Genomic DNA, 56,107 nt, shown 5'->3' with positions numbered 1-56,107 from the left:
TTCGCGCCGTTCCCGGATTTCACGTTCGCGCAAGGGCGTTTTGTCAATGGACCGCCCAATCTCGCGCACGCTCCAAGGAGAGGGCTTGCGCAGCTTGACCACGCCGTCCTTGTCCACGAACACCATCTGGAAACCACGCGGGCGCAGCTGTGACCGGATCGGCGAACGCGCGGACGGATCGGTATCCGTCAGGACTATGACGTCCCGGTCGCGCATCGCGTCTTCCCCTTCAAGCAACATATCGATCTGTTGCTGGAACCTTGGGTCGGCCGGGGTGTCTGCAAAGACCACAATAGGGCGTTTGACCCAAAGAAATTCGCTAAGATCACTGTCGCCGGTGGGCCGAACAAATTCGTCATCCGCAGGTGCAGAGCCGTCGGCAGCCAGCGCGGCCAACGGGAATAGTGCCGAGAAAACAAGGGCAAGCGTTCGTGTCATAAGGCCTCCTGTTCCATCGAATATAACCCGTGTTCGGGGGAATGCGACCGTTGGAATGCAGGATGTCTTCAAAAAGTCGTACATCGCGTGCGCTTTGGTGGGTTAGGCGGATGGAAATCACATTGCATTTCGGTGCACATCGCTGCGCGACCACCAGTTTTCAGGAATACGTCCGGCGCAATGCAGCCGAGTTGAAACAACAGGGTGTAGCTTTCTGGGGCCCTGAAACCACGCGTGAAACCGATTTGATCGCGTTGAAAACCATGACGGACGCATCGCGGGCCGAGTTGCAACACGAACTGGACCTTTGCCAGTCACGGGGCGTTACGCATCTGTTGGTCAGCGAAGAGAACTTTCTGGGCATGATGCAGCAGAATTTTCACAAAGGAGAGCTCTATCCCGAAGCGCGCTTGCGTGCGCAATTGGTATCTGGCGCTTTTGGCGCGCGCGTGACGGCGATTGCTTTGAATATTCGGGCCTTGAACACCTATTGGGCGTCTCTTGCGGGTTACGCCGCGCGCAACGGCAAACATTTCGGGCCGCATATGCGCTGGCAGAAGATTGCGAAACATGACCGCAGTTGGCGAGCTGTGGTCACTGACCTTGCCGATGTGTTCCACGGTATTCCCCTTTATGTGCTGCCTTTCGAGGAGTTTGCGGGGCATCCGGATGCGCAGTTGGCGCAGCTTTTGCGTTCAAACACCCCCGAGCGGTCATCGGATCTGTGGCTTAGCAAGGATGAAGACGCGAGGCCTCAGGGCCTGAACAGCGCACAGGAAATGAATCTTATGGCGACGTTCGCTGACGATCTAACCTGGCTGGCCGATGGGGCCGATGGGTTGGCCCAACTGTGTTTGATGTCTGAAACAGCACGCGGTGCAGCAACGCCTGCCTATGACCGAATAGACGAGAGGAATGCGACATGACCGAAACGAAGGACTGGAAAGCGCTGGCCGAGAAAGAGCTGCGCGGTCGTCCCTTGGAGGATCTGACGAAAAAGACGCTGGAAGGCATCGACGTCAAACCGCTCTATACTCAGGAAGATACGGCTGAATTGCCACATATGGGTTCGCTGCCTGGCTTTGGCCCGTTCACGCGCGGCGTCAAGGCGACGATGTACGCAGGTCGCCCATGGACGATCCGGCAATATGCGGGGTTTTCAACGGCCGAGGAATCCAACGCCTTTTACCGCCGCAATCTGGCAGCGGGGCAGCAGGGGGTTTCCGTTGCCTTCGATCTGGCCACCCATCGGGGCTATGACAGCGATCACCCACGTGTGGTGGGCGACGTGGGCAAGGCCGGGGTCGCCATCGACTCGGTCGAGGATATGAAAATCCTGTTCGACGGCATTCCGCTGGATCAGGTTTCGGTCTCGATGACGATGAACGGCGCGGTGATCCCAATTTTGGCCAGTTTCATCGTTGCAGGTGAAGAGCAAGGCCACGACAAATCGGTTCTGTCCGGCACCATCCAGAATGACATTTTGAAAGAGTTTATGGTGCGCAACACCTATATCTATCCGCCGGAACCTTCGATGCGGATCATCTCGGACATTATCGAATACACGTCGAACGAGATGCCGAAATTCAACTCTATCTCGATCTCGGGCTACCACATGCAAGAGGCAGGCGCGAACCTGGTGCAAGAGCTGGCCTATACGCTGGCCGACGGGCGCGAATATGTCCGTGCAGCGACCCAAGCCGGGATGGACGTCGATAAATTCGCGGGCCGTTTGTCGTTCTTTTTTGCCATCGGCATGAATTTCTTCATGGAGATTGCCAAGCTGCGTGCGGCGCGGACCTTATGGCATCGGGTGATGACCGAGTTTGGTGCAAAGTCCGAGCGGTCGAAAATGCTGCGCACCCATTGCCAGACCTCGGGCGTGTCGTTGCAGGAACAAGATCCCTATAACAACGTGATCCGTACCGCCTATGAGGCGATGAGCGCTGTTCTGGGCGGTACACAGTCGCTGCACACCAATGCTCTGGACGAGGCGATTGCCCTGCCGACTGATTTTTCGGCGCGCATTGCGCGAAACACCCAGCTTGTGCTGCAGGAAGAGACGGGTGTGACCGATGTGGTCGATCCGTTGGCCGGATCCTATTACGTGGAAAGCCTGACCAATGAGTTGGTCGAAAAAGCCTGGGCCCTGATGCAAGAGGTCGAAGAGATGGGCGGTATGACCAAGGCGGTGGCTTCGGGCATGCCCAAGCTGCGGATCGAGGAAAGTGCCGCGCGCCGTCAAGCCATGATCGACCGGGGCGAAGAGGTCATCGTCGGCGTGAACAAATACCGCAAAGAACAGGAAGACCCGATCGACATTCTGGATGTCGACAATGTTGCCGTGCGTGAGGCTCAGGTGGCGCGACTGGAGCGCATCCGCACCACCCGTGATGACGCTGCGTGTCAGGCGGCGTTGGACACCCTGACCAAGACCGCCCGTGACGGTGGAAACCTGCTGGCCGCCGCCGTCGAGGCCGCCCGCGCCCGCGCATCCGTAGGAGAGATCAGCATGGCAATGGAAAAGGAATTCGGCCGTCACCGCGCCGAAGTAAAGACTCTGGCCGGGGTCTATGGGGCCGCCTACGAGGGCGACGAAGGCTTTGCCGCGATCCAGAAGTCCATCGAGGCGTTTGCCGAGGCCGAGGGCCGCCGCCCGCGTCTATTGGTGGTCAAGATGGGGCAGGACGGGCATGACCGAGGTGCCAAGGTCATCGCAACCGCCTTTGCCGATATCGGCTTTGACGTGGATGTGGGGCCCTTGTTCCAGACCCCTGCCGAGGCGGCACAAGATGCGGTGGACAATGATGTGCATGTGGTTGGCATCTCGTCTCAGGCCGCTGGTCACAAGACGCTGGCACCGCAATTGGTGGAAGAGCTTAAGAAGGCCGGGGCTGAGGACATCATCGTCATCTGCGGAGGTGTGATCCCCCAGCAGGATTACCAGTTCCTTTATGATCATGGGGTGAAGGCTATTTTTGGTCCCGGGACCAACATACCCGAGGCGGCGCAGGATATTCTGGCCCTCATCGGCGAAGCGCGAAACGGATAGTTCGGAGGGCGCTGTCTGCCACCGGTCGCACTGGTGCTTGCTTGCCGCCGAGGATATTTCTAGCCAGATGAAGACGCGGATCTTTTGGCGTGGGGCGGTTGATCGTAGCTAAGATCGGGTCTCCTGGTGGAGGAAAGACAATGAGACTGGACCATTTGGCGGTGGCGGGAGAGACGTTGGAGGAGGCGTCGGCCCATATTGAGCAAGCCCTTGGCGTGCCGTTGCAAGAGGGTGGCAAGCACGAGAAATTTGGCACCTATAATCGACTGCTTGGCCTTGCGGATGGGCTCTATCTGGAAGCGATTGCGATCGACCCTGACGCGCCGCAACTGGAACGTACACGCTGGTTCGATCTGGATCGGTTCGCGGGGCAGCCTCGGCTGAGCAACTGGATTTGCAGCGTGCCCGATATTGCATCCTCGCTGTCGATTTTCCCTGATGGCGTCGGAGAGCCGATTGATCTGGCGCGCGGGGCCTTGTGCTGGCAGATGGCGGTGCCGCCGGGCGGACGCTTGCCGTTTGACAACCTGTTCCCGGCGTTGATTCAGTGGCACGGTGATCTGCACCCGGCAGGGATGTTGCAGGATCGCGGTTGTCGTCTGACCCGTTTGGTCGTGTTTCACCCTGACGCGCTCGAGCTGGCAAAACTGCTGGGTGAGCTGCAATTCGTGGTCTTCGATACCGGACCTGCGGCGCTGCGGGCGGAGTTTCAGACACCGCATGGGCCGCGCGTGTTGGAATGAATATTCGTAAGGCACGTGTTGAGGATGCAGCGGCCATAGCGAACATCACCAACCCCATCATCCGCGACACGTTGGTGACCTTCACAACGGACGAAAGAGATGTAAGCAGAATTGCCGTCGATATCGAACGGCGGGGGTCTGCGTTTCTTGTGGCTGAGCAGGGCAATGACGTTGTAGGCTTTGCCACATATGGGCCGTTTCGGTCCGGCCCCGGCTATGCACGGAGCTGCGAGCACTCGGTCCAATTGTCGCCCAATGCACGCGGGCAGGGAACAGGGCGCACCTTGATGGTGGCGCTGGAACAGGTGGCGCGTGCCGCGGATGTTCATGTTCTAGTGGCGGGGATATCTTCGGCCAATCCGGGCGCCGTGGCCTTTCATGCGTCGCTTGGCTTTGTGCAGGTTGGCCGAATGCCAGAGGTTGGCTGGAAATGGGGCCAATGGCTGGATCTAATCCTGATGCAAAAAATTCTTGCTCCGCAGTCATCTGTCGCACCTGACACCGGGGAAACTCCACGTTAGGGTGCGCCTATGTCGATCTGGACTCGTATATCCGATGCGCTGAGCGCGTTGGCCCAGGGTGAAAGCCTGACGGCCGTTTTCGAAAAACTGCGCACCCCGCCCGAACGGTCCGTGGCCTTTACCATTGCCGTCATCGCGCTGGGCGCGAAGATGGCCAAGGCAGATGGGCAGGTGACGCGCGATGAGGTGACCGCCTTTCGGGATGTGTTTCAGATCGCGCGCGAGGATGAGGCCAACGCAGCGCGCGTGTTCGACATGGCCCGCACCGACGTGGCGGGCTATCAGGACTATGCCCGCAAGATCTCGGTCATGTTTTCCGATGACAGCACAACGCTGTGTGACCTGATGGAAGGTCTGTTCCATATTGCTTTGGCAGATGGGTTCTATCACCCGAACGAGGATGAATTCCTGGAACAGGTGAGCCGTATTTTCGGCCAGACCGATGCGCAATTCATGGCCCTGCGGGCCCGGTTTGTACCGGATGCACCGCACGACCCCTATACGGTTCTGGGTGTACCCCGCGACATGCCCGTAGAGGAAATTCGCAAGGTCTGGCGCAAGCTCGTGCGGGATACGCATCCAGATGCGATGATGGCACGGGGGGTGCCTGAAGAAGCGGTGCGACTGGCCGAAAAGAAGATGATCGATATCAACCGTGCCTGGGACGAAATCAACGGCGCACGGGTCTGAACGATGCGATTGGCGACCTACAATATCGAATGGTTCGCCAATCTTTTCGACCGCAAGGATAGGGTGCTGGTCGATGATGAATGGTCTGGCCGCCATGACGTCACCCGCGCGCAGCAGGCCGAGGCAATTGCCAAGGTTCTGACGGCCTTGGACGCCGATGCGGTCCTGATCGTCGAAGCACCAAATACCGGCAAGTCTCAGAACACCGTGCGTGCCTTGCAGGGGTTTGCGGAAGCGTTTGATCTGCGCACCACCCATGCGGTGATGGGTTACCCAAATGACACCCATCAGGAATTGGCGCTGCTCTACGACGCGAACGTTCTCAAGCCTCGCCACGATCCGGTCGGGGAACCCAGCGATCCAACCGCGCCTCGGTTCGATGCGGAGTTCCGCATTGATCTGGATGTGGATGAAACACAGGACGTGGTGCAGTTCTCCAAGCCGCCGATGGAGTTGGCCGTCGAAACTCAAGCGGGAAACGCGTTTCGGATGATTGGCGCGCATCTGAAGTCCAAAGCGCCGCATGGGGCCGGATCGCGCGACGAGGCGATCCGGATATCGATCGCCAATCGCCGCAAGCAATTGGCGCAAGCGATCTGGCTGTCGCGTCGGGTGCGGGGACACCGGGACAGTGGGACACCGACAATTCTGCTCGGCGATCTGAATGACGGGCCCGGTTTGGATGAATTCGAGCATCTTTTTGGCCGATCATCCGTTGAAATTCTGTTGGAGGCGGGATTGTTCGATCCCCATGCCGCCAAAGCTCTGGGGCCACGACCCGGTTCGCTGCCGTCAACAGCGCGGTTTGCGCGCCCGGATGAAGGACGGTTTCTGGAAGCTCTATTGGATTACATCATGATCAGCGACGACTTGCGGCAGCGCGACCCAAGCTGGCGCATTTGGCATCCGTTCCGGGATGCGGTTTGCTGGTCGAACCCAGAACTGCGTGAGGCATTGCTGACTGCGTCGGATCACTTCCCGGTGACGTTGGATATCGACCTCTGACCTTTCGCCCATGGTGTGCAAGAGCTATATTGAGCCCATGAAACAACTTTTGATCTCTTCCTGTCTGAGCGTTGCCATGGCGCTGCCTGCAGCGGCGCAAGAGCAAGATGGCCCTTCGCTGATGGAACGCGGGGCCGAGCTTTTTCTGGAAGGGCTACGGCAGGAAATGGAGCCCGCTCTGGAAGACCTGCTGGGGCTGGCAGATCAGTTTGGCCCAGCGATGCAATCTTTTCTGATGGAAATGGGCCCGGCCCTGGCCGAGCTTGCCGCGCAGATTGAAGATTGGAGCGCCTATGAGTTGCCAGAGATGCTGCCCAACGGTGACATCATCATTCGCAAGAAGCCACCGCAGGATGAGCCGGACTTGCCGATACCAGACCCGGAAACTGGCATAACTGATATTTGATACGCGCCGCGCGTTCCTAGCGCCGGACGATCACGCGGGCTTCGGCTTTCAGGGCATTTGCCAATGATTTGAACCGGGCCTCGGCCACTTCGTTGAATACGGGTTGTGCGATCTTTGGCAGGATCAGCTCAATCTCTTGTTTCTTGGGATAGAATTTCAGTTTGCCCATCGCGGCGGTGTTCGGCATCCACAGCATCGCACCAAACCGCATGGCCTTGCCCAGGACTTCGGCCTGCTTCTGGCTGCGTTCGTCCAGCAACTCATAGAGCGGTGCAAAGCGGTTGCCCTCGCGTTTGTTGCGATAGCGATGCTGCAGCGCGAGCCCGATGAACACGCGTTCGGAATGTTTCAAACCGCTCATGTTAGCGCGGGTGACATATTCGAAACAGACCTCGGCGCGATAGTCGGGATGCGCGCGCCAGCTAACGTCATGCAACAGGCAAGCGGCCTTGATCAACCGCACCTTTTGCGGCGGGGCCGAGCGAAAGAGCGGCATAACAAAATCGAACAGATGCTTGCCAAAGCCCGGCAGACGGGCATCCTTGGCCTCGGCAAAGCGGCTGGCTTCGATCAACGGATCCCGGTCGCGCAGATGTTGGGGCATTTGTTCGAACAGCAGCCCTTCGCGAATGCCATAGCTGGATATGGCGATATCCTTGGGTTTGAACGTGCGGATCAACCGGGCCAGCACGTCCATCGCATAGGGCATCAGCGCCATACGCGAGCCGGACACACCGGCCTGGCTGCGCAGCTCATCAGCGTCGCTTTTTTCGATGAGCTTAATGGTTTCGCGCACGTGCTGGTGGGTCATGCGGTATTCATGCAGAACGTTCAGAGGATACCCGCGTCGCAGCATGTCGATCCGGGCAAAGGCCCGCCAACTGCCACCGACCAGAAACAGACGGTCTCGTTGTAGACCCATCTGGTCGCGCATCTCTTCCATTGTCTTCTTGATATGGGCTTTGCGCGCTCGGCGTCCGCCCTTGATGTCGCGCAGCTTCAGCGGCCCAAGGGGGGAGGTCATCCGTCGGCCCACTTGCCCGTCACCGATCTCGGCCAGCTCGACGGAAGAACCGCCGATGTCGCAGATCAAACCATAGGCTCCGGGCCAGCCTAGCAGGACGCCTTGCGCCGAAAGCCGCGCCTCTTCCGCGCCATCGACGACCTGAATGTTCAGGCCAATCTCGCGCTCGACCAGATCACAAAAATCGGGGCCGTCTTCGGCTTCGCGTACCGCCGCCGTAGCCACGGTATGAAGCTTGGGGACGCCCAGATCATTTGCCACGTGACGAAACCGCCGCAGTGCCGCCATCGCCCGCTCGCATCCGCGTGGATTCAGGCGCCCGGTTTCCGACAGGCCCGCACCCAATTCGCACATGACCTTTTCATTATAGAAATAAGCCGGTGACCGCGCGGCGCCGTCAAAAATCACCATTCGGACAGAGTTTGATCCGACATCCACAACCCCCACACGCGACAGGGCGCGCAGACTTGGATCACCGATCAGTGGCTTGCCGAACGGCCCATAGTCCGTGGCGTCGATCTCGGTGCTGTGTTCCATCATATCCCCGGTCTTTTGGGTCGCAGGATGCGCAATCGTCATGGCTGGGTCAATCATCCCCATGGTCTTTGTCGTTGCGAGCGTTCAGAACCCGAACGGCCAGTGCGCGGGTGATCTCGCGCTTTTCGTCCAGCGCAATCTGGTCCAGCCGATCAACCACCAGGGCGGCCGATTCAAAGCTGCGATCCATGTGTTTGACCAGATAGGCCATTACGTCGGGGGCCGGATTCAGTTGCCGGTCGGTAAACAGCTTGGCCAGCACCGCGCCCAGCAAGGCATCATCCGGGGCCTCAAGCGCAACGTGATGTGCGCCTTCAATGCGGCTTTGCAGATCGGGCAGGGTCAGACCCCAGAAACTGGGTGCGGCGCGCCCCGTCAACAGCAGGGAATTGCCTTCGGCCAGGACCAGATTGTGCAGATGGAACAGGGTTTTCTGCTGCTCAGGATCCGTTGCAATCAACGGCACGTCTTCCACCGCGACCGGACCCCGCGCCAATTGCGGCACGTCATCATGGCGCAGCGTGCTGGCCTGAATAATGGCGGCCTTGGCCTCGGCGGCCCAAACATGGGTCAGGTGTGTTTTGCCCGATCCGGTTGGGCCGGTCAGAACCAGTTTGCCCCCGGGCCAAGAGGTGGCCGAGATCATGGCAACCGCCAATGCATTGGCCGGAGAGACAAAGAAATCTTCGCGCCCCAAGGCGATTTTTGAGGGCAGGTCAAAGCTGAGTTGAGTGGCCATTCACGCGTCGTCCTGCGCTTGTCCTTCCAGCCCCGTATAGAGGCGACTGTCGAGGTAGAGCGACGTCCCGAAACGCGCCAGCACGCCCAAGCCTGCTGCAACAGGAACCGCGATCAACATACCCACAAAGCCAAACAGCGCCCCAAAGACTGACAGCGCCAGCAGCAACCAGACCGGGTGTAACCCCACCGAACTGCCGACCAGTTTTGGGGTCAGGAAATTGCCCTCGGTCACCTGACCCACCGCAAAGATGCCTGCAATCAATGCGATATGGGCCCAATCGCCCCAGAATTGAAACAGGGCCAGGCCGATGGCCAACGCTCCGCCAATCAGAGCGCCCAGATAGGGGATGAACGTCACCATTCCGGCGATGAATCCTACGATCAAACCAAATTGCAGTCCCGCCAGCATCAGTGCGACGGCATAATAGGTACCTAGGATCAAACAGACCGTGCCCATACCGCGCACAAACGAGGCCAGAACAGCGTCGATCTCGCTTGCGAGGCGCTTGATGGTGGGGGCATGGTCACGCGGCAGCAGCTCGCCAATGCGGGCGATCATGCGGTCCCAATCCATCAGTAGATAGACCGAGACAACCGGGACGATGACAATCAGCACAACGATATTGATGGCCGAACCCAGTGATGCCAGAACCGTTTGCAGAACATCACCGGTTTTGGATTTCAGGGTCTCACCGAATGACACAAGCATCTGGTGCGTGCTCGATTCCTGATCCAGTAGGGATGGGAACTGACGTTCGATAAAGCCGCGCAGCTCTTTGAACAGGCTGGGAAGGATATCAACCAGATCCAGCAATTGCGTGATCAGCGCGGGCACGACCATCACGATCAGCAAGACAAAGCTCAACACGCCAACCACGGTAATCACGGCAGTTGCCGCCATTCGGGACAGGCCCAGTTTCTCAAGTCGGTCGGCGACCGGGTCCAGGAAATAGGCGATGGCGCCACCGATCACGAACGGCAGAAGAACGTCGCCCAAGGCCCAGAGAATCAACACAAAAACCGCAGCCACCACACCCCAGTAGCGAAGCTGATCCTTAACCGGCAAAGCCATGGCGATCCCCTTGTTGCGGCTCTTGAGGTTGTTCTTGGCGCATCAATGGCGCTGATGCAAGCGCTTCATCCGGCCCGCTTTTCCTTGCCCGGCAGTTTCGGCGTCAAACCCTGCGTTGCGACCCAGGGTGGTAAATTTGTCATTGCGTGATTGCCCCCGGCGGGGCTTTGGCATAATCACCTTTTGATGTTCCAATTCACCTTTGAAGGTTAAATAATGCGCCTCAGCCGTTACTTTTTGCCCGTTCTCAAGGAAAACCCCTCCGAGGCTCAGATCGTCAGCCATCGGCTGATGCTGCGCGCAGGCATGATCAAGCAAGCCGCTGCGGGGATTTATTCCTGGCTGCCACTGGGCTTCAAGGTTCTGCGCAAGCTGGAAAACATCGTGCATGAGGAACAGGCGCGGGCCGGGCATATCGCCATTCAGATGCCGATCCTGCAATCGGCGGACCTGTGGCGCGAGTCCGGGCGTTATGACGACTACGGCCAGGAAATGCTGCGGATGCAGGACCGGCACGGGCGCGATATGCTTTACACGCCAACGGCTGAGGAACTGGTGACTGACATTTTCCGCGGCCACGTCAACAGCTATAAAGACCTGCCGCTGACGCTCTATCAGATCCAGTGGAAATTCCGCGACGAGATCCGCCCGCGCTTTGGCGTGATGCGTGGGCGCGAGTTTTACATGAAGGACGGGTATAACTTTGACCTGACCAAAGAGGACGCGCTGCACGCTTATAACCGTCATCTGGTCAGCTATCTGCGCACCTATGAACGCATGGGCCTGCAAGCCATCCCGATGCGCGCGGATTCCGGTCCCATTGGTGGGGATGACACGCATGAATTCTTGGTGCTGGCCGACACCGGCGAATCCGAGGTCTTCTATGACAGCGCCGTCACCGACCTGACCTTTGGCGACAGGGACATAGACTATGATGACCGGGCGCAATGTCAGGCCATTCTGGAAGAGTTCACCTCGAAATACGCGCGCACTGACGAAACTCATGATGAGGCGCTGTTTAATCAGGTCCCTGAGGAGCGTCGCCGCGTGGCGCGTGGTATCGAAGTCGGTCAAATCTTCTATTTCGGCACCAAATATTCCGAGGCGATGGGGGCAACTGTCCAAGGCCCCGACGGCAAGCCGACCCCGGTTCACATGGGTAGTCATGGCATCGGTGTCAGCCGTCTGATCGGTGCGATCATCGAGGCCAGCCATGACGACAAGGGCATCATCTGGCCTGAAGGCGTGACGCCGTTCCATTGCGGCATCGTGAACCTGAAGCAAGGTGATGAAGAGGCTGATGCGGCCTGCGACAAACTCTATGCCGCCTTGACCGCGCTGGGCCTTGAGCCGCTTTATGATGATCGTAACGAACGGGCAGGGGGCAAGTTTGCCACCATGGATCTGATCGGTTTGCCCTGGCGGATCACTGTGGGTCCACGTGGCCTGAAAAACGGTGTGGTCGAACTGACCAGCCGCCGCACAGGCGAAAGCGAAGAGTTGAGCCCCAAAGTTGCGGTCACCAAGATCGCCGAGATTTATGAGCAACTCGGCTGAAGCCTCTTCCCCGCTGATCTCGGTCGTCACGGCGACCTATGATCTGCTGTCGCAAGGGCGGCAGGCGGGGTTCGAGCGCGCGATGGCCTGCATGGCGCGCCAAAACTGCGCCGAGGCCGAGCATATCATTCAAGACGGTGCCTCGACCGATGGTACCGTTGCGTTCGTTCAGGAACTGGTCGATCAGGCCCCGAATGCGCGTCTGATCTCTGAACCCGATACCGGGCTTTATGACGCGATGAACAAGGGCGTTGCAGCCGCGCGCGGCGAATACGTTCTGTTCTTGAACTCGGACGACGCGCTTGCCTCGGATGATGTGCTGAACATGGCCGCTGATCGGTTACGAGCGACACGTCCTGCCTTTCTATACGGCTCTACGGTGCAAAAGTTCCGAAGCGGCGAGACGCGCAAAGAAAAACGGATGTCGGTCACAGCCATTCTTCAGCGCATGCCCTTTTGCCATAACTCGGTTTTTCTGCGCCGCGACGTTTTTCTGGCCTTGGGGGGACATGACACCAATTTTCGGATCGCTGCTGATTACGACCTGATGTTGCGACTGATCGCTTCAGGGTATCAGGGGGAGCGTATGGACGATGCGGTTTCGTTGTTCTGGGACAGAGGTGTGACCCAGGATGATGCCGAAACCGGGCTGGACTATGCAAAGGTCTGGCTAAAGTTCTACGACGGGTTCAAGTCAGCCCGAAACCTGACGCTTGAGGACTTTGCCGAGTTCTACAGACGCGGCCACATGCCAGCGCGATTGCTGCTTGAGCTTTTGCGCAGGCAGGACACGCCCGAGCCGATCATGATTGCAGCACGACATTGCTTGGCCAAAACGCTGCGCCGTTCGCTTCAGGTCTGGCGCAAATACTAGGCGCGGCTGATGTGCGGGCGGGCTGTCAGTACGTCGCCATCTGCGTGCTTGCCTCGGGCCACGACGATCGGGCGCCCCATTCGGCGTACCAGATCCAGAAATTCGATCCCGAGAAACTTTAGCCCGCAGACCCGCTTGCCCGTTTCGTGTTCGGTGATGCACAGCCGACCACGTCGGAAGGCTAGGCGATAGCCTTTGTCCTTCAGAACCTCGGCCAATGCGGTCCAGCTGCCCGCATTTGCAAAGATTGGGCGGATTGTCGCCCGTAACAGCATGGCCGTCTCACAGTCTAACTGTTGCGAGGCTGATATTGCCTCTTCCCGGCCTGCGTCTTTGCTTTCCCCTTCAATACTCATGAGCGACCCCCGCTCTGAATTTGTGTTCCCCCAACGATAGGGTGTCGAAATTTCCCAAAATAAGCAAAATGCGAAATCAAATTAGCCAAATACCGTTGCAAATTGAGTTCAGTTGCCATCAGGTCCGTGAATTAAACCCATATCGGAAACAATAAGGCAGTGTCTGTGAAGAACTTCTCAACCAAAAGTTTACTAAGTTTTGTTCCAACTCATTCAGCATTGTGTAGGTCTTGAAGACCTACCGTTTTGTGACGACTTGTGTAGTGACCTGGAAGAAACTCTGGTACATGCTCGACTGAAGGCTGAGCAATTGGGGGCCGACGCCGCGTGCTAAGTTTTGTGACGATAGTGTATTCGAAAGATGTGCCGCTGCTAGAGCTGCAGGCCAGGTCTTTTGCGCGTTTTGTCGATCCGGAAATGGTCGCCTCGATCCACGTCATCATGAACGACGTTGATGAGGCCGGGTTGCGTACCAAGATCGATCCGATCTTGCCCTCCTACGGCCCGTTGCGATCCAAAGTTCACGTCGTAGGGGGCGATGAGGTTTTGTTGGGGCCAGAGCATTGCGCAAAACGCCCGACCTTGTATCGCGCTCTGATCGAGAACCGGTATCGCATCCCCTTTGCCCGCAACGGTGGCTGGCGCGGAAACAACGGATACCGCACGCAACAAGCGCTCAAACTTGGATCTGCGCGCGTGGCTAAGTCTGAAAACATGGTGCTTTTCGACGCCAAGAACCTTTTTCTGCGCCGGTTCGATATGTCCGAGTTTTTCTCGGACAGCGGTGCCGCGCGGATCAACATGTTCAAGATCGAAAGTGATTTCCATCGCAACTGGCTGCTGCAAAGCCTGGATGCGTTGGATGTTCCGCATCCCGATATGGATCAGGTGAGGACGACAACCTTCGCTACTCCCTATCCGGTCCGGCGGTCACTGATCCTTGCGCTGCTGGATGAGATCAACGAACGCTATGGATCAGTGCAGGCGCTCTTTGGCTCGCGGCGACGTCCGTCCGAGTTCATGTTGCTCAATGCTTACTGCCTGAAAACGCAAGGTGGGCTGGACCCGTGGTTTGAAGCGGTGACAGATCACAATATCGGCCTCTGGCCGACCTATTCGCCGCAGCAATTGGCGCATCAAGTTGCGCGAATCGATGATCAGGCGTCGCTGAGCCTTGGGTTGCACAACCGGGCAATTTCGAACCTGCCTGCGGATTTGCGCGATACAGTGTTCCAACAGCTTGAGGTGCGCGGCGTTTGCAGCCGTGGAATAACCAAAGCCATTCTGGACAAAACATCCGCTCTTTCTGCCTAACTCCAAGCCCTGGATGTCTAACGGCTTGACCCTTGGCGGAAATCCCGAAAGGGTCTGCGCCAAAGCAATGCCGGAGCAGTAATGGCCACGACCCCCCCTCCTTTTGCCCCGTTTGAGTGGAAGATTGCATGGCGCTATCTGCGTGCGCGGCGCGCCGAAGGCGGTGTCAGCGTGATGACCTGGATCTCGCTGATCGGCATCACCTTGGCAGTTTTTGCGTTGATCGCGACCTTGGCAGTGCGGTCCGGCTTTCGCGCGGAGTTTGTTGGTACGATCCTGGGGGCCAACGCGCATGTCAGCGTGTATTCCGCCGGAGAGCTTGACGCGCAGGGCCGGGTTGATCGGACGCTGACAGATTTCGACGGCATGGCGCAACGCATTGCTGACGTGCCCGGGGTTGAACGTGCCGCGCCCTTGGTCAAGGGTCAGGTTCTGATCACCAACCGGGACCGTAGCACCGGTGTTGAGGTCTTTGGTATGCGCCCTGAGGATCTGTATGAGCTGCCGGGCATTGCTGAGAGTGATCAGGCTTACGGTGATCTGAGCCGATATCCCGAGGGTATCGCAATCGGCTCCGGCGTGGCCCGCGCAATCGGCGCAACCGTGGGTGACCGGATCAAGGTCACATCCCCCAACGGAGTCAAGACGGCTTTTGGCACATCACCCCGGGTCAACGCCTATGAGGTGGTCTATGTGTTCTCGGCTGGCCGCTACGACATCGACCGCACGCGGGTCTACATGCCGTTTGCCGAGGCGCAGAGCTTTTTCAACCGGGATGGTGTTGCCGATGAGATCGAAGTCATGGTGGCGCAGCCGGAAAACCTGAATCCTGTTCTGATCCCGATCCTCGAAGCTGCAGGCGAGCGGTCGCAATTATGGACATGGCAGGACGCCTCTGGCGGATTCCTGCGTGCGCTTGAGGTTGAAGACAATGTCATGTTCATCATCCTGTCGATCCTGGTTCTGATCGCCGCGATGAACATTGTGTCGGGTCTGATCATGCTGGTCAAAAACAAGGGTCGGGATATCGGGATCTTGCGCACCATCGGGCTGAGCGAGGGGTCAATCCTGCGCGTGTTCTTTATTTGCGGTGCGTTCACCGGCATCATCGGCACCACGATGGGCGTCATTCTAGGATGCCTTTTTGCGCTTAATATCGATCCGATATTCTCGTTCGTGAATTTCCTGATGGGGGGCGGAGTGTGGGACCCGGCCATTCGCGGGATCTATGCTCTGCCGGCTGAGTTGCACTTGTCTGACGTATTAAAGGCCATCGGCTTGTCACTGGGATTGTCCTTCCTTGTCACTTATTTTCCGGCCCGTCGCGCGGCGCGGCTAAACCCGGTTGAGGCTCTGCGCTATGAGTGATGTGGCATTGCGGCTGACCGGTCTGACGAAAACCTATCTGCAAGGTACACCGGCCGAAGTGCAGGTGTTGCACGGCGTCGATCTGGAACTGCGCGCGGGCGAGGCGGTGGCGCTTGTCGCGCCTTCTGGGGCTGGGAAGTCTACGCTGTTGCATATAGCAGGACTACTCGACACTCCGGATCAGGGCAGGGTTGAGGTAGCAGGACAGGTGGCGTCAGGCACGAGTGATCGCAAGCGCACGGGTATTCGTCGTCAGGATGTGGGCTTTGTCTATCAGTTCCACCACTTGCTGCCCGAGTTCACCGCGTTGGAGAATATCGTTCTGCCGCAACTGGCGAATGGTGCGTCTGAGGCCGCGGCCAAGGATCGCGCTATGCAGTTGCTGGATCGCGTCGGCGTGGCTGCGCGGGCGGGGCACCGACCGGCTGCCTTGTCGGGCGGTGAACAACAGCGGGTTGCGTTTTGTCGTGCCCTGGCCAATGCCCCGCGCGTGTTGCTGGCGGATGAACCAACCGGCAACCTTGACCCCGGCACATCTGATCAGGTGTTCGAGGCGCTGATGTCTCTGGTGCGCGAGGCCGGATTGTCGGCTCTGATCGCCACGCACAATCTGGACCTCGCAGCGCGTATGGACCGGATGGTGCGGCTGGAAAACGGTGTGCTTAGGCCAGCTGGGTAATCGCAACGCCCAAAGCCATCACCGCAATACCGCCCGCCCGTACCCATGTCAGCGGTGAGACTTGTGCGCCAAAAAGGCCGAAATGGTCGATCGCAGCTGCGCTGATCAATTGCCCCAGCAGAACAAAGAACACCGCGTTGCCGACACCGAAATGCGGGGCCACATGGGTGATGGACAGGACGTAAAAAGCGATCAGAACGCCGGCCAGAAACAGGTGTTTGGGCGCTTGCGCCGCTTTGGCGAACCCCGACGTGCCGGGCAGCAGGACAAGAGCCAGAGCCGAGGTCGCGAAGGCAATCGCAAACAGGATGACAGCGGCCGTGTTCGGAGACCCGATCATCCTGCCAAGCGCGGCGTTCAGCGCCGCCAGTATCGGGATGCCGAATCCCGCGACAAGCATGATCGCTGCGTATTGTGTCATATCGCGCCCTTTCCTCCGCCCCATTGATCTGGATCATTGCGCCCCGCGCGCTTGCCGACAAGTCTGTAAATGACTGAAACCAGTGGAGGATGCGATGAGAGGCACGGTTCTCACACTTTGTTTTGCCAGTGTATGTGCGGTATCTGGCTCAGAGGCTTTGGCACAGGACGCGGAAGTTGGCGCAGAGCTTTATCAGCATTATTGCGCGACCTGTCATGGGCTGGACGCAACCGGGAACGGGCCGATGGCCGGGGTTCTGGTGGTTCAGCCAGTGAACCTGCGGACGCTGGCCGGTGACGATGGCGTGTTCCCAACAGCGCGTGTCGTTGCGCGGATCGACGGGCGGGATCCGTTGGTCAGCCACGGTAGCCCGATGCCTGTCTATGGCCCCTATTTCGAAGGCCAGGATACTGCGATGAAAACGCCCGCGGGGCAGCCTATTCTGACCAGCCAGCCGATTGTCGATCTGGTGGAATACTTGATGACCATCCAGGACGGTTAACCGGTTCAGCGGCAAATGCCTTCGATCTCGGCGCCCGCCCAGGGCAATTCGACATCGCGTTCCCTACGGCCTTGCGGCAGGGTAGAAACGTCCATGTGTTTGCTTAACATGTCGTGGAGCCGCTGGGTACGCGGTGCGTCCGGGTCCAGCGCGCGGCAACAAACATACTCCTCGACAATCGCGCCTTGCTGTTCGAACCCATAGGCCAGAAAATCAGGCGAAGTATCAAGGTCAAACAGATAGGGATCGTCCTGTCCCGTATGCTCAGCCGCGGCGCGCAACGGGTGATATCCGGTGGTGGCGCGATTCTGCCATTGCCAGACATGGGTCAATTCGTGCGCCAGCAACATGGCCGCAATCAAGTTCACGCGCTCGGGGTATTTCGACATGTAATCGTCAAGATACCAGTCTTTGGTAAAGTAGACGCGGTTGAACAGGGCCACGGCAGCAGGTTTGCCGGTGACGGTTTCTTCCTTGACCGGAGGCAGGATGCGTTCGCGGCACGCCAAGCGCGGTCTGGCTTTGCGCGTGTAGGTGATCGAAGCCACAGGCGCTCCTTCTACTAGACGGACGCGATCCAGGTTCAGCGTTTCACCTTGAATGTTGCTCGCAAAAGCGCGTTCCTGTTCTGTCAGAGGGCGACCACAGGTTGCCAGCACCATAAGAAAAGAAAGCAAAAGAAAACGCGTCATACTACGCAACCGTAGCGCGCGTTGGTGCTTGCGCAAGCGGTTTTCACGAGCGGTTTGATTCGAGGGCGGCGCGAGATTGCCCGCGAAGCTGTTTCCAGGCGGTTTCGGTGCCAATTTCTTTAGCAAAGTTGCGCAATTGGTAGAGTTCGCGATATTCATAATTGACTAGTCAATCAAAATCCCGCAGCCTGTTTTCTGTCTAGGGGTGTACGGATCACGGTTTTTGCAAGCTCGGATCCGTTTTAGGGGCGAATTGCGCAGGTCTGAGATCGCCGTCAGGCCAGTGCTTTGTTCTTCCATCTCTGTCCAAATTGGCGCATGTTAAAGGAAATCTTTCGTGCAACAGAAATCCTCGGCCGGGCCATTTCGGGAACGGGGAACATGAACAGAAAACAGGGAGACTATCTCATGAAAAAACTGGGTGTAAGCCTGATGGCGATTGTTGTGGCCACCGGCGCGCACGCCGCGGATATGGGCGCGGTGGACGAGCCGATCAAACTGGCGATCAATGAATGGACCGGGCAGCACGTCACCACTCATGTCGCGGGCGAGATGCTCAAGGCAGCCGGGTACAACGTGGAATACGTGACTGCCGGCATGATGAACCAGTTCCAGGCGCTTGCTGATGGTGACATCGACGCGACGCTGGAAATCTGGTCGTCGAACGTGTCAGACGAATACGCGAAGAAGGTTGCAGAAGGTACGGTTGTTGAAATCGGCGATCTGGGTCTGAATGCCAAGGAAGGTATCGCTTACCCGGCCCATGTGGCCGATCTGTGCCCCGGCCTGCCTGCGTGGGAGGCGTTGAAGGACTGCGCGCAAGTGTTTGCAACCGCTGAAACTTTGCCCGGTGGCCGTCTGGTGGATTACCCGGCCGATTGGGGCACACCCGGGGCTGACCGCATGACTGGGCTTGAACTGCCGTTCAAAGCCGTTCCTGCCGGATCCGAGGGCGCCTTGATCGCCGAGCTTCGCGCATCGACCGAGCGCAAATCGCCGCTGCTGATCACGTTCTGGCAGCCGCATTGGGCGATGTCGGCCTATGATGTGCAATTCGTTGATCTGCCTGCAGGCGAAGAAGCCTGCTTTAACGATCCCGCCTGGGGTCCGAACCCGAACGCCGTCAATGATTGCGACTTTTCACCCTCGCGTATCTTCAAAGCCAGCTGGAGCGGCATGGAAGACAAATGGCCTGCGGCTTACGAAATCCTCAGCAACTATCAACTGGCCGTGGAAGATCAGCAGCCGATGATGGGGGCCATCGACGTAGACGGCGGCTCTGTTGAAGAGGTTGTCGCGGCGTGGATGTCGGAAAACGAAGGCAAATGGCGCCCGGTTGTTGACGCCGCAACGCAGTGAGCTTGCATTAGTGACTGAAACGAACACGCCAGCCATCGCCTGCCAGAACCTCTGGCAGGTGTTTGGCAATGGCGCAGAAAAAGCCCTGACCGACGCGCTGTCTCGGTCAGGGAATGACGCTGACAAAGCCGCTGCTGATCTGCGCGAAAACGGGTTTATCCCGGCTGTGCAGGACGCCAATTTCGAGGTCAAGGAAGGCGAGCTGTTTGTCATCATGGGCCTGTCCGGCTCGGGCAAATCCACATTGATCCGTTGCATTTCGCAGCTGTTGCCGGGCACCGGTGGCGAAATCCGGGTGGATGGAGAGAATGTCGTCGGGGCCTCCAAGAAAAAGCTGACCGAGCTGCGCCGCAAAAAGCTGGGAATGGTGTTCCAGCATTTTGGCCTTTTCCCGCATATGACCGTAGCCGAAAACGTGGCCTACCCGCTGCGCGTACAAGGTGTTGGCCGCAAGGAACGTCTGGCCCGCGCGCAAGAGGTGATCTCACTGGTTGGGCTGGAAGGTCGTGAAGACAGCTTTCCTCGCCAACTGTCCGGGGGGCAGCGGCAGCGTGTGGGGATTGCACGCAGCTTGGCTGTGAACCCCGATATCTGGTTTCTGGACGAGCCATTCTCGGCGCTCGATCCGCTGATCCGCCGCCAGTTGCAGGACGAATTCCTGCGCATTCAGGCGACATTGAAGAAATCCATCGTTTTCATCACTCATGATATCCAAGAGGCGCTGAAACTGGCTGATCGCATTGCGATCATGCGCGATGGCAAGATTGTTCAGATTGGAACGCCGACGGATATCGTGTTGCGCCCCGTCGATGACTATGTGCGCGAGTTTTCCAAAGATGTGGCCAAAGGCCAGCATGCCAAGGTCGCCTCGGTCATGCGCGAGGGTGAGGCGCAGGGCCCTGATGATCCGGGGCTGACCACTGCCATGACGCTGGATGCCGCTCTGGCGCGGTGCATGGAGCTGTATGAGCCGGTTCCGGTGCGCGATGCCGATGGCAAGGTCGTCGGTACCGTGAACCCGTCTGATCTGGCCGCCGCGTTGCAGGTGGACGAGGCATGACGGCCGTTACAGACCTGCCGACGCAGCCTTCACTTCATCTGACAATAGGTGCCAAAGCCGCGCTGATCACGGTGGTTGTCGGCGCCGTCTGCCTTGCGCTCGAAGGCGTCGCCCCGTGGTTGGTCAAATGGCCTGCGGCATGGGAACTGCCTGCGACGCAATGGGTTGGAGCTTTCCTCGACTGGTTTCTGAATCTGATCAAACCGGCAATGCGCTTGTTTTCGGACCTGATGGCCTACCCGATGAACTGGGCCAATTTCGTTTTGGGCAACACACCGTGGCCGATTGTGATCGGGATCGTGACGGCTCTGGGCTGGTATCTGGGTGGTCTGCCTATGGCCGCTTTGGGCTTTTTAGGGCTCAGCTTTGTGCTGGCCTCGGGCTATTGGGCCGAAAGCATGAACACGTTGGCGCTTGTGGCCGTATCTGTGCCGGTGGCGCTGATCATGGGCGGGGGCATTGGCATTCTGGCCAATGAAGTCCCGCGTGTCAAAAGCGCCGTGCAGGCGGTTCTGGACATCATGCAGACCGTGCCGACCTTTGCCTATCTGACGCCCTTGTTGCTGCTCTTTGGGTTTGGCCCGGTTGTTGGCCTGATTGCCTCGGCCATCTATGCGGCACCCCCCATGGCCCGGAACGTCCTGCTGGGGCTGGAACGGGTCGAGCCCGAGATCAAGGAAGCGGCCATCATGTCCGGTGGCACGCGGTTGCAACAGCTGTTTCAAGTCGAAATCCCAGCCGCCACGACGCAGATCATGGTGGGTGTGAACCAATGCCTGATGGCGGCGCTGTCCATGGTGATCATCGCGGCTGTGATCGGCGGGTTCAACGATATCGGTTGGGAAGTTCTTCTGACCATGCGCAAGGCGCAATTTGGCGAATCCCTGATGGCCGGGTTGGTGATCGTGGTGTTTGCTGTGGTCATTGACCGGATGAGCGGCACCTTGGCGACCGAACGCAAACGCTATGACCGCCGCGTGGTGTGGGCGATGCTGGGCTTTGCGGTTCTGTTCACCGTGGCGTTCCGCAATTGGTTGCCCAACCCCTCGGAATTGACGGTACTGGACCCGATGGCCCAGGCCGTTGACAGCGGATTGACCGCCTTTACCCAGAATAACGGGCCCTGGCTCGATGCTCTCAAGAACAACTCGCTGTTCTATGTGCTGCTGCCACTGCGCATTGGTCTGGACCAGGCTGTTTTGCCGTTCACCTGGGGGTTCCAATGGACCTCTGGCATGAGCTTTGGGCTGTTTGCTGTTGGCGCTGTGATTGCTGGCCTGATGGCCTGGCGCGGGCACCTGACCGGCGGGCTGATCGTAATGATCCTGATCGGTATTCTGGAAACCGGTATCTCGAACCTGCCCTGGCCCTTTGTCCTGACCGGAGCAGCGGCGTTGGGCTATGTTGCCGGCGGGTGGCGCCTGGCTGCTCTGTCGGTGGGGCTGCTCAGCACAATTTTGGTGTCCGGCCTGTGGGAACGGGCTTTGCTGTCGCTGTATTTAAGTGGTGCGGCGGTCTTTAGCTGCGCGGTCTTTGGCGGGCTGATCGGTCTGGCCAGCGCTGTCTGGGCACCGGTCTGGAAGGTTGTCCGGCCGATTTGTGACATGCTTCAAACGATCCCGCTGTTTGTCTTCCTGATCCCGGTCCTGATGGTCTTCCAGATTGGTGAGTTTTCGGCCTTTCTGGCGATCTGTGCCTACGCTATTGTTCCGATGATCCGTTATACGCGGCACGGGCTGGTCAATACGCCTGACGAGATGATGGAGGCCGCAATCTCAAGCGGCGCGACCGAGTGGCAGATCATGCGCGACGTGCGAGCGCCTTATGCCGCACCGACCATTCTGCTGGGGCTGAACCAGACGATCCTTTATGCCTTTGCCATGTTGGTAATAGCTGCCCTGATTGGAACGACGGGGCTGGGCCAATCCATCTATCTGGCGCTGGGTCAGGCGGATGTGGGGCTTGGGGTCTCGGCAGGGGCCGCAATGGCCATTCTGGCTTTGATCGCCGACCGCATGGTTCAGGGCTTTGCGGAAGAGCGCCGGAAGGCTTTGGGGCTTTGAGTAACAGGCAGGGGCGATACCGTCGCCCTGCCTGATTCCATTCTGCAAAAACTGGTCGACTGTGTTGTTCCGTGCTATTTGGACCGTCACGCAATGAACCAACGGAGCCAACTGATGCACCTGGCCTATGTCACAACTACGGATCGCGGCGCTACCGATCGCCTGCTGAGCGCCGTGGCCGAACGTCTTTTGACGCGTGGTATCCTATTGTCGGGTGTGGTCCAGACCAATACGGAATGCGCCGACGATGCCAAATGTGACATGGACCTGCGGGTCTTGCCTGATGGCGATACAATTCGCATTTCGCAATCGCTTGGGTCGCATTCTCGCGGCTGTCGCCTGGATCCCGCAGCGTTGGAGCAGGCGGTCGGCTATGTCAGCGGGTCGTTGTCACAAGCGCCGCAACTGTTGATCATCAACAAGTTTGGGAAACACGAAGCAGACGGACGCGGGTTCCGCCCGGTCATCGGCGAGGCGCTGGCTTTGGGCATACCAGTGTTGCTTGGTGTAAACGGTCTGAATGCCGAAAAATTCAAAGACTTCACAGGCGGTCAGGCCGAGCAACTGGAGCCAAACGGAGACGCAATCGTCGACTGGTTTGACCGTGTCGACGCAACACGTGCAGCCGAGGTTTGACCCTTCGCTGATCTACCCGAAGTTGGCTGTTAGCTCGCACGGTCTGTGCACCGGCGGAGGAGTTGACAGGCTTGCAAGTATTTGAGGCCAAGACCTTGCGAGCACCATCGGTGGCACCTGTAATGAAAGGTGTCATGCGGTTAAGAGAAGTGGTGGTGGTCGCAGTCTTCGGCGAACCGGTCTCTGCCTCGGATTTCCCTGTTTACAGGGAATTTACAGGGAAAATCTGAGGTTTTGGCCTCGGAAACGCCAATTCCGCCGATTTCTGCTCAGATTAAATGACGTTTTACAGGGGTTTAGGGGGCAATTCCCTGTTCTTTCAGGAACAGGGGATTTTGCGCATTGGAACAGGGATTGCGCCGGTGTGAACAGGGAAGCGATTGCCGGGAACAGGGATCGCGCCAAGGGCCGAAACTAATACAGCCAATTCGATCACCGGAAGCCTGGGATGCCAAGTTCCTTGAGGCCGCCGTCTTCCTCGTCTTCTGGCAGTTCGGCCCAGAGCAGCGTGACTGCATGGCCTTTGTTTGCGACCCGCGTTTGCTCGTAGAGTTCGAGGTTCGACCTGCCGGTCCAGGGGTGGGGGTCTGCCTCGACAAACTGGGTGAAGCCGGGGCTCGCATTCACGCGCTTTTTGCAGCGCGCCTTCCGCAATCTCGCGGATAACAGCGTCGACGGGTCCATTCACTTTATCTGCATGGACTGGCGTCACATGGGTGAGATGCTGCACGCGGGGAAGGGGGCCTATGATGAACTCAAAAATCTGATTGTCTGGGCCAAGGACAATGGCGGCATGGGCACCTTCTACCGGTCGCGGCACGAATTAATCTTTGCCTTCAAGAAAGGGGATGCGCCGCATATCAACACTTTCGAGTTGGGGCAGCACGGGCGCTACAGGACTAATGTCTGGGAGTATCGCGGGGTTAACACCATGCGGGCAGGGCGCATGGAGGAATTGGCGCTGCATCCGACAGTCAAGCCGGTGCAGATGATCGCAGACGCGATCCGGGATGTCTCGGGACGCGGCGACATTGTGCTGGATGTCTTTGCCGGATCGGGGTCTACCCTGATCGCAGCCGAGAAGACAGGCCGACGCGGATATCTCAGCGAGTTCGACGAGATCTATTGCGATCGCATCATCGCCCGCTGGGAGGCCTATGCGAGGGACGAGGCGGCACAGGTTCTCTGCGGCTGGGCACCACCGGCGGACGCCAAGGCGTTGGAGGCGGCGGAATGAGCAGCGACAAGGACAAGCGTGCGCTCGTGGCCCGCCCGGGCTACGACGTGGGATACGGCAAGCCGCCGAAAGGCACCCGGTTCAAACCGGGCCAGTCGGGCAATCCAAAGGGCCGCCCAAGGGGATCAAAGAACAAACGTCCGGGCATGCATGAGGAACGGATGAAGGACCTCATTCTCGACGAAGCGTACCGTGATATCACGATCCGCGAAGGGCACGGCAGCGTAACTATTCCCATGGCGCAGGCGGTCATGCGGTCTCTGGCTGTGAACGCTGCGAAAGGTCAGCATCGCGCGCAGCGGCTCTTTTCTGAGCTCCTGGCTTCTGTCGAAAGCTCGCGCAGCCTTCTCCATGCAGAATACCTGGACAAGGCGCTGACCTATAAGATTGAATGGGAAAGGGAACTGCGCAGGCGCGCGGAAGCCGGGATAGAATCCATTGACGAGCCTATCCCCCATCCGGACCACATCAAGATCGACTTCCGAACTGGTGAGGTCCGTATTGTTGGTCCAATGACCAAAGAAGAGAAAAAAGAACTCGACTATTGGCGAGAAAAGCTCCCGGACCTCCGCGCCAACGTCGATCATCTGCGTGAAGTACTGGTCCACGAGACCGACCCCGATGAGATCGCAGATCTCGTAGGGCATATCCGGACAGGCGAAGAGTTGTATGAACGGATCAGCACGGCGCTGGCGGTGGTCGAGCAACCTGCGTTGGAGTGTTGACGAGGCCAAACAGCTCGCAAATGCCTTCTCAACAGCGCAGAGCGGTCATCGGGCAAAAACACGCGGATGACCGCTTCGAGCCCATTGTTGACGTTCCTAAGGTAAGTTTCCTCGGTCATGCAGGGCGATGAGAACGCACTCACTGCGTGAACCCACACATCACAAGTGTGGTCAAAATCGGAAGCTAGCTTTAAACACTCGCTGCAAAATCTGTATGACCGCTAGACAATCTGATTGCCCAGAACACATTCGCCAATTGGCGCAAGTATCAAGCTCCGCGCATTCGAAGGCTATGGATGAGCTTGCGATCTTCCTTTGAATAATGCTTGCAAAGGTGCTCCGTTTGGATCGCACTGATTTTGTCGCTATGCAAAAATCCTTGCGAAACAAGTGTTAGAGTGGTCAGACTTACATAGTCACAAAGAGGAAAAGCCGTACCGAGACCGGTTAAATCAGAAGATGCCACAATTAAGCGTGGCCGCCCTCACAGGTGACATGACAGTTCCCGGCTCAAAGCCGGAAGCTGGATAGTTATGGGAGGAAAGACTTTGAAGAAATTGACCAACACACTTGCTGGCTCACTGATCGCATTCGCCGCTTCCATGGGTGCTGCGCAAGCCGACAAGCTGACATTCTACTGTTCGGCGCAGGAAGACTGGTGCCAGCTTATGGCGCGCAGCTTCGAGGACGCCACCGGCATTGACGTGAACATGACTCGCAAATCCTCTGGCGAGACCTTTGCGCAAATCCGTGCGGAAAGCTCAAACCCAAAAGGAGATGTCTGGTGGGGCGGCACGGGTGACCCGCACCTTCAAGCGGCCGAAGAAGGTTTAACTATGGAATATGTCTCGCCCATGCGTGACCAGTTGCATGACTGGGCAATTTCACAGGCCGAAAGTGCTGGCAACAAGACCATCGGTATCTATTCGGGTGCGTTGGGCTATGGCTACAACTCTGACCTCCTGGCGGCCAACAACCTGCCTGAACCCGCTTGCTGGAAGGACCTGCTCAAGCCGGAATATAAAGGGCACGTTCAGATGGCGAACCCGAATTCGTCCGGAACTGCCTACACGACGCTGGCGTCGATGGTGCAGATCTTTGGCGAGGACGAGGGCTTTGAGTTCATGAAAGGCCTTCACGCCAACATAAATCAGTACACCAAATCTGGTTCGGCGCCCATCAAGGCCGCGGGTCGTGGCGAGAACACGATCGGCATTGTCTTCATGCATGACGCCGTCAAGCAGGCGGTGTCAGGCTTCCCTGTAAAGGTTGTCGCCCCGTGCGAAGGCACTGGTTACGAGATCGGTTCGATGTCGATCATTGAAGGCGCTCGCAACGAAGAAGAAGCCAAAAAGTTCTACGACTGGGCGCTGAGTGCCGAAGCCCAGAACCTCGCACTTGAAGTCAATGCCTTCCAGGTCCCGTCCAACAAGGGTGCGCAAACATCTGAAAGCGCCCCGGATATGAGCCAGATCAAGCTGATCGACTACGACTTCAAAAAGTACGGCTCCTCTGATGAGCGTAAGCGTCTGCTGCAAAAGTGGGACGAAGACGTTTCGGTGCTGCCGCAGTAAGTGACTGACAAAGCGAAAACCAGGACCCACCCGGTATTGATCTTCTGGATCATTGTCGGTTGGGCCGGCTACGTCCTGCTGCCATGGTACATGGTTGAGGATGGCCTTTGGTCATTTGAATGGCTCTTTAACGGCTATCCGTTTGACGAAGATTTTGCGCCCGCTCTATTTCTGATCGGGCGGGGTGAAAAGCTCTGGCTTGCACCCTTGCTGATCCCGCTGGCATTGCCAATTCTGGTGCTGGGGAAACCTAAATCTGATCCGATCTACGCTAAGATCCTGATTCTTGCCGGTGCACTGGGCTTTGGCTGGCTGATTGCGCAAGGCTTCGGGATCGGCATTCGCGGCTTCAACTTCGACTGGCTCAAGGCCCTCTTTGGTGAGCCGAAAATCCGACAGTTCGGCATGGGGTATGGAGCGATGCTCTGTGCGTCGGCTTTCCTGTTCCTGCTCACGCAGGGCATCGCGGCGCGCGGTGCAGTCAACGGCGATGTGTTTGTCGTCAGCGCCATCGGCGGCGTCATTACAATCGTCACCGCCTTCGTGTTCTTTCCAATTGCCAACATGCTGTTTTCGGCCTTTTTGACCGAAGACGGCGCCTATTCGGTATCTGTTTTTGCCTCAAAATTTTTTGATTACCGTCTCTGGGGATTGGGGTGTTTTTGGGGTGCTAAATGCGGCGCCGCGTGGAACTCCCTCTTTTTGGCCATTCTCGTCGGCCTGATCACCACGGTTCTGGGACTTTGTTTTGCACTTGTGGTCACCAGGTCAGGGTTTCGGTTCAAGCGTGGGATGCGCGCGCTGACGGTTTTGCCAATCATCACGCCCCCCTTCGTAATCGGGCTGGCCTTGATCCTACTCTTCGGTTTATCCGGGTCGGTCACAGTCTTTTTCGCTGATCTTTTTGGCGTGCAACCGTCGCGGTGGCTCTATGGAATGCCGGGTGTCCTGATCGCCCAGACGCTGGCCTTCACCCCCATCGCATTTCTGGTGCTGATTGGTGTTGTCGAAGGCGTGTCGCCGTCGATGGAGGAAGCCGCCCAAACGCTGCGCGCCAATAGGTGGCAAACCTTCCGAACGGTGTCGCTGCCCCTGATGAGGCCCGGTCTGGCGAATGCCTTTCTGCTAGGCTTCATCGAAAGCATGGCCGACTTCGGCAACCCGCTTGTTCTAGGCGGTAATTTTGACGTTCTGTCGACCGAGATTTTCTTTGCCATCGTCGGCGCGCAATATGATCAGGGTCGGGCCGCCGTGCTGGCCATGGTACTGCTCTTCTTCACGCTGTCTGCCTTTTACGCGCAGCGCGCCTGGCTCGGTAAGAAAAGCTACACCACCGTTTCCGGCAAGGGGGACGCTGGCGTGCATCCGCTGATGCCCAATGGGCTGGCAATACCCGTGTTGGCCATCGCGTCCATCTGGGCGCTGTTTACAGCGGTTGTGTACGGCATGATCATTTACGGCAGCGTCGTTGAGCTTTGGGGCGTCAACAACACGCTCACCTTCAAACACTATGTCACCGCCTTCTCAGTGCGCTTTGAAGAGGAAGGCATCCGCTGGACGGGTGCCGCATGGGACAGTTTCTGGACCACCATCAGCATTGCGGCCATAGCGGCTCCGCTGACGGCAGCTGTAGGACTGGTGACCGCCTACTTGCTCACGCGCCAAAATTTCGCCGGAAAGAACGCCTTCGAATTCGGAACGATGCTGTCCTTCGCCATTCCCGGTACCGTCATCGGGGTCAGCTACATCCTGGCTTTCAACGTTCCCCCGATCGAAATCACAGGCACTGGTGTGATCCTCGTGATCAGCTTCATTTTCCGCAACATGCCCGTCGGCGTGCGTGCGGGCATTGCATCCATGTCGCAACTGGACAGTTCGCTTGATGAATCCTCGCTGACGCTGGGTGCAAACTCGTGGCAGACGTTCCGACGCGTGATCCTGCCCCTGCTTAAGCCCGCCATCCTAGCGGCACTCGTCTACAGTTTTGTCCGCGCGATGACCGCGATCTCGGCAGTCATTTTTCTGGTATCGGCCGAATACGACATGGCGACCAGCTACATCATCGGGCGCGTCGAGAACAATGACTACGGCCTTGCCATCGCCTATTCCACCACGCTGATCTTCGTGATGCTGGCAGCTGTAGGGCTTTTGCAATTCACCGTGGGCCGCGTGCAGATCGGACGGCGCACCCAGATCGGAGCGGAACGAACGACATGACGGATACCAACATTGCTAGTAAAGCCGCGCCGGTTCGGTTCGAAGGAGTGTCAAAAGTATTTGGCAAAGATGTCGTGGCCGTCGACAACATCGACCTGCATGTGGAAGCAGGTAAACTGGTGACGCTGCTGGGGCCATCGGGCTGCGGCAAAACAACGACGCTGCGCATGATTGCCGGTCTGGAGATGGCCAGCTCGGGCCGGATAGTGATTGGCGATCGCGACGTGACCAAGCTGCCCGCGACCGATCGCGATGTGTCTATGGTGTTTCAGTCTTACGCCCTGTTCCCACATATGAGCGTGCTAGAAAACGTGATGTACGGTTTGACATTCTCCGGCTTTGATAAGAGCGAGGCTAGATCGCGCGCGCTCAAAGGGTTGGAACTGGTGGGCCTCAAGGGCTTCGACAACCGTTTGCCTAGCGAACTGTCAGGAGGCCAGCAACAACGTGTTGCAGTCGCCCGCGCGCTGGTGCTGGAACCGCAGGTGCTGCTCTTTGACGAACCCCTGTCGAACCTCGATGCCAAACTGCGTCGACAGGTGCGCGAAGACATTCGCTCCATTCAGCGGGACCTCGGACTGACGGTTGTCTATGTAACCCACGATCAGGAGGAAGCGCTTGCCGTGTCGGACGAGATCGTCGTCATGCGTAACGCCGCCATCGCCCAGATCGGCACACCACGGCAACTCTATGACGCACCAATCGACCGCTTCGTGGCCGACTTCATCGGTGAAGCAAACCTGATCGAGTGCAAAATCGTCGAAGTCGATGGCGATCAGGCGACAATCGACATCGAAGGACACCGCCACAGCTTGCCCTCTCGCGATTTGCCCGTGGGTCCGGCAACGCTGGCGGTGCGTCCGTCCCGCATCCTGATCGGATACGAAACCGGCATCCCGGCAAAAGTCTCCAAGGCTACCTATGTCGGCGTGCGCATGGAATACACGCTGACCGGCGCATTCGGACAGGTGTTTGCCGTGCAGGACGACGTGGATGACCCGTTGCAACCGGGCGCTGACGTCAAAATGGCCTTTGCAGACCGGGGACCGGTTTTGCTGCCGAAGGGCTAACATTGCCGAAACTCGTTATCATTTCGCACCCGGAAGTGGTCGTGAACCCAGAGATCGCAATCACCAAATGGGAACTGAGTGAGGTGGGCCGCACCCGGGCCGAAGCATTTGCAAATGCGCCGATCATGGCCTCGGTCAGCGCCATCTGGTCCAGCACCGAACGCAAGGCAGAACAGACAGCTGCGATCCTGGCCAAACCGCACGGCCTTGAGGTGAAGTTAAACCCGGCGCTGGGCGAAAATGACCGCAGTGCCACCGGTTTCCTGCCACCGCACCAGTTCGAAGCCGCCGCCGATGCATTCTTCGCTGCACCCGACGTGAGCTTTCGCGGCTGGGAAACCGCGACAGATGCTCAGGCCCGGATTGTCGGGGCAGTCACGTCAATCATGGACGCGCACGATGGTGGTGATCTTGCCATCGTAACCCACGGCGCGGTTGGGACGCTGCTATGGTGTCATCTCTCCGGAGTGCGGATTGATCGCCAGCACGACCAGCCTGGGCAGGGGCATTTCTGGAGCGCTGATTTGGACACGCTGTGCTGTAGCCCCGGCTGGTGGGCTATCGCCTGACGAAAATCAGACGTGCCATGCCTTCTCGCAAATTGCTTTGAGATCATCAAAGATCTTTGGCGTACCGGCAATGACGCGGCCACCATCGCGGATCATTTCATTGGCGTCCTGTTCTTCGACGACACCACCGGCCTCTGCGATCAACAGCTGACCGGCAAGACAGTCCCACGCGTTCATATGCTCTTCGACGTACCCCAACAGCCGGCCTGCCGCGACATAGGCAAGCGACAGCGCGCCGCTTGCATTGCGATGATACATGGCCCCGCGTTCGATGATGGCAGAAATGATTGGGATCACCTTTGCCGCTTCGATGCGGTTCGAATATCCGACCGAGACGGTCCCGCTTGCCATATCGACGCCTGATGCGACCTGCATTGGCTGCCCGTTGAGCGTTGCTCCCGCCCCGCGCATGGCGGCAAAGGTCTCAGCCACGTTCGGCTCGTGAATGACACCGATTTGTGTTTGTCCCTCTGAAACAACCGCCAGAACGATCGTCCACGCCGGAATGCCGTTTACGAAGTTCGTGGTGCCGTCGATTGGGTCGATCACCCAGTCAAACCCGCTGGACCCTAATTTCGCAGCGTGTTCCTCTCCGAAGATTCCATCATCGGGATAGGCCTCGGATATTTTTTCGCGAACATACGTCTCGACATTCCGGTCGGCTTCGCTAACCCAATCCTGAGCACCCTTTGCATCCACCACCAGAGTGTCTCTATTGCCAAAATATCTTATAGCCAACGCGCCTGCTTCTTCAGCCACTTTGGTGGCGAACAAACTTCGATCAGAGATGCTTTGCACTCGATTCTCCTGCCGTTAAAATCTGTTTCTGATTATGAACAATAGGCGGTGCCGGGGGTCAGCACCACCAAGCAAGATTAAAACCCGTTTCGTCGATTTCTTCAGATACAAATTACGACAACGAAATGAAGTCCAAAACTAATGGTGGACAGCGGACCTATGACTGCTTCGTCCGCATTGCGGTCGTTCGCGGCAACTTGCTTGAACGTCTACTTTGCGGACGAAACGGACATCCATCCTCTAGTGGCAAACTCCAGCAATTTTAGCCATGAACGAAGTGCAGACTCGCAAAGTCGCGTCGCCAGTCAGCCACTTCGGCAGCAATATCGTCGCCCTTCAGGCCCCGCGCAATTAGAGAAGCCAGTCTGCCGGCGTGATCAGACGTCATGCCCCATCTCACCAACTCGGGTGTACCTATACGCAGGCCATTCATGTCACCTTCGACTTCAGGCACAGGCAGACCAATGCCGCAAGCCAGGAAGCCGGCATTGCGCAGGGTCTTGGATGCAGCCTGTCCACCGCCAAAGCGTTCAGCCAGAACCGCGAATTGATGAGAGGCTGTGAAGCCCTCGCGCCCGGCAAAAACTGGAACACCTTGAGCGTCGAGGCTCTGGGCCAACGCGCGGGACATGGAGATCATCTCGGCAGCGTAGTCTCGTCCATAGTCGCGCCAATCAAGCATCGTCACAGCAAGAGCAGCTGACTTTGCGGCATCGAAGTTTGCTGTCATACCAGGGAATGCAATGGCATCCAGAGCCTTTGCGATCTCAGCATCGTTTGTAACGATTAGACCGCCTGCAGGGCCGCCAAGGCTCTTATACGTGCTCATGGTCATGAAATGCGCACCCTCGACCAACGGGCTACGCCAGGCTTTTCCTGCGATGATCCCGCATTGGTGCGCGGCGTCAAACATGACCTTGGCACCTACTTCATCTGCAATCGCGCGTACTTCTGTTACCGGGTGCTCAAAAAGGTTGAGGCTGCCGCCGACCGTGATCAATTTGGGACGCTCCCTTCGCGCAAGCGCGCGCAACTCGTCAAGATCGACGGTGTAGCCATCGGCATCGGTTGGTGCATCTAGTGTACGCAAACCAAACAACCCAGCGCATCCTGCGATGTGATGTGTTACATGCCCTCCGATCGATGCAGGAGGCGCAATGATCGTATCGCCGGCTTTACAGGTGGCCATGAAGCCATAGAGGTTCGCAATCGCGCCAGAAGGCACGCGGATTTCTGCGAATTTCGCGTCGAAAACTTCCGCGCAGAGCTCAGTGGAGATAACTTCGATCTCTTCGATGGCTTCAAGACCCATCTCATATTTATCGCCCGGGTATCCAAGCGACGGGCGAGACCCAATTCCTGAAGACAGTAATGCTTCAGCTCTCGGGTTCATCACATTGGTTGCAGGATTTAGGTTGAAGCATTCTTGCTCGTGGATTTCCCGGTTTCGGATGGCTAAATGCTCAATGCGGTCCAGCAGCGCCTTGGATGAGGTGCGTGATGTGTCGGTCGCGATCTTCTGGACCAGTGCTTCGCTGTCGGCCGGCACCCAGTTTCTCATTTCTATGGTCATCGCATTTCCCTCCTTGGCTGCACACAGATTGGACAGATCGCATGACAACGCAAACCAGTTTTGCTATTTCTTGGCGTAGAAAAACTAAGGCTTAGGTTTATGGCGGTCCTACCACGTCGCCCCAAGGGTCCACCCCTTAATGCTCTGCGCGCTTTCGAGGCTGCGGCAAGGCTGGAAAGTTTTGTTACTGCGGCAGAGGAGTTGGGCGTCACGGCCGGTGCGGTATCTCAACATATAAAAGCTTTAGAGGCTTGGGCTGGAACAACCCTGTTTGAAAGAAGCGCCCACGGCGTCTCTTTGTCCTCCTCTGGTCGCAAGCTGGCAGGAGAGTTCACAAATGCCTTTGATCTCCTCGCGGCGGCTACGCAAAGTTTGCGAAATCTGGCGCCGAACCCTGAGATTCACATAGCCGCTTTGCCCTCAATTGCGCAGCTTTGGCTACCGGCGCGCTTGGGAAAACTGCGCGAGAAGCGCCCCGATCTGAATGTCTCTGTAACCGCGATGGAGAACCCTCCGAGCCTGTCGAGAGAACTATTTGATCTTTCGGTGTTCTTTTCCGTCCAGGCTGAGACATCGGATCAGATCGTGCTTGCGGAAGACGAAATCCTCCCCGTTTGTTCACCGAAGATGGCAGATGATCTCGATCTCGAGGCCGCACAGTTGCTGCACGACTAGACGTGGCAAGAAGACTGGTCCATGTGGTCAGAGGCGACGGGTGTTTCAGTTGGTGATCCCCAAAGAGGGCCGCGATACTCGCTCTATGCCCTTGCCTTGGAAGAAGCGAAGTCTGGGGCAGGCGTGCTTATGGGACATAGTTGCCTGTTCGAGCAGGCGCTTCGGTCAGGGCAGCTCACGAAGGTTTCATCCGAAAACATCAAAACTGGTCGGGTGTTGGCTCTCGAGCTTCCACATAGATCTAGACGCCATCCTGGGATCGACGAGGTCGTTAGTCTACTTCGAGAGGAAGGACGGCACCCTGACGGATGAGACTTGTTGAGACGGCGAATATGTCCGCTTTGGGCTCAAGGGGTCGTTTGCTGCAACTTGCTTGAACGTCTACTTTGCGGACGAAGCCGACGACAAAGACAAAACTAAGTTTCAATTTTTAATAAGATAAACCGTTGCTGAGACGGCCAGTTTTTGATTTCAACCTCGTTCAAGCACTCTTGGTTTTTTGCGCTACCAACTTAATCTTAAGGGATACTTAAACGGAAGAACGCGAACTTTCGAGTGCTACCAACTGTGATCGGTTTCTCGTTGGTAAAAAGACTGCTATCAAATGAGAACGAATTATCGGTTCCGATCATCTGAATGTGAGAATAAATGCGCTTAGCTCTTTTCATTCTCTTTCCGATTATGTTTATCGGGTTGCTTGTTTTTCTGATCTTTGGCTTGAAACCGCCCAACAGTATTAAACTGGCTGCTGGCATAAGCGGCGGCGGATATTGGCAAGTTGGACAGCTCTACAAAGCAGAACTTGCACGTGACGGCATTCAGGTAGTTTTAGTTGGAACCGAGGGGTCCGTTGAGAACATTCAAAAACTTGTTTCTGGCGAAGTGGATGCCGCATTCGTTCAGGGTGGTCTGGAAATACCTCAGGACGAAAACTTACAGTCTTTGGGTGCTATTTTTCTTGAACCCATGGTGGTGTTCCGCGGAAAGTCTAGTCCAGTCGGGGCCAATGCAGGAGAATGGGGAGACATTCGCTTAGCTGCAGGAACCAAGGCGTCCGGTACTCGTGCCGCCGCTTTAGCGCTAATTGAAGCCGCTGGGTTGCAAAATGTCGGCATAGACCTCGTCAATGTTGGGGGCAATGATGCGATAAAGGCGTTATATGCCAACGAAGCTGATGCAGCGTTGTTTGTCGCTCCACTCGATGCACCTTACCTTATGGATGCAATCTTTGATCCAGAAATCATTTTCGTCCCTATGGCTTTGGTCGACGCCCTTGCATTGAAACTTTCAGGAGCGAATTCGGTAACTGTACCAGCAGGATCAATCACACTCGACCCTCCGAGACCACCAGAGGATGTTAAGATCTTAGCATTGCGAGCTTCACTTATTGCCGCATCCGATCTGCACCCTGCGGTAACCGATAGGTTAGTGAATGCAGCAAAGAACATTCATGGCGAACCTAATATTTTGCAAAGTGCGCGCGAGTATCCAAACACGGCTTCGCCGCCTGTGCCATTAAACAATATTGCCACAGAGCTAATAAACTCTGGGCCAAACTTTTTGCACGGCGTCTTGCCATATTGGATCGCGGCGCAGTTTGGCAGCGTATTGTTATTGCTGTTGCCTTTATTGTTCTTGGTACCGTTTCTGCGGATCGTCCCGTCCGGTTACGTGTGGTTTCAAAAGCGCCGCGTCTGGCGTTTTTATCAGCGCATCGCTGCGCTTGAGGAGGAACTCAGCAGGGCACAGACCTCAACTGAAGTAGAGGAAGTCGCCAAAGATATCGAAGAAGTAGATACGGCCCTTGCAAATCTGAATCTACCGCTCGCATACCGCCAGGGAGCATATGATGCACGTTTACACATAGATTTAATTCGACAGGAGATTGCGCGTCGTCGAACTGCCAAAATTGATGGAACCTCGAGTTTCTCTAGCAAACCAACTTAGAAGACCATTTTGATTTGAGACTTCAGTACAGTCGTGTGCTCTAGTTATTGCGTGAACAGTGCTTTGGGCTAGCAGCCATCGTTAGTAGAGTTTTCTTTGGCAGCAGCCATGCTGAGCGAACATAGTTCAGACTATGCGGAATATTTACTGTATTGAGTGTTGTAAACTCTGAACATGGTAAGAGGTTACGAAATGTTCCGTTTAGCATCTATTTTGACTGTTGCGTTTACTGCTGCCGCGTTTGCCGAGGACGTCCCAAGCACTCAACCCGGAGAAAGAGAGTATTCCCCCTACCCACAACAAGACTTCCCTAATCAGGTCTTTTTCGGCGACACCCATTTGCATACATCATACTCTGCCGATGCCGGTATGATCGGGAATGTACTTGGCCCTGATGAAGCGTACAGGTTTGCCAAAGGCGAAGTCGTTACATCCAGCACCGGTGTCGAAGCGAGGTTGCGCCGACCCTTGGATTTTCTGGTTATTGCCGATCACGCCGAGAATCTTGGTCTTGCGCCGCTGCTCTCAGCCAAAGACGCCACGCTGCTCTCCACGGAGTTTGGCCAGCAACTGAACGCGGCTGTCGAGGCCGGCGATCCCGTTGGCGCATGGTCGATTTGGAGCCAAGCCAAGTCCACTGGCACAGACCCATTGGCGGATTATCGGGAGATTTACCAAACAGCATGGAGCAACATTACCTCTGCCGCTGAGGCAAACAATCAACCGGGTTTGTTTACTGCGCTTATCGGGTTCGAGTGGACCTCAAACCCACAGCGGAACAACCTGCACAGGAACGTCATATTCAACGGTGGCAAAGAGGGCGCTGACAAGATCATCCCTTTCTCGAACTTTGATAGCTTCGACCCCGAAGACCTTTGGGCATGGATGGAACAAGCCGAAGAAACAACAGGCCAAAAGCTGCTTGCGATCCCGCACAATGGCAATTTGTCCAACGGTTTGATGTTTGACGAAGTGCGCTTGTCAGGCGAACCGTTCGATGTTGAGTATTTCAAACAACGTGCCAAGTGGGAACCGATCTACGAAATCACGCAAATGAAAGGTGACGGCGAAGCGCATCCCATGCTTTCACCAGACGATGAATTTGCTGACTTCGAAACGTGGGACAAAGGACAACTTGGACCAGAACCCAAGACACCGGAGATGCTTCCACGCGAGTATGCGCGGGCAGCATTGCGGCGGGGGCTTGGATACGAGGCGGAAACAGGGACAAACCCTTTCAAATTTGGCGTGATCGGTTCAACCGATGCTCATACATCGCTGTCCACGGTTGGCGAGGACAATTTCTTCGGGAAAGTCGCAGCTGTTGAACCTACTGCTGACCCGATCCGATTTGAAGAAGTCGTCGGCGGCATTGGTGGTGACGAGAGTGTTGCCCAATATGCATGGCAGACTTCGGCGTCGGGTTTGGCGGCCGTTTGGGCAAGGGAAAACACCCGCGAGGCCATTTGGGATGCGTTTGCTCGGAAAGAAGTCTATGCCACCACTGGGCCGCACATACGTGTTCGCGTTTTCGCCGGATATGAATTCGACGTAGCCGACCTGCCACGCGCGGATTTTGCCGCGTATGGATATGAAAATGGCGTCCCGATGGGGGCGGATTTGCCAGCGGATAGTGACGGTCGGTCTCCGCGCTTTCTCATCCGTGCGCTCCGTGACCCCGATGGGGCCAACCTCGATCGTATTCAGATTGTCAAAGGCTGGCTGAGCAGTGACGGCACAACGTCGGAACGTGTTTATGACGTTGCTTGTGGCGGGCGTGAACTTGTAAACGCGGCGTGTAACGGCCCGGTCGGCAATACGGTGGATGTAGAAAACGCGTCTTGGACAAATGACATCGGCCAGGCAATTCTCGCCGGATATTGGGAAGACCCGAACTACGACCCGACGCAAAGCGCGTTCTATTACGTCAGAGTGTTGGCAATACCGACCCCGCGGTGGACAACCTATGATGCCAAGGTTTTCGGGGCAAAAATCCCTGAAGAAGCCCCTCTGTCGATACAAGAAAGGGCCTATACGTCGCCAATCTGGTACTCACCTCAGGGATGAGTGATCTTGGGTTGGACTAAAACTCATTTAGTCTGCTCTGGGCTCTCTCCTGCCGTTTTCTGCGCTATTGATGAGCAGTTAGCGGCATCCCGAAGAGGACATTCCCGATCCGAGTGCCGGGCAGAAACAAACAAGCGCAACACATGTCATCGATGTCCGCATTTAGACTTAGATTGGAGGTGCTGGGCGCTCTGCGGCCAACTGTCTGGCTGCCACCCTTTCTCTATGTATCATGTACAGCCCTGCACCGATGATGATGCCAATACCAAAAAGGCTGAGAGCGTTAGGGAAGTCGCTGAAGACAAGATAGCCAAACAAGGTCGCTACCGGCAGCTCAAAGTACTGAAGTGGGGCCAGTGTAGCAGAAGGGGCAAAGGAAAGCGCATATGTCATCATCATGTGGCTCACAGTGGCAAAAAAACCTGCCCCGAAAAGCCACAGAAACGCGATTTCTGTCGGCCAAACAGGATCGAAAAGCTCGGAGCCAGAACCCTGCGCGACTACTAAGGTAGGAACACAAAACAAACTGGCAATCAGGCCAGTGTGGAATTGTAGAGCCACGGGGTGCATCCGTCGCGACAATCCCCGCGTCACAAGAATGTAGAAAGCGAAAGCGCATGCCGTACCTAGCGGAATTAATGCAACCGCACCGAAGGCCGCGAAACTAGGTTGGATGACGAATAATACACCAACAAACCCCACAAGAGCTGCCCCGACACGACGAGGGCCGACGTCTTCACCAAGATGAAACTTGCCGACCAATAGGACGATAAACGGGGCTACAAACACAATTGCCAACGCATCGGCAAGTGGCATTACTCGGATTGCCGCAATGAAGCAAAAGGTGGCGAACAGTAAAAGTAAAGATCGGAATACAAGTATCAACAACGCACCGCGCGCCACACGAAGTGAAAGTCCCATTATCCAGACAAACGGAGCCATGAGCACGCACTGCACTACAAAGCGAGCAGCCGTTATCTGCCCAACTGGCACGCTGGCCGACGCGAGTTTTGCAGCAACATATAGCAAAGGAGCAGTCAGGCAAAATCCAAGCATCAGCGCAACGCCAGCAAGGGTGCGATCCGTAGATTGAGGCAAGGATTCAGCGGAAGTCATCCCACTATCTAGGAATGTCGCCAAACGCGTGTCTGTTCTCAATACGACGCCACGCAAAAGTCTCGTGATTAACCGGATCAAGTCGGATGCGAATTTACACCTGTTTCGACCTACAGGTTCAACCAACCGCGCGGCAGCATGATATCCCGGATTCAAGTTCGGTTCCGCACAGTTGGTGAGCTTTTGCAAAGTCCGGTTTCTGCGCCTTGCTGACATTCGGATCTGACCAGATTGCAGGTGAGGCGAATGACGGCTTTGTCCGCAAAGTAGACGTTCAAGCAAGTTGCCGCGAACGACCGCAATGCAGGACAAAGCTGCCGTTTGCCGCTGCGCGGCGCTGGGACGTAGCCTGAATATCTGGTTCGCGGACTACGTGGTCGTTGGTTGTATAAACAAAACGGCCATTCCTGGGTTTAGAGAACGCGGGTTTCGAAAAGCGGGCAGGATTACGTGTCTTCTCTTCCGTAAGCATAACATCTCAATTGGCACCCTTATTGGATGCTGAGGAGGCCGCTACCAATCGAATTTCATCATATCTTTAGGTCCAGGCGCGGCTTCCAAAAAGGGCGGAAGAGTTCAATCTTGGGGCATCGGTTCATCACGACTTTAAGGCCCGCCGCTTCGGCGAGTTGCGCTGCTTTGTCGTCGTACACGCCGATCTGACCCCAAAGAACTTTTGCCCCGATTGCAATGGCCTTCTCGGCAAAGCCATAAAACTCTTCTTTTGGGCGGAAGACGTCTACCATATCAACATGTCTGTCGATCTCTTCCAGCGAGTGGTATACTTTGAGTCCTCTAATTGCAGAAACATTCGGGTTAGGATTCACCGGTAGAATATCATAGCCGATTTCGCTGAGCTGTCGCAGAACGCCATAGCTGAATTTTGTTTTGTCCGCGCTGGCCCCCACCATTGCAATGGTTTTGACCGATTGCAGGATGTCGGCTAGGTACTTGGGGTCGTAATCGTAGATGCGATCGATGTCTGCTTCGGGCATCGGTTAACCTTCCTTCGGCGTCGCAATGTCAGCCTTGAGTTCGTGGGGTTTGAGTGGGTCGAGAAACGGATTGCGGTACAACTTGTCATGGCTTTCGACCCCTATCTCAAGCGTGATGTCGGATGTCGGACGTGCCACGCAAAGGATTACATAGCCGTTAGCAATTTGCCGATTATTCAGCGCAACCTGTCGGCGTTGATCGATCGCGCCAGTCTTTAGTTTTGCCGCGCAGGTAATGCAGCCGCCATACTTGCACCCAAAAGGCAAGTCGACGCCCTGTTCTCTCAGCGTTTCCAGAAGTGAACGCCGCGCATCCACACAGTATTGCGCTCCATCTCTGTTCGCGATGGTCACGGTATACATAGTCATAGCCAGATGTCGCTTGTGCAATCACCGCCCGGATACCGGCTCTCGTGACAGCGCGATGGACCATTTGGTTCTTTGCCAAAGTCCACAATGAAATCCTCGTTGATCTTCATACCACCGTTTTCAGGGTCGCAATCGATCATCACCATCACCCCGCCCTTTTCGCGGATCTCAGGATAGAACTGGTTATCCCAAGTCGAGAACAGCGAGGTCGTGACATAAAGCCTTCGTCCGTCGAGAGAGAGCTGGAACATTTGCGGACCACCTGCGACCTCAACCCCATTTACGCTTGGAGCTTTACCCAAAAGCCCCCCCATAAACACTTGGCCAGTCAGCTTGGGATTATGAGGATCGGTGATGTCATACTGGCGCATATCTCCATGCAGCCAATTGTTTAGATACAAGTATTTGTCGTCCATCGAGATCAGGATCGCCGACATAACCCCCGGTAACGGGATCGGCCATTCCGGATGCATCTCGTTTTCTACGTCGATTATCTTTTCCCACTGCCACTTATTAGCATCGTCTTGCCACCAATGAATGACATTGGTCGAAAGAGCTGCGCCACAGAACCCATGCGTGCTGTCGGGGTCATGGTGGAACTTGACTTCCAGTGGCAACAGCCCGTCCTCACCCAAATAGAAGCTTTCGACCGGTTCGCGCTTTTCGAAATCCCAAAAATGCAGCTCCCGCCCATATTTCAGATGTCCCACTTCTTCCAGATCGAAGCCCGGCATGAAGGTATTGGGCGCAGCCCATTCGGAACTGACCATCACGTTGTGGCGCGGTTGGTACCAGAAATCGTAGCCAAACTTGATATCTCCCATCGAGGTTTCCCAGCGACCGACGATGTTGAACTCTTTGTCGAGATGCAGATAGCCTCCAGGAGCCTCACCCTTGGCGTTTCCAAGGAAGGAAATGATGATTTCCGAGCCCAAACAATGCACCGTATGCGGGCCCGATAAATCTGCCTTGGCCTTGATCTCGGCCCCGTCGATGATCTTATGCAACCGCGGCGCACGCGGGTCAGTGGCTGTATCAACGATGTGAAGGTTGTTAGAGCGTACGCCCGGCAGGATCAGGTATTTGCGGGACATCGAGCCGTCGTCGTGACAGGACGAACAGGCGTTCCACCCCATGTGGTGAAGCTCGTCCCCAATCCCCGGCATTTCCAGCCGATGGATTACCTGAGAATAGGTCGGGCTGTCAGGGTCGACATCCACTGTAGCAAGGTAATCAGGTTTCTGGATCCCTGTCCCGGTGTAGATGGCGATCGTGTAGAGTAGCTTTTCTCGTGGGGCTTTGATGGCTTCTTGCGGACTCCTGAAGCCCGGTCCACAGCATTGTCCATCCATCGAGTGCTCCTCCCTTGATTCCCTAAATTGTATCGTATATCGAAAATTTAGTTATCATAAAGTGAGAAAAATGCATCTCGAACGATTAGCGCTGATTTTGGAAATCGTAGGTCAAAAAGGACGTGCGTCCGTAGCGGATATCTGTGCCCAGTCCGATATACCTAAACCGACGGCCTACAGGCTGGTTCAAGACCTTGTTTCGTCCGGCCTCCTTGAATCACCAACCCGCGGAGAGTTTGCGATTGGGAATAGGCTAAAGCGTATCACGTTGAGCGATCACTCTGATCCCGCTCTTTTGCAAGTGATTGCGCCTGTCCTATCTGGCGCCGCGAATGACTATGGCGCTGCATTTTTCTTGTCTCGGCTACGGGGCCATTGGGTCGAGATTATTCATGTGGAGACACCGCAGACGGGCGTGTCTTTTCTTCATCCAGGTATGGGCAAACGACCAATGCACGCGTGCTCTTGCGCCAAGGCAATCGCCGCCGTTTCGCCTGAACTGCTGTCTCAAGACCGATTGGATGGGCAGCTTAAGCAGTACACAGATCACACGATTACAGACCCCAAGGATCTGGCCGCGGAACTCGATGTCATTCGAGCCAAAGGGTATGCCGAATGTGTTGAAGAGCTCGAGCGCGGAATCAGTTCTGTCGCTACAACGCTGACCAAGACAGGTGTTGGTGCGACGCTTTCAATCGGCGCTACGGCGTCTCTTCGGGTGTTTACACCTTCCGAGCGAGAAAAGATTGGCCATACACTTACCACAATGTCACACGAACTTGCTCGCGCGCTAGGATGGGGTGAAGCAGATGAAGAAAGGATATCCGCTTAGGTTCATGGGTATCGCAGTGCTTTAGGTTTTTAACATCCAGCAGGACAGGTGTGTTTTGCGACCTTCGCCGCTTTCAGGTCAATGAGGGAGACAAATATGGACGATGCAATGTTTGGTGGGTTCTTCGTGATCAACGTAAAACCTGAGTATCGGCAGCCCTTTTTGGACGCCAGCATCTTCCAAGCGCAAAATGTTGTCAGTGAAGAACCCGAAGTTTTCCAGTTTCATATTATGGTGGATGAAACAAACCCAAATCGTTTCTATTTCTACGAAGTGTTCCGGAACGAAGCCGCAGTCCAGGATCATTGGGAATCTGAAACCTTCAATAACTGGCTAAACACTGTCCGAAAGATGCTGGATGGTGAGATCGAACTTATTGCTAGGATGCGCTCGCTTTTTCCGACGCCAAAAGGTTTCGTGGCGCAAAAAGCAAGCCTGCTACTATGGTAAAATTGACCGACGTTTGAAGCTATCGCCGGTGCCAGAAAATTATGGATTTTGGTGTTGGTCCGCGTTGGGCTCGTAGAAGAGGTTCGCTGCGATTAAGTTGGACGACTGCTATGCGGACTAAGCAGACATTTAAAGCGCAGGCCAATGCCAATTCAACCAACGTCCCTTCGGTTCCAGGGATCTTGCAAGGTGGAAGGACAGAGATGCACTATTTACGCATGTCAATCTTGCGGCTGATCACAATTCCAGCAATCACTATGATGCTCGTTAGTACGGCGGCGGTATCTTTGGAGATTTCCTGCACTCACCCCGAAAGGCCTAATCACTCTTATCGCGTTACCGGTGATCAGGGTGTCTTTACCTGGGACGACCACGACATCGAACGCACTTGGCTGCTCAAGTGAAATGACCAGCGAAAAGGCGTATCTGCGTGCCACAGGTCAGAGAGCTTCGGCGAGCGCGGCGCCAGTGTGATGACTTTCGTGATGCTTCCAGACGGTATCTTAGTTGAAAGCGGTTATTGGGCTCTGCTCGATACAAGTCACGTCAGTATAACGTCGGGCTTTGTTTGTGAGTCCGAAAGCGAGTGACAGCATTGTGATTGGGTGGACCTTCTGATTTGTCCAACAAGTAACCGCTTGTGGCAGCAGATACACCACTAACCTTGGTCAGTACATTGTCTGGCGATACTCTCGCTCCAGATTTTCGTCCAACCTAAGTTGTTCCTCGGGATCGGCCGGTGCGCCAGATGTTTGATCCAGTATGATCTTCATTAGAGACGGTACGTCGTCACGGTTCTGATGCCGATCGGCATCCCAAAGCTTTGATCGGCGAAGAGCTTTCGCGCAATGAATGAAGACTTCATCGACATGCACCGCGATAGCAATTTTGGGAACTCGTTCATTTACGGCCATCATGGAAAGCAAATCAGGATCACGCGTGAGTTCCGCGTGACCATTTACCCTCATAGTGTCATCGAATCCGGGCACTAAGAATAGCAGTCCGACTTTGGAATTGGTCAGAATATTTGACAGTGTATCCAAACGGTTGTTGCCCGGTCTGTCGGGGATCAAGAGGGTCGTGTCATCCAATATCTTTACAAACCCGCACGGATCACCTCTAGGACTTACGTCCGCAGACCCATCCGGTGATTGGGTTCCGATACAAACAAATGGAGATCTTTCAATAAACTTCCGCGCGTGCTCATCGATATGTTTCAAGCATTTTTTTATAGCGATTTCATGCGTTTCAGAGAACTGCGTCCTCAGATCAGTTTCATCACGGACTAGGAACGCAGTATTGAGTTTGCTGTTCTTGGGCATCTTACCTCCAAATACTGCTCAGATCAGAATGACGGGACGATTTGTTTCGGTGCAAAGCTTACGATGCGAACGGACACGGGGGCAACTTGCAGGATCGGTCAATTTGGGATCGCTGCGGACGTTCAATGAATTCTAACACGGTGGCATGTTATGGCATGAAATAATGACAGAGCTCCCAAAAGACTATGTCACAAAGCATTCGCTAACCGCAGTCCTTCGTTGCTCTCTGCTTAATGCCTTTCCGCGAATACAGCCGCCATTAGATCTGCACCACTTTCGATTGTCCCTTCAGGTGTCCGATATCACGTCCGAAGCTTTGCGCTGGTGAGGAAAATCACCGGCGGCGATGTAGACTTCCTCCGCGGCGGTAGACGTTCGACCGAGTACCTTGTTCCGGTGCGGATGGCGCCCGAACCGCTCTATCACCCTGCGGACAGTTCTATTTTGCCCATTCGCACCGTCGGCCAAAGGCGCCAAGGCCTCCGGCCACAGCGATGTCATTCCATCGACCAAACGGATACACAAGTCGATCCGGTCAAGGTGGTCAGGCCCTTCACAATGGCCAATTGCGATGACATAGAACATCTGCTCCCATGGCGTCGACAGCGCGGCATAGTGCCCGTTGGTTATGCCCTCCAAACATAGCCGGCACGCCATGATGTCTTGGCCAAAAGCGGCGGGTGTATCCCGCCAGAGTGAGCGGGGGAACTGATCCAGCAACAAGATGAGCGCCATCCTGCCTCTGGCAGTCTCGGACCATCCATCCAACTCGCCGCGAGCCGCGGCCTCGGTCAATTCGGCAAACTCGCTGCAGATTATTTCGTCCATGCCACCCTGCATGCGTTCGTCCCAGAACTGCATGTGTGTTTGGGGGCTGTTCCAGTGCTTCGTATCGGGAAACCATAGGTCAAGAACTTGGGTCGCGCGAGAGTCTAGATCGTCCATCTTGCCATCCTGTAAACTACAATCCGATTATGTCCGAAATTCTGATTTTGAAAAACAAACCCAGTTCTTTGGTGCAGCGGAACTCACTGCTAACGCTTTCCTTCTGCGACTAACTCATTTCCGCGTATTCTGAATCATGAAAAAATTTTGGAATTCGTCGGCACTGAGTAATACTAGGTTTGTGTCACCTGCGGAATGCTCCATGGTCCCTTTTGCTAAGCCAATTACTAAGTTTACACGCGCTGGCGATGTTGCGATTGCCTACCAAGTAATTGGAGACGGACCCATTGATCTTATCTACATCTCTGGTTGGCTCCATAATATCGAGATCGTTTGGGAACACCCCGGATACCGAAAGTTTCTTGAGGGATTAGCCGAGAAATGCCGAGTCATCATCTTTGATAAACGCGGTACCGGTATGTCGGATCGCAACGTTGGAGCGCCAACGCTGGAAGAACGCGCGGAAGACATTCGAGCAGTCATGTCTGCTGTTGGCAGCACCAAGGCCGCAATTTTCGGAATAAGCGAAGGGGGTGCCATGACTGCCGTCTTCGCAGCTTGTTATCCGGAAATGGTCAGCTCGATAGTTATGATTGGCAGCCGTCCCTGCGACGCATGGAAACCTGATTGGCCACGAGGCCGACGCCGTGCGGAATTCGAGGATGACCTCAAACAACTCGAAGCCAGTTGGGGCGATCTCGGTCACGAGCTAGAGTGGGCGGCCCCTTCCGTTAAGGACGACCCAGAAGAACAGGCGTTTTTCAACAAGCTACTTACACAGTCGGCAAGCCCGAGTTCAGCCATTGCCATCACGCGTCTGAACTACGAAATCGATTACAGGTCGGTCCTCCCAGCAATCGAAGCTCCTGCGCTGATCCTTCATCCTGAAAAGGATATCGCAGTTTCTGTAGAAGACGGAAAATACCTCGCCGAGAATATTAAAGATGCTCGCTTTGAATTCGTTGATAACTCAGATCACCTTCCATGGATCGGGGATACCAGCGGTATTGTTCGACAAATCACTGATTTCGTCTGTAATGCCACCTCTGAGACAAGGGAAACCCGTGTCCTGTCTACAATCCTTATGACCGATATCGAAGGGTCAACTGCTATCGCATCGCGCATTGGCGACGAAAACTGGAAAAACACTATTGAGGAGCACGAAGCGGCAGCTGCTCGGGCGATTGCTCGGTACGACGGCACTCTGATTAAAACTATGGGTGACGGGGTACTCGCAACTTTCACGGGCCCTAGCCGCGCGATTGCGTGTGCCAACGACATTAAAACAAAGGCATCGGATCTTGGTCTGGTCGTACGTGCCGGTATCCATACCGGTGAGTGCCTAAGACGGGACAACGATGTTTCTGGTTTGGCAATTACCATTGCCGCCCGAATTCTTGAGTTCGTACCGGGAGGTGAAACATGGGTTTCTGGTGTGGTTAGAAGCCTAGTCGTGGGTTCGGGCTTGCAGTTTGAACCAATCGGAGAAAGGCAACTAAAGGGTGTCCCCGACAAATGGCCTTTGTTCAAGGTCGAAAACTAGTTTTCCTATTTCTCTAAATTCAACGTCTGATTAGGGCTCGAAGCGGCCGCTCGCAGAGTTTGGGCGAATTTCTGCTGTGCGGGACAAAACTGCCATTGATCTTCCCCGCTCTAATGTCTGCTTGTTTTCCTTCTCTGAACGAGAATTACCAAGCTCAGCCGCAAAGGAAGGTGAAATGCCACAGCTGGACGCGGGAAGTTCAATCCCGTTGGAGCCGCTGTTACGTGTCCGCTGGTGCATCGCCGGCCAGAACGGTTGGTAATTCACGCTTCAAGAAATCAAGCAACACCTCAAACGCAGGCAACAATCCTTCCCGCGAAGGCATCAGGAGGCTGATTTGTGGGGTTCCCGCGGTCCAACCCGGCAATATGCGCACAAGTGATCCGGCTTCCACCTCTCGTTGACATACGTAAGAAGGCAGGGCGACGACGCCCAAGGACAAAGCCGCCGCGTTTTTGAGCGTTGACATATCATCACTTGCAAAGCGCACCTTGCAGGGGATCGATGCGCTTTGCCCGTCACGATCGGTCAGCAGCCATTGGTGCGTCGCTCCGGGTCTGCCAAGAACCAGGGCCGGGTGATTTGCAAGCTCGGTCGGATCATCGGACGGATCGAGTGCGCTCTGGTAGTCCGGCGAGCAGAACAAGTGCCATTCCACCCGTGCCAGTCGCACTTGGATGAGGCTCGAGTCGGGCAGAGTGTCCATGTGTCCGCGGATCGCCATATCGATCCCCCCTTTGATCAAATCCTCCATCCGGTTCGAGGCGCGCTGGACAACGGTCACCCCAGGATTGTCCTGAAGAAAACGCGGTAAGATCTGGTCCAGACCGAACTGCGCCATCCCCACGGAACAGGACACGTTCACAGTGCCTTCGATCCTGTTGGTTTTGCGACGGACGGCGGTTTCGGCGACTTCGAACTGTGCGAGGGCCTTTTGCGCGTGGCGGTAGTAGTCTTCTCCGATCTCTGTCGTCGTGACGATGCGCGATGTGCGCTGCAAAAGGCGCACGCCAAGGTCTTCCTCAAGCTGCCGCACACGGCGGCTGAGCCGGGACTTGGGAATATTCAACGACCGGGCTGCGGCGGAAAATCCGCCCTTTTCAACAACCTGAACAAAGTAGAAGGCGTCGTTAAGGTCCATGCTATGCCTCATCCTATTGTTCCAAATGTAGAACGATAAGACCTGATATTGACCGATTTTCTGCTGATTGTCTCGCTCATATTCTAAGTTCAACAGAAGCGAGAGACTGACATGACCAAGCAACTTATCGACACACTCGCAGGCGCCCCCTGTGAAACACATGCACAAAGCGACGGTCGCAAGATCACCATCGGCGATGGCTTTGTGGCCCAAAGCTACCAGCACGCGGACTTCCAGGGGCTGATGGATCCGCTGATCATGGTGGACCACTTCTACGCGACAAAGCCCACGTTCGGGCCCCACGCGCACGCAGGCCTGTCTGCTGTGACCGTGATGTTTGAGGACAGCGAAGGCGCGTTCCGCAACCGCGACTCCCTTGGCAATGACCTCGAGCTGGCGCCTGGCGATCTCTATTGGTTCAAGGCCGCGCGCGGCGCCCTGCATGACGAAGCGCCGGGGCCCGATGCCAGAACCCACGCATTGCAGGTCTTCGTCAACCTGCCCGGAGAGAACCGGCACGACGCGCCATCTGCATTTCACCTCGCAGCCAAGGACATCCCAAAGCTTGCAGGCGACCGCTCAACCGCGCGGCTGATACTTGGGGACAGCAACGGTGTCATGGGTGGGGTCGCGCCCGACGTTCCGCTGACGCTCCTGGATATCAACATGCAGCCCGGCGGTCAGTTCACGCACAGCAGCGACAGCGACCAACACGCCTGGGTCTTGGCCATCACCGGTACCTCCACCGTGACCTGGACCGCAGGGTCTGCCGATCTGAAACCTGACAAAGCCATCGCATTTGCGGGGGCCGCGGACATCTCATTTTCCTCCGAAGAGGGCGCTCATGTCGTCCTGTTTCGAGGACACCCCCTGCGCCAAGCCTTTGTTCAACGGGGTCCATTCGCCATGGGCAACGCGGCAGAGCTTGACGCTGTCGAGGCTGACTACCGAGCCGGTCGCCTTGGATCAATTGACTGAACCCAACACCACCCAACAACAACCTTAAAAGGAGAAGACCGTGACGAAACTGAACAACCCGGAACCTCTTACACGTGACAATGCCGCCGTTGTATTTGTCGACAATCAGGTGGGACTGATGACTGGCATCCGTGACTATTCTATCGCGGACCTCAAACACAACATCGTCGGTTTGGCCAAAGCCGCAAAGGCGCTCGGCCTGCCGATTGTCACGACCACGACATCGTCAGAGACTTTATGGGGGCCTGCTATTCCGGAATTGCTGGAAGCCCTGCCAGATCAGACCTTTATCGACCGAACAACGGTCAACGCATGGGACGATCCACGGGTGGAAGAGGCCATTCGCGCAACCGGGCGAAGCAAACTGATCTTCGCCGGGCTGTCGCTGGAAGTCTGCGCCGCGTTTCCCGCGATGCGGGCCGTGCGCGAAGGGTTCGAAGCCTACATCGCCGTAGATGCCAGCGGGACGTTTAACATGACAAAACGTGAGACGGCTTTGCACCGGCTTACACAAGCCGGAGTTGTCATCGCGGATGGTGCCAGCATGATGATCGAAATTCTTGCAGATAATGCGAACGCGCAGGCCGGTGACGTCTATAGCGCCTTGGGCATGGATTGGTCGATCCTAGTCGGCCAAGTTCGGGCGAGTGTATAGCGATGCGCCGCGAAACTCATACAACCCAACGCTGGCAGCTGGTCCGCAATTCGCGTTTGCACCGGGGATCGCAAGTCCAGTTCTACGTGATCTATCTCCCATCGCTTGTTTTCTTCGTCGCGATGGGACTGGCGGCCGCTGAGTTTCTTTAACCTCAGTAGTAATCCGACCAACTCCATTCCAAATCACACACAACCAACGAGCTCTCAGCTCACCATAGGAAATAACTATGACCAACCAACCCATTCTCGTAATTGGCGCCACCGGAAAAACCGGATCGCGCGTTGTAACCAAGCTTGAAGCCAAGGGCCTGCCCGTTCGTCGTGGCACGCGCCTCTCTGAAACGCCCTTCGATTGGGAAGACCAAAGCACATGGGCCCCGATCCTGACCGGCGTATCCAAAGCCTATGTCACCTACTTCCCCGATCTTGCCTTCCCGGGCGCGGTGGAAAAGTTGGAGGCTTTTGCCAAGGTCGCTCTGGAGACCGGCCTGCAACACATCGTATTGCTGTCTGGCCGAGGAGAACACTTCGCCGGCATGGGTGAGGAAGTGATCCGTAACTCTGGCATTCCCTTTAACATTGTGCGCGCGGCCTGGTTTGCGCAGAACTTCTCCGAAGGCTATCTGCGCGATCCGATCCTTGGCGGCGTGCTGCCCATGCCGGGCGGCGACATTGCCGAACCGATCATCGATATCGACGACATTGCCGATGTCGTTGTCGCGACGCTGACTGAAGACGGGCATCTGGGTGAACGGTACGAGGTGACTGGCCCGCGTCTGATGACCTTTGCCGAAATGGCCGAGGTTCTCTCATCCGCCTTGGGGCGCCCGATCCAGCATATCCCCATCGCGTTCGAGGATTTCCATGCCAATGTCGCAGCCTCCGGCGGGAACTTCGTGGCCGACGTTTTCACACAAATCGCGCGTGAAACGCTCGACGGGCGCAACGCCCATACTGCGGACGGCGTCGAGCGCGCCTTGGGTCGCAAGCCGCGTGACTTCTCGGAGTTCGCAACGACCGCCATGGAAGCAGGCGCCTGGTCTGTGGCCGCCTGATCCACCCCAGATCAATCGGCGGGAGACACTGCGCTCCTGCCGCACCACCCGCAAACTGGAGTAAGCCCATGTCGACCATTTTCTTCTGTCTCATCCAATTCTGCTGAGGCGCGGGAACGAAAGCAATGGCACTAACCGCGAGAGTTTGTGCTATGGGTGCCAATTTGCAGCTTGGGCGTCTTCAGTTATCCTCGCCGAATGGGATGGATTTCGACGGTCTTCGTACACAAAGCACTAAATGCTGCAGTCACGCTTGAATGCGTCGATCCAGAAACACGTTTGGCACTATTCGCAAGCGTTGGGTTGGACCCGTCGGCTCCCGTTGATCCCGGTGCAATGATCTCGGATGGCGACTTTTTCGCGCTACTGGAACGCATAGCGGACATTGGAGATCGCGGCAGGTCCGTTGCCATCCACATGGGCGCGTTAATGCGATGCAACGACTATGGTGCTTTTGGGCTCGCTTTCAAATCTGCCCCTAATCTTCTCGGCTCCTACGCCCGTGTCGAACGCTTCGGAAAGGTAGTAACCTCGATCGCCAATTTCCGCGTCGGACAGGTGGGACCGTCTGTATTCATGGAAGTGATTCAAGGCCGAGATCGGCGACTTGGCCTTAAGATGACCAATGAACTGGCTTTGGCCGCCGCGACGTCGATCAGCCGGGAAGTTAGTGACGATGACTTCTCTCCGGTTGCGGTTCATCTCATGTCAGATCGACCCAACGATGACGGCGCCTATCAAGAGCACTTCCGCTGCCCTATTCACTTTGGTGCGGATCGCGATGCTCTCGAAGTGCTGACCACGATTGCAAGCCGCGCAAACCGGTTGTCTGACGATGGCATGTCCAAGTTCTTTGAGACACATCTCGACACCCAACTTAGCCAGATTGACGACACTTCCGAGCTTGAGCGGCGCGTCGTGGATCAAATCGGCGAGGTGCTCAGCGAAGGTGTGCCCACGCTTGCCGAGGTTGCAGTGCGTTTGGGGATGAGCACCCGGACTTTGCAGCGCCGACTGTCAGCAGATGGTCTGGCCTACCAAGACTTGGTCTTAGGCGCGCGGAAGACGCTGTCTGAGCAGTTGCTGCGACGCACGGATTACGCCTTAGCCGAGATCGCCTTTTTAACCGGGTTCTCTGATCAGAGCACGTTCACTCGGGCCTTCAAACGCTGGCACGGGCAAACGCCGGCAGGCTATCGGCGAGGCACATAAGCCCAAAGCAAACCGTCGAGGGGATCTGCGCGCGGGCGGTGGCGTCTTGGGCCCAAACTCTGGCGTCCGATGCAAATACGGTCGCGGCTAGCGATGGTTATCCCTTGGTCATCAAGTCAATCAAAGGAGACCAAACATGATATCCAAACCAATCCTCATCACAGGCGCGACCGGAAAAACCGGGTCTCGCGTCCTGGCTCGGCTCAAAGCCGCGGGACATGATGCCCGCTCAGGCTCGCGCAAAGCGCAGCCCCCATTTGACTGGGACGATCCCACCAAATGGGAGAAGGCCCTGCGCGGAATGGGAGCCGTCTACGTCAACTATCACCCCGACTACGCATCCCCCGGCGCCATCGAGAACCTGACACGCTTCACCCGTGTCGCTGTGTCGTGCGGTGTCGAGCGCTTGGTCATCCTCACCGGCCGTGGCGAACACCATGTGCAACTCGGCGAAGAGGTGATTGCCAAGTCCGGTCTGGACTTCACCATCGTTCGCTCGGCCTGGTTCGCGCAGAACTTCTCCGAAGGGTCGCTCTGGGAGCCGGCAATGGAAGGGGTCGTACCTATGCCCGGCGGCGATCTCGAAGAGCCTATCATCGATATCGATGATCTTGCAGATGTCATCGTCGCGGCCCTGACCGGCGCAGGCCATTCCGGCGAGACCTATGAGTGCACAGGTCCGAGGCTGCTGGGCTTTGCCGAGGTCGCCGACATCCTCTCCGGTGCGATGGGACGGCGGGTCGACTATCTGCCGATCTCTTTCGAGGATTTCCATGCCGAGCTTGAGGCAACGAGCGGAACTGTCTTCGCCGATATCGTCACAAGCATCGCGCGCGAAACTTTCGACGGTCGGAACGCCAAGATTGGCGACGGCGTGATGCGCGCCATCGGTCGGGCACCCCGCGACTTTACCGAATTCGCACAAGCCGCTGCAGCAGCGGGCAAATGGGCCAAAGCGGCCTAACGAAGTCAAACCAAAAGGAACAAGAAACATGCAACTTACACGTTTTCAGAAGATCACTCTCGGGATCAGCGGTCTCACAGCGCTGGCTATCGGCACCCTGATCACTCTGGCGCCTCATGCCTTCTATGCCAGCTACGGCATTACGCTTGGACAGGATCCCAACCTGCTGAACGAGCTTCGGGCGCCCGGCGCGGGATTGGCGATATTTGGGGCACTTATGCTGGCAGGCGTCTTCCGCGCGGCCATGGCACCAATTGCGCTTGCTGTCGCGCTCACGGTCTTCCTGGCCTTCCCCCTCGGGCGCATCGTGGGCATTGTCATGGATGGCATGCCGTCCGGCAGCGTGATCAGCGCTCTGGCGTTTGAGATCATCATCGCAGCCATTCTGCTCGCCGCGTTTAAGCCGATGCGCACAGCGGGCTCCAACCGGGAGCGGCTTGTCGACCTGCCTGGCTAAACGGTCTGTCAACTCGTGGGCGGTTCCGGGATGCCGGGACTGCCAAATCCATGTTTTGCCGAAGAGGCAGCGAAGAAAGCCGACATTGGCGCCCTACGCGGCTAAGGCAGGTTCGGGCTCGAAGCAGCCATTCGCTGCGTTTGCACTATCGTCCACTTTGGGCTCTTCTGGACCTTCCGCCGCGTGCAGCACGAAGGTCGCTTATCGGGAAGAACCGGCAATTCATCGGTTGGTAGTGTTGGTTGGTTGACGTTGTGTCGACGCAGGGAGCGGGAGGGACGGATGGAGGACGATCAATGTCCAATATTCTACTTCCCGCTATCAAACCGAAACGCACACCATGGAACAAAAGGCGCCTGATCGGTCAGAAACGCCCGCTTCTTGCCAAACAGGTCTGGGCCATCCGCGCCCGGCTGGAACTTGCGGGAAATCTCAGGGATCTGGCACTGTTCAATCTTGCAATCGACAGCAAGCTGCGAGGCTGTGACCTCGTTCGGTTGAAAGTCAACGATCTTGTAATTGGTGACCGGGTTCGTGAACGCGTGACAGTGATCCAGAGCAAGACTAGGCGACCCGTCCGGTTCGAGGTGTCCGAGAACTCCCGTGATTCTATCTGGAATTGGGTGTGTCGCCCGGAGATGCTGGGCTGCCGGTTCTTGTTTCCCAGCCGCTTCCACGACAGGCCGCATGTATCGACCCGGCAATATGCACGTCTGGTCCGGGACTGGGTGACCGCGATTGGTCTTGATCCGAGCGGTTATGGCACGCACTCGCTACGGCGCAACAAGGCGGCGCTGATCTACCGAAAGACGGGGAACCTGCGCGCTGTTCAGCTCCTGCTTGGCCATACCAAGGTGGACAGCACGGTGCGATACCTTGGTGTTGAGTTGGAAGACGCACTGAGAATTGCGGAACGGATCGATATATGAGGCTCACGCGGGCGGCAACCGCCGCTCGCCATTCCGTGCCTTCGATTGTCGTTTGTTTCACGATCTTCCACTGGAATTCCGGGCAAGAGTAAGCGTCACTGACGTCGACAAATAAATTTGAGTCTCCCGCCCGGAACGCCGGGCTTTGGTCAGTACGGGGCGCGCGAATGCCCGCAACCAAGAGGAGACCCGGATGACCATTCAACCGATCGAAAACCTTACCTCCGATCCGGCCAAACACAAAGCGGCGAGACCGATTGCCAAGCCCAAGACTAAGACCCTGCGCAAACTCCCGGCGCGCAGCACCGGAGCAACAGTCGTGCAGATCCAAAAGCAGTTGGACTGGCAGCTGCATACGATACGCGCGGTAATCTCGTGGCTGCGGTCGTCAGGCGTACCTGTCGAAATTGACCGGTCGGGCAGGGTGGCCCGCTACCTTACCGTGCCCGGGGAAGGACGATGACGTTGACCGTGACCGCCCCCGATATCTGCCGACTGGCAGACGCCGACGCCGCAACGCTGCGCCGGCTCTGGCAGGAGACCAAGGGCACCGCGCCGCCCAAAACCTTTACCGCGCGCCTGATGCGGTTGTCGCTGGCATGGGACGCACAAGCTGTTTCGGCGGGAGGCGGGAGCGCCTTTGCACGCCATGCCTGGAAGCGGGTCATTCAGGCCCGGACTGGCTCGCGTTTCCAAAAGAGCTGCAGGGGCGCCGTACCGGCAAGGGTCAGCGACGGCACCCGGATCCTGAAGGCCTGGGGCGGGGACACTCATGAAGTGATGATCACAGCGGACGGTGGTGCGATCTGGAACGGCCAGAATTATTCCTCGCTGTCGGCGGTGGCGCGGGCGATGACCGGGACCAACCGCAACGGACCCAGGTTCTTCGGGTTGCGAGAGGTCGCAAAGCCGTGATCCGCCAACGCTGCGCCATCTACACCCGCAAGTCGACCGAAGAGGGCCTGGAGCAAGACTTCAACTCGCTGGATGCGCAACGTGAGGCCTGTGCCGCCTATGTACTCAGCCAGAAGCACGAGGGCTGGGCAGAGCTCTCCGATCTCTATGACGATGGCGGGTTCTCCGGCGGATCTATGGACCGACCCGGACTCACAAAATTGCTCAACGATGTCGGGGCAGGCCGCATCGACGTCATCGTTGTCTACAAGGTTGACCGCCTGACCCGGTCGCTGGCGGACTTTGCTAAGATGGTCGATCTCTTTGACGAGGCAGGGGTGTCGTTCGTGTCGGTCACCCAAGCCTTCAATACAACCTCGTCTATGGGTCGCCTGACCCTTAACGTCCTATTGTCATTCGCCAGTTCGAGCGTGAGGTGACGGCTGAGCGTATCCGGGACAAGGTTGCAGCTTCCAAACGTAAGGGAATGTGGATGGGGGGTGCGGTGCCAATGGGGTACGACGTCAACGATAAAGCGTTGATTGTTAATCCGGTTGAGGCCGAAGCGATCCGCACCATATTTGCTGAGTATTTGGCGGTTGGATCGGTACGCGAACTATCCGATAGGCTTGGCGCGCTTGGTATCGTAAGCAAACGCCGGACCGACCGGTACGGTCGGACTACTGGAGGTAAGTCCTTCTCTCGTGGCGCGCTCTACAACATCCTGCGCAACCCCGTCTACATCGGCAAGACTCGTCACAAGGATGAGCTCCATGATGGCTTACATGACGCCATCATAGACGATGCCGCCTGGCAGCAGGTGCAGGACCAACTTGCAGACCACGGTGGCAAGAAGATCAGAGCGTCCCGACGGTCGGCGAAGCGCCTGTTGGATGGGCTTCTCTACGATTCAAAAGGCCGCCCGATGCGCACGACCTACGCCATCAAGTCGAAGCGCTCGGGAGGAACAGAACAATCGCAGCGGTACTGGTATTACACATCCAAGCCAACCAGTTCAGACGACCAATGCCGTATTGAACGTTTTCCGGCCGGAGAAGTCGAGCGGCTGGTTCTGAGGGGGCTCAAGACCCGCCTGGACGATCAGTCATGGCTGACCCGGCAGATCAGATCGGCTGTCGATTTGGATCCTTCATCGATCACGGACATCCTTCGGTCAGCGGATTCTCTGAGCAACCAGATTGCCGATGAGAGTGAACACACAGATGCACATCACCTAAGCGGCTTGGTTGATCGTATTGATTTATCAAAGGAACAGTTTTGTGTTCGGTTGGATTTAGGTGCGATACAGCCAACTGAGAAAGCTGAACTGCCAA

The 56,107-nt window shown here is 56.5% G+C and carries 58 protein-coding genes (2 of these 58 running past the window's edge); 40 read left to right on the top strand and 18 right to left on the bottom strand.

All coding sequences use genetic code 11. The annotated features are described in order from the left end of the window. Nucleotides 1–438, bottom strand: partial view of a DUF4174 domain-containing protein gene (locus GOW40_RS05595; protein WP_171133501.1) — the 5' portion only. Its footprint begins 9 nt before the window's first position; only the first 438 of its 447 coding nucleotides appear in the window; its start codon is at nt 436–438; the stop codon falls past the left edge of the window. A gap of 110 nt (nt 439–548) precedes the next feature. Between GOW40_RS05595 and GOW40_RS05590 the strand changes: the two genes are divergently transcribed. From GOW40_RS05590 to GOW40_RS05560, 7 genes are all read left to right on the top strand, one after another. Next, nucleotides 549–1,364: a hypothetical protein gene (locus GOW40_RS05590; protein ID WP_171133500.1), complete on the top strand. Its 816-nt coding sequence runs from the start codon at nt 549–551 to the stop codon at nt 1,362–1,364. Next, the gene (gene scpA / locus GOW40_RS05585) at nt 1,361–3,490 is read left to right on the top strand and encodes a methylmalonyl-CoA mutase (RefSeq protein WP_171133499.1); all 2,130 of its coding nucleotides are present in this window, start codon (nt 1,361–1,363) and stop codon (nt 3,488–3,490) included. The genes GOW40_RS05590 and scpA overlap by 4 nt, the downstream gene beginning before the upstream one ends. A 140-nt stretch (nt 3,491–3,630) precedes the next feature. Next, nucleotides 3,631–4,233 (top strand): VOC family protein, encoded by a 603-nt coding sequence (locus GOW40_RS05580; protein WP_171133498.1) that lies wholly within the window; start codon nt 3,631–3,633, stop codon nt 4,231–4,233. Further along, complete coding sequence (locus GOW40_RS05575; protein WP_171133497.1) at nt 4,230–4,754, top strand: GNAT family N-acetyltransferase; 525 nt, start codon at nt 4,230–4,232, stop codon at nt 4,752–4,754. Before GOW40_RS05580 ends, GOW40_RS05575 begins: the two co-directional genes overlap by 4 nt. A 9-nt stretch (nt 4,755–4,763) precedes the next feature. Continuing rightward, complete coding sequence (locus GOW40_RS05570; RefSeq protein WP_171133496.1) at nt 4,764–5,444, top strand: molecular chaperone DjiA; 681 nt, start codon at nt 4,764–4,766, stop codon at nt 5,442–5,444. A gap of 3 nt (nt 5,445–5,447) precedes the next feature. Then, a complete protein-coding gene (locus GOW40_RS05565) occupies nt 5,448–6,449 on the top strand; it encodes an endonuclease/exonuclease/phosphatase family protein (RefSeq protein WP_171133495.1) in 1,002 nt (333 codons plus the stop codon). A gap of 37 nt (nt 6,450–6,486) precedes the next feature. Next, the gene (locus tag GOW40_RS05560) at nt 6,487–6,855 is read left to right on the top strand and encodes a hypothetical protein (protein ID WP_171133494.1); all 369 of its coding nucleotides are present in this window, start codon (nt 6,487–6,489) and stop codon (nt 6,853–6,855) included. Nucleotides 6,856–6,871: 16 nt separating this feature from the next. Here the strand turns inward: GOW40_RS05560 and GOW40_RS05555 are convergent, their stop codons facing one another. From GOW40_RS05555 to GOW40_RS05540, 4 genes are read right to left on the bottom strand one after another with little or no spacing between them, the layout of a single operon-like run. Then, a complete protein-coding gene (locus GOW40_RS05555; protein WP_371731817.1) occupies nt 6,872–8,416 on the bottom strand; it encodes a Ppx/GppA family phosphatase in 1,545 nt (514 codons plus the stop codon). A 49-nt stretch (nt 8,417–8,465) separates the two neighbouring features. Beyond that, on the bottom strand, nt 8,466–9,155 hold the full coding sequence (locus tag GOW40_RS05550; RefSeq protein ID WP_171136699.1) for a DnaA ATPase domain-containing protein: 690 nt from the start codon (nt 9,153–9,155) through the stop codon (nt 8,466–8,468). Next, a complete protein-coding gene (locus tag GOW40_RS05545) occupies nt 9,156–10,229 on the bottom strand; it encodes an AI-2E family transporter (RefSeq protein ID WP_171101901.1) in 1,074 nt (357 codons plus the stop codon). It abuts the gene before it with no gap. A gap of 42 nt (nt 10,230–10,271) precedes the next feature. Beyond that, nucleotides 10,272–10,514: a hypothetical protein gene (locus tag GOW40_RS05540; protein ID WP_171133483.1), complete on the bottom strand. Its 243-nt coding sequence runs from the start codon at nt 10,512–10,514 to the stop codon at nt 10,272–10,274. Between GOW40_RS05540 and proS the strand changes: the two genes are divergently transcribed. Continuing rightward, on the top strand, nt 10,446–11,786 hold the full coding sequence (gene proS, locus GOW40_RS05535; RefSeq protein WP_171133491.1) for a proline--tRNA ligase: 1,341 nt from the start codon (nt 10,446–10,448) through the stop codon (nt 11,784–11,786). The two genes, GOW40_RS05540 and proS, sit on opposite strands and share 69 nt — an antisense overlap. After that, nucleotides 11,770–12,660, top strand: a complete 891-nt coding sequence (locus GOW40_RS05530) for a glycosyltransferase family 2 protein (protein WP_171133490.1) — start codon at nt 11,770–11,772, stop codon at nt 12,658–12,660. Before proS ends, GOW40_RS05530 begins: the two co-directional genes overlap by 17 nt. Here GOW40_RS05530 and GOW40_RS05525 read toward each other — a convergent pair. Further along, nucleotides 12,657–13,016 carry a hypothetical protein gene (locus tag GOW40_RS05525; protein ID WP_171101904.1) on the bottom strand — a complete coding sequence of 120 codons (360 nt, stop codon included), beginning with the start codon at nt 13,014–13,016 and terminating at the stop codon, nt 12,657–12,659. The two genes, GOW40_RS05530 and GOW40_RS05525, sit on opposite strands and share 4 nt — an antisense overlap. A gap of 339 nt (nt 13,017–13,355) precedes the next feature. On the opposite strand from GOW40_RS05525, the gene GOW40_RS05520 reads away from it, so the two are divergent. From GOW40_RS05520 to GOW40_RS05510, 3 genes are all read left to right on the top strand, one after another. Next, complete coding sequence (locus tag GOW40_RS05520; RefSeq protein ID WP_217352235.1) at nt 13,356–14,330, top strand: DUF6492 family protein; 975 nt, start codon at nt 13,356–13,358, stop codon at nt 14,328–14,330. Nucleotides 14,331–14,411: 81 nt separating this feature from the next. Then, nucleotides 14,412–15,698, top strand: a complete 1,287-nt coding sequence (locus GOW40_RS05515; RefSeq protein ID WP_171133488.1) for a lipoprotein-releasing ABC transporter permease subunit — start codon at nt 14,412–14,414, stop codon at nt 15,696–15,698. Then, the gene (locus tag GOW40_RS05510; protein ID WP_171133487.1) at nt 15,691–16,377 is read left to right on the top strand and encodes an ABC transporter ATP-binding protein; all 687 of its coding nucleotides are present in this window, start codon (nt 15,691–15,693) and stop codon (nt 16,375–16,377) included. Before GOW40_RS05515 ends, GOW40_RS05510 begins: the two co-directional genes overlap by 8 nt. Here GOW40_RS05510 and GOW40_RS05505 read toward each other — a convergent pair. Further along, nucleotides 16,361–16,798 carry a DMT family transporter gene (locus GOW40_RS05505; protein WP_171133486.1) on the bottom strand — a complete coding sequence of 146 codons (438 nt, stop codon included), beginning with the start codon at nt 16,796–16,798 and terminating at the stop codon, nt 16,361–16,363. The two genes, GOW40_RS05510 and GOW40_RS05505, sit on opposite strands and share 17 nt — an antisense overlap. A gap of 94 nt (nt 16,799–16,892) precedes the next feature. Between GOW40_RS05505 and GOW40_RS05500 the strand changes: the two genes are divergently transcribed. Continuing rightward, nucleotides 16,893–17,300: a cytochrome c gene (locus GOW40_RS05500; protein ID WP_171101909.1), complete on the top strand. Its 408-nt coding sequence runs from the start codon at nt 16,893–16,895 to the stop codon at nt 17,298–17,300. A gap of 5 nt (nt 17,301–17,305) precedes the next feature. Here the strand turns inward: GOW40_RS05500 and GOW40_RS05495 are convergent, their stop codons facing one another. Beyond that, entirely contained in the window at nt 17,306–17,992 is a 687-nt protein-coding gene (locus GOW40_RS05495) for a hypothetical protein (protein ID WP_171133485.1), read from the bottom strand. A gap of 408 nt (nt 17,993–18,400) precedes the next feature. Between GOW40_RS05495 and GOW40_RS05490 the strand changes: the two genes are divergently transcribed. The 4 genes from GOW40_RS05490 (at nt 18,401) to GOW40_RS05475 (ending at nt 23,110) form a co-directional block, all read left to right on the top strand. Beyond that, a complete protein-coding gene (locus GOW40_RS05490; RefSeq protein ID WP_171101911.1) occupies nt 18,401–19,351 on the top strand; it encodes an ABC transporter substrate-binding protein in 951 nt (316 codons plus the stop codon). A gap of 10 nt (nt 19,352–19,361) precedes the next feature. Beyond that, nucleotides 19,362–20,411, top strand: coding sequence for a betaine/proline/choline family ABC transporter ATP-binding protein (locus GOW40_RS05485; RefSeq protein WP_171101912.1), 1,050 nt, complete (start codon nt 19,362–19,364; stop codon nt 20,409–20,411). Next, nucleotides 20,408–22,474 carry a proline/glycine betaine ABC transporter permease gene (locus GOW40_RS05480; protein WP_171133484.1) on the top strand — a complete coding sequence of 689 codons (2,067 nt, stop codon included), beginning with the start codon at nt 20,408–20,410 and terminating at the stop codon, nt 22,472–22,474. The genes GOW40_RS05485 and GOW40_RS05480 overlap by 4 nt, the downstream gene beginning before the upstream one ends. A gap of 114 nt (nt 22,475–22,588) precedes the next feature. Continuing rightward, nucleotides 22,589–23,110 (top strand): DUF2478 domain-containing protein, encoded by a 522-nt coding sequence (locus tag GOW40_RS05475; RefSeq protein ID WP_171101929.1) that lies wholly within the window; start codon nt 22,589–22,591, stop codon nt 23,108–23,110. Between the two features lie 432 nt (nt 23,111–23,542). Here GOW40_RS05475 and GOW40_RS05470 read toward each other — a convergent pair whose 3' ends face one another. After that, a complete protein-coding gene (locus GOW40_RS05470; protein ID WP_171230897.1) occupies nt 23,543–23,737 on the bottom strand; it encodes a hypothetical protein in 195 nt (64 codons plus the stop codon). A 7-nt stretch (nt 23,738–23,744) separates the two neighbouring features. Here GOW40_RS05470 and GOW40_RS05465 point away from each other — a divergent pair, with 7 nt between their 5' ends. The 6 genes from GOW40_RS05465 to GOW40_RS05440 all read left to right on the top strand — a co-directional run bounded on the left by GOW40_RS05465 (nt 23,745) and on the right by GOW40_RS05440 (nt 30,502). Then, nucleotides 23,745–24,347 carry a site-specific DNA-methyltransferase gene (locus GOW40_RS05465; protein ID WP_254444272.1) on the top strand — a complete coding sequence of 201 codons (603 nt, stop codon included), beginning with the start codon at nt 23,745–23,747 and terminating at the stop codon, nt 24,345–24,347. After that, nucleotides 24,344–25,072, top strand: coding sequence for a DUF5681 domain-containing protein (locus GOW40_RS05460; protein ID WP_171133945.1), 729 nt, complete (start codon nt 24,344–24,346; stop codon nt 25,070–25,072). The genes GOW40_RS05465 and GOW40_RS05460 overlap by 4 nt, the downstream gene beginning before the upstream one ends. 533 nt (nt 25,073–25,605) lie before the next feature. Next, nucleotides 25,606–26,646, top strand: a complete 1,041-nt coding sequence (locus GOW40_RS05455) for an extracellular solute-binding protein (RefSeq protein ID WP_371415275.1) — start codon at nt 25,606–25,608, stop codon at nt 26,644–26,646. After that, complete coding sequence (locus GOW40_RS05450; RefSeq protein WP_170720333.1) at nt 26,647–28,863, top strand: iron ABC transporter permease; 2,217 nt, start codon at nt 26,647–26,649, stop codon at nt 28,861–28,863. Further along, a complete protein-coding gene (locus GOW40_RS05445) occupies nt 28,860–29,933 on the top strand; it encodes an ABC transporter ATP-binding protein (RefSeq protein WP_170687264.1) in 1,074 nt (357 codons plus the stop codon). Before GOW40_RS05450 ends, GOW40_RS05445 begins: the two co-directional genes overlap by 4 nt. Nucleotides 29,934–29,935: 2 nt before the next feature. After that, the gene (locus tag GOW40_RS05440) at nt 29,936–30,502 is read left to right on the top strand and encodes a histidine phosphatase family protein (RefSeq protein WP_170637220.1); all 567 of its coding nucleotides are present in this window, start codon (nt 29,936–29,938) and stop codon (nt 30,500–30,502) included. Nucleotides 30,503–30,508: 6 nt separating this feature from the next. On the opposite strand, the gene GOW40_RS05435 is transcribed toward GOW40_RS05440, so the two are convergent. Next, entirely contained in the window at nt 30,509–31,261 is a 753-nt protein-coding gene (locus GOW40_RS05435) for an inositol monophosphatase (RefSeq protein ID WP_371731812.1), read from the bottom strand. A gap of 301 nt (nt 31,262–31,562) precedes the next feature. Next, nucleotides 31,563–32,873: a serine hydroxymethyltransferase gene (glyA, locus tag GOW40_RS05430; RefSeq protein WP_171133929.1), complete on the bottom strand. Its 1,311-nt coding sequence runs from the start codon at nt 32,871–32,873 to the stop codon at nt 31,563–31,565. Nucleotides 32,874–32,972: 99 nt separating this feature from the next. On the opposite strand from glyA, the gene GOW40_RS22155 reads away from it, so the two are divergent. The 3 genes from GOW40_RS22155 (at nt 32,973) to GOW40_RS05415 (ending at nt 37,562) form a co-directional block, all read left to right on the top strand. Then, nucleotides 32,973–33,548, top strand: coding sequence for a LysR family transcriptional regulator (locus GOW40_RS22155; protein WP_254444270.1), 576 nt, complete (start codon nt 32,973–32,975; stop codon nt 33,546–33,548). Nucleotides 33,549–34,196: 648 nt separating this feature from the next. Next, on the top strand, nt 34,197–35,495 hold the full coding sequence (locus GOW40_RS05420; RefSeq protein WP_171133930.1) for a TAXI family TRAP transporter solute-binding subunit: 1,299 nt from the start codon (nt 34,197–34,199) through the stop codon (nt 35,493–35,495). 174 nt (nt 35,496–35,669) lie between these two features. Then, nucleotides 35,670–37,562 carry a DUF3604 domain-containing protein gene (locus GOW40_RS05415; RefSeq protein ID WP_371731811.1) on the top strand — a complete coding sequence of 631 codons (1,893 nt, stop codon included), beginning with the start codon at nt 35,670–35,672 and terminating at the stop codon, nt 37,560–37,562. Nucleotides 37,563–37,730: 168 nt separating this feature from the next. Here GOW40_RS05415 and GOW40_RS05410 read toward each other — a convergent pair whose 3' ends face one another. The 4 genes from GOW40_RS05410 to GOW40_RS05395 form a co-directional block, all read right to left on the bottom strand. Beyond that, a complete protein-coding gene (locus GOW40_RS05410; RefSeq protein ID WP_254444267.1) occupies nt 37,731–38,678 on the bottom strand; it encodes a DMT family transporter in 948 nt (315 codons plus the stop codon). Nucleotides 38,679–39,208: 530 nt separating this feature from the next. Continuing rightward, a complete protein-coding gene (locus tag GOW40_RS05405) occupies nt 39,209–39,673 on the bottom strand; it encodes a CoA-binding protein (protein ID WP_171133894.1) in 465 nt (154 codons plus the stop codon). 3 nt (nt 39,674–39,676) lie between these two features. Then, nucleotides 39,677–40,042 (bottom strand): 2Fe-2S iron-sulfur cluster-binding protein, encoded by a 366-nt coding sequence (locus tag GOW40_RS05400; RefSeq protein ID WP_171133893.1) that lies wholly within the window; start codon nt 40,040–40,042, stop codon nt 39,677–39,679. Continuing rightward, complete coding sequence (locus tag GOW40_RS05395; RefSeq protein WP_171133892.1) at nt 40,039–41,394, bottom strand: selenium-binding family protein; 1,356 nt, start codon at nt 41,392–41,394, stop codon at nt 40,039–40,041. Before GOW40_RS05395 ends, GOW40_RS05400 begins: the two co-directional genes overlap by 4 nt. A 70-nt stretch (nt 41,395–41,464) precedes the next feature. On the opposite strand from GOW40_RS05395, the gene GOW40_RS05390 reads away from it, so the two are divergent. Beyond that, entirely contained in the window at nt 41,465–42,226 is a 762-nt protein-coding gene (locus GOW40_RS05390) for an IclR family transcriptional regulator (RefSeq protein WP_171133891.1), read from the top strand. A 96-nt stretch (nt 42,227–42,322) separates the two neighbouring features. Continuing rightward, entirely contained in the window at nt 42,323–42,676 is a 354-nt protein-coding gene (locus GOW40_RS05385; protein WP_171133890.1) for a putative quinol monooxygenase, read from the top strand. Between the two features lie 668 nt (nt 42,677–43,344). Here the strand turns inward: GOW40_RS05385 and GOW40_RS05380 are convergent. Both GOW40_RS05380 and GOW40_RS05375 read right to left on the bottom strand, forming a co-directional pair. After that, nucleotides 43,345–43,998 (bottom strand): pyridoxamine 5'-phosphate oxidase family protein, encoded by a 654-nt coding sequence (locus GOW40_RS05380; RefSeq protein ID WP_171133888.1) that lies wholly within the window; start codon nt 43,996–43,998, stop codon nt 43,345–43,347. Nucleotides 43,999–44,286: 288 nt separating this feature from the next. Next, nucleotides 44,287–44,943 (bottom strand): DUF924 family protein, encoded by a 657-nt coding sequence (locus GOW40_RS05375; RefSeq protein ID WP_171133887.1) that lies wholly within the window; start codon nt 44,941–44,943, stop codon nt 44,287–44,289. Nucleotides 44,944–45,079: 136 nt separating this feature from the next. Between GOW40_RS05375 and GOW40_RS05370 the strand changes: the two genes are divergently transcribed. Then, nucleotides 45,080–46,486 (top strand): adenylate/guanylate cyclase domain-containing protein, encoded by a 1,407-nt coding sequence (locus tag GOW40_RS05370; RefSeq protein WP_171230896.1) that lies wholly within the window; start codon nt 45,080–45,082, stop codon nt 46,484–46,486. Between the two features lie 220 nt (nt 46,487–46,706). Here GOW40_RS05370 and GOW40_RS05365 read toward each other — a convergent pair whose 3' ends face one another. Further along, nucleotides 46,707–47,627: a LysR substrate-binding domain-containing protein gene (locus tag GOW40_RS05365; RefSeq protein WP_217352232.1), complete on the bottom strand. Its 921-nt coding sequence runs from the start codon at nt 47,625–47,627 to the stop codon at nt 46,707–46,709. Between the two features lie 111 nt (nt 47,628–47,738). Here GOW40_RS05365 and GOW40_RS05360 point away from each other — a divergent pair, with 111 nt between their 5' ends. The 11 genes from GOW40_RS05360 to GOW40_RS05310 all read left to right on the top strand — a co-directional run. Further along, the gene (locus tag GOW40_RS05360; RefSeq protein ID WP_171133885.1) at nt 47,739–48,605 is read left to right on the top strand and encodes a pirin family protein; all 867 of its coding nucleotides are present in this window, start codon (nt 47,739–47,741) and stop codon (nt 48,603–48,605) included. Nucleotides 48,606–48,645: 40 nt separating this feature from the next. Further along, nucleotides 48,646–49,260, top strand: coding sequence for an isochorismatase family protein (locus GOW40_RS05355; protein WP_170816914.1), 615 nt, complete (start codon nt 48,646–48,648; stop codon nt 49,258–49,260). A gap of 229 nt (nt 49,261–49,489) precedes the next feature. After that, entirely contained in the window at nt 49,490–50,317 is an 828-nt protein-coding gene (locus GOW40_RS05350) for an NmrA family NAD(P)-binding protein (RefSeq protein WP_170816913.1), read from the top strand. Nucleotides 50,318–50,515: 198 nt separating this feature from the next. Further along, nucleotides 50,516–51,529: an AraC family transcriptional regulator gene (locus GOW40_RS05345; protein WP_171230895.1), complete on the top strand. Its 1,014-nt coding sequence runs from the start codon at nt 50,516–50,518 to the stop codon at nt 51,527–51,529. 136 nt (nt 51,530–51,665) lie between these two features. Continuing rightward, nucleotides 51,666–52,493: an NAD(P)H-binding protein gene (locus tag GOW40_RS05340; protein ID WP_171230894.1), complete on the top strand. Its 828-nt coding sequence runs from the start codon at nt 51,666–51,668 to the stop codon at nt 52,491–52,493. Between the two features lie 28 nt (nt 52,494–52,521). Continuing rightward, nucleotides 52,522–52,950 (top strand): DUF4345 domain-containing protein, encoded by a 429-nt coding sequence (locus GOW40_RS05335; RefSeq protein WP_170816910.1) that lies wholly within the window; start codon nt 52,522–52,524, stop codon nt 52,948–52,950. Between the two features lie 296 nt (nt 52,951–53,246). After that, nucleotides 53,247–53,879 (top strand): tyrosine-type recombinase/integrase, encoded by a 633-nt coding sequence (locus GOW40_RS05330; protein ID WP_171133883.1) that lies wholly within the window; start codon nt 53,247–53,249, stop codon nt 53,877–53,879. Between the two features lie 193 nt (nt 53,880–54,072). Then, on the top strand, nt 54,073–54,342 hold the full coding sequence (locus GOW40_RS05325) for a DUF3489 domain-containing protein (RefSeq protein WP_171133882.1): 270 nt from the start codon (nt 54,073–54,075) through the stop codon (nt 54,340–54,342). Beyond that, nucleotides 54,339–54,794 (top strand): DUF2924 domain-containing protein, encoded by a 456-nt coding sequence (locus tag GOW40_RS05320; RefSeq protein ID WP_171133881.1) that lies wholly within the window; start codon nt 54,339–54,341, stop codon nt 54,792–54,794. Before GOW40_RS05325 ends, GOW40_RS05320 begins: the two co-directional genes overlap by 4 nt. Further along, nucleotides 54,791–55,213, top strand: coding sequence for a recombinase family protein (locus GOW40_RS22150; protein ID WP_171133880.1), 423 nt, complete (start codon nt 54,791–54,793; stop codon nt 55,211–55,213). Before GOW40_RS05320 ends, GOW40_RS22150 begins: the two co-directional genes overlap by 4 nt. Before the next feature lie 71 nt (nt 55,214–55,284). Then, on the top strand, nt 55,285–56,107 hold the 5' portion of the coding sequence (locus tag GOW40_RS05310; protein ID WP_171133879.1) for a recombinase family protein. The gene runs 371 nt beyond the window's last position; the window shows 823 of its 1,194 coding nt (coding positions 1–823); its start codon is at nt 55,285–55,287; the stop codon falls past the right edge of the window.

The sequence above is a fragment of the Ruegeria sp. HKCCA6707 genome, assembly GCF_013033515.1.
Taxonomy (GTDB): domain Bacteria; phylum Pseudomonadota; class Alphaproteobacteria; order Rhodobacterales; family Rhodobacteraceae; genus Ruegeria.
This window is presented reverse-complemented; position numbering and strand designations above follow the sequence as displayed.

Excerpts from the sequence above, each read along its gene's own strand:
- GOW40_RS05590 (WP_171133500.1), top strand. The coding sequence starts at position 549 with ATGGAAATCACATTGCATTTCGGTGCACATCGCTGCGCGACCACCAGT.
- scpA (WP_171133499.1), top strand. The coding sequence starts at position 1,361 with ATGACCGAAACGAAGGACTGGAAAGCGCTGGCCGAGAAAGAGCTGCGC.
- GOW40_RS05580 (WP_171133498.1), top strand. The coding sequence starts at position 3,631 with ATGAGACTGGACCATTTGGCGGTGGCGGGAGAGACGTTGGAGGAGGCG.
- GOW40_RS05575 (WP_171133497.1), top strand. The coding sequence starts at position 4,230 with ATGAATATTCGTAAGGCACGTGTTGAGGATGCAGCGGCCATAGCGAAC.
- GOW40_RS05570 (WP_171133496.1), top strand. The coding sequence starts at position 4,764 with ATGTCGATCTGGACTCGTATATCCGATGCGCTGAGCGCGTTGGCCCAG.
- GOW40_RS05565 (WP_171133495.1), top strand. The coding sequence starts at position 5,448 with ATGCGATTGGCGACCTACAATATCGAATGGTTCGCCAATCTTTTCGAC.
- GOW40_RS05560 (WP_171133494.1), top strand. The coding sequence starts at position 6,487 with ATGAAACAACTTTTGATCTCTTCCTGTCTGAGCGTTGCCATGGCGCTG.
- GOW40_RS05555 (WP_371731817.1), bottom strand. The coding sequence starts at position 8,416 with ATGGAACACAGCACCGAGATCGACGCCACGGACTATGGGCCGTTCGGC.
- GOW40_RS05550 (WP_171136699.1), bottom strand. The coding sequence starts at position 9,155 with ATGGCCACTCAACTCAGCTTTGACCTGCCCTCAAAAATCGCCTTGGGG.
- GOW40_RS05545 (WP_171101901.1), bottom strand. The coding sequence starts at position 10,229 with ATGGCTTTGCCGGTTAAGGATCAGCTTCGCTACTGGGGTGTGGTGGCT.
- proS (WP_171133491.1), top strand. The coding sequence starts at position 10,446 with ATGCGCCTCAGCCGTTACTTTTTGCCCGTTCTCAAGGAAAACCCCTCC.
- GOW40_RS05540 (WP_171133483.1), bottom strand. The coding sequence starts at position 10,514 with ATGGCTGACGATCTGAGCCTCGGAGGGGTTTTCCTTGAGAACGGGCAA.
- GOW40_RS05530 (WP_171133490.1), top strand. The coding sequence starts at position 11,770 with ATGAGCAACTCGGCTGAAGCCTCTTCCCCGCTGATCTCGGTCGTCACG.
- GOW40_RS05525 (WP_171101904.1), bottom strand. The coding sequence starts at position 13,016 with ATGAGTATTGAAGGGGAAAGCAAAGACGCAGGCCGGGAAGAGGCAATA.
- GOW40_RS05515 (WP_171133488.1), top strand. The coding sequence starts at position 14,412 with ATGGCCACGACCCCCCCTCCTTTTGCCCCGTTTGAGTGGAAGATTGCA.
- GOW40_RS05510 (WP_171133487.1), top strand. The coding sequence starts at position 15,691 with ATGAGTGATGTGGCATTGCGGCTGACCGGTCTGACGAAAACCTATCTG.
- GOW40_RS05505 (WP_171133486.1), bottom strand. The coding sequence starts at position 16,798 with ATGACACAATACGCAGCGATCATGCTTGTCGCGGGATTCGGCATCCCG.
- GOW40_RS05500 (WP_171101909.1), top strand. The coding sequence starts at position 16,893 with ATGAGAGGCACGGTTCTCACACTTTGTTTTGCCAGTGTATGTGCGGTA.
- GOW40_RS05495 (WP_171133485.1), bottom strand. The coding sequence starts at position 17,992 with ATGACGCGTTTTCTTTTGCTTTCTTTTCTTATGGTGCTGGCAACCTGT.
- GOW40_RS05490 (WP_171101911.1), top strand. The coding sequence starts at position 18,401 with ATGAAAAAACTGGGTGTAAGCCTGATGGCGATTGTTGTGGCCACCGGC.
- GOW40_RS05480 (WP_171133484.1), top strand. The coding sequence starts at position 20,408 with ATGACGGCCGTTACAGACCTGCCGACGCAGCCTTCACTTCATCTGACA.
- GOW40_RS05475 (WP_171101929.1), top strand. The coding sequence starts at position 22,589 with ATGCACCTGGCCTATGTCACAACTACGGATCGCGGCGCTACCGATCGC.
- GOW40_RS05460 (WP_171133945.1), top strand. The coding sequence starts at position 24,344 with ATGAGCAGCGACAAGGACAAGCGTGCGCTCGTGGCCCGCCCGGGCTAC.
- GOW40_RS05455 (WP_371415275.1), top strand. The coding sequence starts at position 25,606 with ATGGGAGGAAAGACTTTGAAGAAATTGACCAACACACTTGCTGGCTCA.
- GOW40_RS05445 (WP_170687264.1), top strand. The coding sequence starts at position 28,860 with ATGACGGATACCAACATTGCTAGTAAAGCCGCGCCGGTTCGGTTCGAA.
- glyA (WP_171133929.1), bottom strand. The coding sequence starts at position 32,873 with ATGACCATAGAAATGAGAAACTGGGTGCCGGCCGACAGCGAAGCACTG.
- GOW40_RS22155 (WP_254444270.1), top strand. The coding sequence starts at position 32,973 with ATGGCGGTCCTACCACGTCGCCCCAAGGGTCCACCCCTTAATGCTCTG.
- GOW40_RS05420 (WP_171133930.1), top strand. The coding sequence starts at position 34,197 with ATGCGCTTAGCTCTTTTCATTCTCTTTCCGATTATGTTTATCGGGTTG.
- GOW40_RS05415 (WP_371731811.1), top strand. The coding sequence starts at position 35,670 with ATGGTAAGAGGTTACGAAATGTTCCGTTTAGCATCTATTTTGACTGTT.
- GOW40_RS05410 (WP_254444267.1), bottom strand. The coding sequence starts at position 38,678 with ATGACTTCCGCTGAATCCTTGCCTCAATCTACGGATCGCACCCTTGCT.
- GOW40_RS05405 (WP_171133894.1), bottom strand. The coding sequence starts at position 39,673 with ATGCCCGAAGCAGACATCGATCGCATCTACGATTACGACCCCAAGTAC.
- GOW40_RS05400 (WP_171133893.1), bottom strand. The coding sequence starts at position 40,042 with ATGACTATGTATACCGTGACCATCGCGAACAGAGATGGAGCGCAATAC.
- GOW40_RS05395 (WP_171133892.1), bottom strand. The coding sequence starts at position 41,394 with ATGGATGGACAATGCTGTGGACCGGGCTTCAGGAGTCCGCAAGAAGCC.
- GOW40_RS05390 (WP_171133891.1), top strand. The coding sequence starts at position 41,465 with ATGCATCTCGAACGATTAGCGCTGATTTTGGAAATCGTAGGTCAAAAA.
- GOW40_RS05385 (WP_171133890.1), top strand. The coding sequence starts at position 42,323 with ATGGACGATGCAATGTTTGGTGGGTTCTTCGTGATCAACGTAAAACCT.
- GOW40_RS05380 (WP_171133888.1), bottom strand. The coding sequence starts at position 43,998 with ATGCCCAAGAACAGCAAACTCAATACTGCGTTCCTAGTCCGTGATGAA.
- GOW40_RS05375 (WP_171133887.1), bottom strand. The coding sequence starts at position 44,943 with ATGGACGATCTAGACTCTCGCGCGACCCAAGTTCTTGACCTATGGTTT.
- GOW40_RS05370 (WP_171230896.1), top strand. The coding sequence starts at position 45,080 with ATGAAAAAATTTTGGAATTCGTCGGCACTGAGTAATACTAGGTTTGTG.
- GOW40_RS05365 (WP_217352232.1), bottom strand. The coding sequence starts at position 47,627 with ATGGACCTTAACGACGCCTTCTACTTTGTTCAGGTTGTTGAAAAGGGC.
- GOW40_RS05360 (WP_171133885.1), top strand. The coding sequence starts at position 47,739 with ATGACCAAGCAACTTATCGACACACTCGCAGGCGCCCCCTGTGAAACA.
- GOW40_RS05350 (WP_170816913.1), top strand. The coding sequence starts at position 49,490 with ATGACCAACCAACCCATTCTCGTAATTGGCGCCACCGGAAAAACCGGA.
- GOW40_RS05345 (WP_171230895.1), top strand. The coding sequence starts at position 50,516 with ATGGGATGGATTTCGACGGTCTTCGTACACAAAGCACTAAATGCTGCA.
- GOW40_RS05340 (WP_171230894.1), top strand. The coding sequence starts at position 51,666 with ATGATATCCAAACCAATCCTCATCACAGGCGCGACCGGAAAAACCGGG.
- GOW40_RS05335 (WP_170816910.1), top strand. The coding sequence starts at position 52,522 with ATGCAACTTACACGTTTTCAGAAGATCACTCTCGGGATCAGCGGTCTC.
- GOW40_RS05330 (WP_171133883.1), top strand. The coding sequence starts at position 53,247 with ATGTCCAATATTCTACTTCCCGCTATCAAACCGAAACGCACACCATGG.
- GOW40_RS05325 (WP_171133882.1), top strand. The coding sequence starts at position 54,073 with ATGACCATTCAACCGATCGAAAACCTTACCTCCGATCCGGCCAAACAC.
- GOW40_RS05320 (WP_171133881.1), top strand. The coding sequence starts at position 54,339 with ATGACGTTGACCGTGACCGCCCCCGATATCTGCCGACTGGCAGACGCC.